This window comes from Variovorax sp. SPNA7 (assembly GCF_033807855.1).
Classification (GTDB): domain Bacteria; phylum Pseudomonadota; class Gammaproteobacteria; order Burkholderiales; family Burkholderiaceae_C; genus Variovorax; species Variovorax beijingensis.
This window is the reverse complement of sequence record NZ_CP138513.1, coordinates 2,300,631-2,357,708: the sequence shown is the minus strand read 5'-3', so window position 1 is coordinate 2,357,708 and position 57,078 is coordinate 2,300,631. Positions and strand designations below refer to the sequence as shown.

Below are 57,078 nucleotides of genomic sequence, written 5' to 3'. Positions count from 1 at the left end.
GCGCCCGAGATGACCCGGTAGGTCGCGGAGCGCACGCGCTTGAAGGCACCCAGGTAGTTCTCGATGACCGGGTGCGGCACGATCTGGTCGTGCTCCGACTCCACGATCAGCACGTCGCCCGTGAAGGCCTCGCAGGCCGCGAGCGCCCGGTTGTCGCGCGGGCCCACCAGGGTGCGGCGGTAGGCCACGAGGTCGGGCCTGCTCAGCTGGCCCTTGGGCGCGAGCCACTCGCGGTCGCGGTAGAGCGCCGGCGCCCGCAGCGCGAGCCAGCGCACCGGCCGCATGGTGCTGACCAGCGCCGCCAGGTAGCCGCCGTAGCTGCTGCCGACGATGGCAATGGCCTGCGGGTCGACAGTCGGGTGGCTGATGAGCGTGTCGTAGGCCGCGAGCACGTCGCGCAGGTTGTCCTCGCGCGTGACCTCCTGGCGCAGCGAGGCATGGCGCGCATGGCCGCGCAGGTCGAAGGTGAGGCAGACGCAGCCGAGCGCGGCAATCTCGTGCGCGCGCGCGATGTACTGCTCCTGGCTGCCATCCCAGCCATGGACCAAGAGAACGCCGGGCACCATCGTGGAGGCGGCAACCAGCGTTCCGGCAATGTGCTGGCCGTCTACGGATATGTCTATGAAGTTATGTCGTGTCGCTGTCATATGGCTGGAACAATGCGTATTTGGCGAGCGGCCCGATCTGCGAGTCGACGCCGCGGTAGTGCACCGTCGCGCCGGCCGGGATCGCTGGCGCCTCACCATACGCCTCGAAGCAGGAGATGCGCACGCGCTCGAGCGCCGGGTCGCGCCAGAAGCATTCGAGCGCGACCATTTCGGCCCCGGTGGCGCCGCCCACGCGCCACGACTGCTCGAGCACGCCCGAGCGCCAGGCGCCGTCCGCGCCCAGGCCCTGCGCCACGTCGTAGTTCACGCGGGAGGCAAAGAAACCGGGGTAGCACTCGATCACCGCATGGTGGTAGCGCCGCGCCTGGTCGATCGCCAGGCAAAGCGCCGGCGGCGGACTGGTCATGGCCAGCAGCGCATCGAAGTTGCCGCGCACGAGCGTCAGGTCGGAGCCGCCGTAGACGCTCTGGCCGGTGTTGTCGCGCGTCATCCGCTGGCGGCCGAAGTAGCTCACGATCATCTGGTCGACCAGCACCTGCCCGACGCTGTAGGTGTCCGGGTTGGCGAGGTTCTCTTCGAGCACCACGCCGTGCAGCGCGATCTCGCTTTCGTCCATGGCCGCGAGGCAGCGGTCCAGGGCATCGGCATCGGCGGCCATGGCCTGGCCCCGCCCGCCGGTGGCGCACACCGGCTTGATGCGCACCGCGCCGCTTTCCAGCAAGTGGCGCCCGGCCCATCGCGCGTCTTCGACCGAGAACGCCGAAAAGCCGCCGAGCACCGCGTGCGACACGGCGGTGGCGAAGGCCGGCTCCCATCCTTCAGGACAGACCGCCGCCCTGCCCACCAGCGGGTGCGTGATGGCCTTGGTGGCGACGAAGGGGTGCGGAACCACGCCGCCGAACAGGTCGTGCAGCGTCGAGATGCCGAGCGAGCGCGCAAGCTGCGTGCTGGCGATGGTGTCGCTCGGCACGAAGTACAGCGGCGTGCTCTCGTGCGCGCGCGAAGCGTCGTATTCGCCCGCGTAGCGGAACTGCTTCAGCGCCGCGAGCCGCTGCGCGAAATTGCTGCGCGTGGCCCGTTCGTGATCGCTGCCGTAGGCCTGCGGATCCGCGCTCCAGACCACGACGCTGCCGCCGGTGCTCTTGAGGACCGTGTCCACGAGGGCGACTCCCGAGCTGAAAAGGGTGTCCATGGCATGGGCCCGGGCTTAGCGGTGCGCCTCCAGGCGGATGCCGGAGGAAGCGCCGGTGACGAGGACAAAATGCCAGGTGAAAACGGATTTGTTCATCGGGAGAACTCCTTGTGAACGGTTGGCTGGGTGCATGGGGGCTATCCGTGCATCTCGATGAGGCCGGCTCCTACAGAAGGCCTTCCTGCACGGGCCTAGCTTGTGGCTTCTTTGCAGCAGGCTTGCAGCAGGCGTCGTCCTCGCGCCGATGGTCGGACAGGTTTCGGCCCGGCGGGGCGGGATAACGCGCGTCGTGGTGAAAGAGGCCTCCTACGCGCCGACCGCCAAACCATCCCTCTTTCCGCGGGCGCATACTCCGTTTGCACCACAACCGAGGACGATCATGCCCGCTCCTTCCAACCCGGAGTCCCGTGCGCTTGCCAAGCTGGCCTGGGAGGCCGCCTGGGAACGGCTGGGCAATGCGCTGCAGCCGCCGGCCGGCTATCCGCCCGCCACGCCGGAGCAGCTGGCCGAGTGCTTCGAGGTCGCGCAAGCACGGCTCGACGAGGTGCGCGCGGCGTACGGCGTGCCGCAAGACCATTGAACGGCGGGCCGGGCCGGCCCTGACCAGCGCGCGTGGCGGCGACTTTCGCCGCCACGCGCGGCTTTCCTACGGCTGCTGCGGCGGCCGTTGGGAATGGTGGAGTGCCATGGCGCCTCCCCGCTCCCAGCCTCCCGCCCTCGCACCGGCTCCCGCCGCGGGCCACACGGCTCTCTTGATCATCGACATGATCAGCTGCTGGGACTTTCCCGACGCCGAAAAGCTGTTGCCCGGCGCGCACGCCATTGCGGGGCGCATCGCGGCGCTGAAGGCGCGCTGCACGCGCGCCGGGGTGCCCGCCATCTATGTCAACGACAACCGCGGACGCTGGCGCTCGGACTTTCCCAGGCTGGTGGAGCTGTCGCTGGCCTCCGGGGGCGCCGGCGCGGAGATCACCTCGGCGCTGCTGCCCCAGGAGACCGACTACTTCGTGCTCAAGCCCAAGCAGTCCGCCTTCTTCGCGACGCCGCTCGAGCTGCTGCTCGCGTACCTGAAGGCCACGCGGCTGATCGTGACCGGCGTGGCGAGCGACCAGTGCATCTGGGCCACCGTGGCCGACGCGGGCATGCGCGACCTGGAGGCCGTTGTTCCGCGCGATTGCGTCGCCTCGCAGACGAGCGCACGCAACGAGCGCTTCCTGCGCCAGGCGCAAGAGGCGCTGCGCGTCTCCACCACGCCCGGGCCGCGCATCCGCCTGCCCGCGAAGCGCTGATGCAGTTGGAGGACCACCGTGTATGCGCATATCCAGCTCGGCGTGCAGGACCTTCCCCGCATGACCGCCTTCTACGACGAGGTGCTGCGCCACTTCGGCATGGTGCGCTTCACCGATCTCGCGCGTGTGGGGCCTGCGGGCGTGCTGTGGCGGCACCCGGGCGCGCGCTGGCCGCAGTTCGTGATCAATCGTCCGTTCAACGGCGACCCTCCCAACACCGCCAACGGCTCCCAGGTGAGCTTTCTGGCCGCCTCGCGGCAGGCCGTCGACGCCGCATGGAAAAGCGCCCTGGCCCAGGGAGCCACGGACGTGGGCGCGCCCGGCCTGCGGCCGCGCTACGCCGAAGACTTCTACGCCGCCTACTGCCTGGACCTCGAAGGACACAAGCTGTGCTTCGTGCACACGCCCTGAGTCCGTAGGCGGACGAACGGAACACGCGTGGCGCCGGCCCTACGAGGAGCCCCCGCCGGCAGGTCCGCTGGCCGCGGACTGCCCCGAGCGGTCGGGCTCGGCCGGCTGGGAAATGATGTTGAGCGTGTCGCCGGCCTTGCCGATGTCGCCCTTTGCGGCGGTGTCGCCCAGCGACAGCATGCCCACCAGCCTGCGGCCGCGGTCCACCACCGGCATGCGCCGCACCTGGTAGCCGGCCATTTCGTCCATTACGGTTTCGACGTTGTCGTTCTCGCTGCACCACTTGACGTCCTTCGACATCACCTCGGAAAGGGCCGTGTCCAGCGGGCGCGTCTGCGCGACCACGCGAAGCACGATGTCGCGGTCAGTCACCATGCCCAAGAGCCGCTGGCCGTCGCACACGGGAATGGCGCCGATGTCCAGCTCGTCCATGGCCTGGGCGGCCAGCGCCACCGTGTCGGATGGCGACAGGGTCCGCACGCCGCGGGTCATCAGTTCGGATACGCGTGTCATTGGATGTTTTCCTTGGGTGGTCAGCCGCTGCGCCGCTCGGCATTGCGCTTGCGCGTAGCCGCAGCCTTCTTCGCCGATGCCGAGCGTTCGGCGGCCGTGCGGGATGCCGCCGCGGCCCCGCCCTTGTGGCCGCCGGTGCGCGAGGGCGCGTGGTTCTCCGCCTTGCCCCGGCCGCTGCCGCTCTTCTTGCCGCCGCCGGTCTCGGCATTGACGGTGGCCCAGGCGCGCCTTTCGGCTTCGCCCTTGCCCACGCCGCGATGCTCGTAGCCTTCCTCGATGTGCTCGGCCTTGCGTTTCTGCTTGTCCGTATAGGATGACTTGTCGCCTCTTGGCATTGCTTTCTCCTGGAGGGTGAAGGAGCGTTTCATGCTGCGCGTTGCGTCCGCGCCGCGGGTCGGAGGACGCAGGCCTTGTGCGTGGGAGCAGTCTGGCGCGAGGCCATTGTGGGATTGCGCCGACGGTGCCTGAGGCTGATTGCACGACATCCGCAGGCGCGGCGTGCGCGGAACATCGCGCTGCAGGTGGCCGCCCTCGCCGCCGAAGGGCACATATGAACCTGTCCGACTTGTTCTCCCCCGACCAGCCGCTGCTGGAGATGGTGATCCGCGGCAGCGCGATCTACTGGTTCCTGCTGATCGTCTTCCGCTTCATCCTGCGGCGCGACATCGGCTCGATGAGCATGGCCGACCTGCTGTTCATCGTGCTCGTGGCCGATGCCTCGAGCAGCGCGATGCAGGGCGAATACAAATCCATCACCAACGGCGTGGTCCTGCTGGGCACGCTGATCGCCTGGAACTACCTGCTCGACCTGCTGGGCTACCGCTACGAACTCGTCGGGCGGCTGCTGGAGCCGCCGCCCGAGCCACTGGTGCGGCACGGCAAGCTGGTCGCGCGCACGCTCAGGAAAGAGCGCATCACCGTCGACGAGCTGATGGGAAAGCTGCGCGAAGAAGGCGTTGACGATCTCGGCAAGGTCCGCCTCGCGCGGCTCGAGAGCGACGGCAAGGTCAGCGTCATCCGCAATGAGTGAAACACACGGGCAACGCCCGGCAATGGAACTGGAGCCTCGATGAAGAAGACAGTCAGCGATTTCGTGGTCCAGCGCCTGCACGACTGGGGCGTGCGGCGCGTCTACGGCTACCCCGGCGACGGCATCAACGGCCTCATGGGCGCACTCGACCGGGCCGATGGCGCCATCGAGTTCATACAAAGCCGCCATGAGGAGCTGGCCGCCTTCATGGCTTGCGCGCATGCCAAGTTCTCGGGCGAGGTGGGCGTCTGCCTGGCCACCTCGGGACCGGGCGCGATCCACCTGCTGAACGGCCTCTACGACGCGAAGCTCGACCGCCAGCCGGTGGTCGCCATCGTCGGCCAGCAGCAGCGCAGCGCGCTCGGCGGCGACTACCAGCAGGAGGTAGACCTGGTCTCGCTGTTCAAGGACGTGGCGCACGAGTTCGTGCAGATGGCCACCAGCGCGGAGCAGGTTCGCCACCTGATCGACCGCGCGATGCGCATCGCGCGCGACCGCCGCGCCGTCACCTGCGTGATCGTCCCCAACGACGTGCAGGAACTGCCGGCAGTGCCGGTGCCGCCGCGCAAGCACGGCACCGTGCACAGCGGCATCGGCAGCACGGCCAGCGCCGCGGTGCCGAATGCCGCGGCGCTGGGGCAGGCGGCAGACATCATCAACGCCGGCAGCAAGGTGGCCATCCTGGCGGGCGCGGGCGCGCTGCATGCCACCGACGAGCTGATCCACGCGGCCGAGCGGCTCGGCGCCGGCATTGCCAAGGCCCTGCTCGGCAAGGCGGCGGTGCCCGACGATCTGCCCTTCGTGACCGGCGCCATCGGCGTGCTCGGCACGCGGCCCAGTTCGCGCATGATGGAAGACTGCGACACCCTGCTGATGGTGGGCTCGTCGTTCCCGTACGCCGAATTCCTGCCGCCCGAGGGGCAGGCCCGCTGCGTGCAGATCGACACCGACCCCCGCGCCATCGGGCTGCGCTACCCCACGGAACTGGGCCTGGTCGGCGACAGCCGCGCCACGCTCGCCGCCCTGCTGCCGCTGCTCGATCACAAGGAACACGGCGCCTGGCGCCAAGGCATCGAGGCCGACGTGGCACGCTGGTGGCGGGTGCTCGAGGCGCGCGCCCATGTGGAGGCTTCGCCGGTCAATCCGCAGCGCGTGTTCTGGGAGCTGTCGCCGCGCCTGCCCGAAGAAACGGTGCTCACCTGCGACAGCGGCACCGCCGCCAACTGGTACGCACGCGACGTCAAGCTGCGCCGCGGCATGAAGGCCAGCCTGTCCGGCGGCCTGGCCACCATGGGGCCGGCCCTGCCCTATGCGATTGCGGCCAAGCTGGTGCATCCCGACCGGCCCGTGGTCGCCATGCTGGGCGACGGCGCCATGCAGATGAACGGCCTCAACGCGCTCATCACCTTGGCGCGCATGTGGCGCGACTGGGCCGATCCGCGCCTGGTGGTCATGGTGCTCAACAACCGCGACCTCAACCTCGTGAGCTGGGAGCAGCGCGTGCTCGGCGGAGATCCGAAGTTCAACGCTTCGCAGGAACTGCCCGACTTTCCCTATGCGCGCTTCGCGGAGATGCTCGGGCTTGCGGCCCTGCGCGTCGACACGCCCGACGCCATCGGCCCGGCATGGGACGCCGCCTTTGCGGCCGACCGCCCGATGCTGCTGGAAATGGTCACCGACTCCGCCGTGCCGCCGCTGCCGCCCGATGTTTCGCTCGCCCAGGCCAAGTCCTACCTGCTGGCCCTGTGGCAGGGTGATCCCGAAGCGATGCGGACCATCAAGGCCACCATGCGGGAATACTGGGCCAGCGCGACGGCGTGACGATGGGTCTGGCCTCTGCTACTGCCCGGTCTTGATGCCCGCCCTGGCCTTCGATTCTTCCTCGCTCGCGCGCGCCAGGCACGCGGCCTTGTCGCCGCCCTGCCGCTCGTTGCACTTCTCCCTGGCAACGTCGTAGTTCACCGCCACCCGCGTTTCGGCGAGCCTGCGGGCATTGGCGTCGCTGGGGCTGCGCTGTTGGTCGAGTTCGGCCAGTGCGATCTTCTGGCGGCCCTGCGCTTCCTTGACGCAGACCGCCCTGGCGGGCTCGACCTGTTTCTCGCACTGTTCCAGCGCGGCCTTCAGGTTGGCGCCGATCCGTTCGCGCGCCGCGCCGTACTCGACGATGGCCGGGTCGATCTCGGCCGGATGCGGCGGCGAAGTCTGCGCGCCCGCTGGAACGATCACAGCCGCCCACAGCAGCGCGGCGGCGAACAACGTGTGAAGCTTTTCTTGCATGGCGATCTCCTGTCAGTCGCTCTCCATGCAGTGTGGGCACCGCATCGTCCGCGCCGGTAGGACGTGCGCCCAAGCCGGCCCGAGGCACCGCCGACGCCCCGCCGCTGCATGCCCGCGCCCGCGGGAAGCGTCAGCATGTGCTTACGACCGCTTCGCAAGGCGTCCTACCGCTGCGCCCCCGCCGACTTCTATATTGGCTTCAGACGCCGGCTCCTCCCCCTGCAAGAAAAACCACCGGCGTCAAGGAGCTCAACCATGAAGAAACTGTTATTGATGTGCGCCGCAGCCTCCTGCATGGCAGTGGTCCAGGTGCATGCGCAAGTGAACACGCCTCCTGCGGCGGCCACCGATCCGGCCATGGCCGAATACAAGGCCGCGCGCGACAAGATCTCGGCCGACTACAAGGCCGACAAGGCGGCTTGCGATGCCATGAAGGACAACGCCAAGGACGTCTGCATGGAAGAAGCCAAGGGCAAGGAAAAGATTGCCAAGGCCGAACTCGAGCAGAAGCAGAAGCCCAGCGACGGCAATGCCCGCAAGGTCGCAGAGGCCAAGGTGGAAGTCGCCTACAGCGTCGCCAAGGAAAAGTGCGACGACCAGAAGGGCGAAGCCAAGGATGCGTGCGTGAAGCAGGCCAAGGCCGAAGAGTCCAAGGGCAAGGCCGACATCAAGGCAATGAAGAAGTAATGGCTGACAACCCCGGCCCCGGGACCGCGAAGCGGTGAAGCCCTTGCAGACGCTCGCCATTTCCGAAGCCCTGCGCGCCCAGCTGTCGGCCGACAACCTCCTGGCCATCAATTCGCATGGCCAGGAGGTTCTTCATGGCCTCGACTTCGCCGAGTCGCAGCTTCTCGTGGACTGCAGCGAGCAGCCCCCCACGGAAGCCTCCATGCAGGAGCAATGCGCCAGGCTCGTCATCAAGCACGAGCGGGCGCGACTGCGCATCGCCACGGTCGACGACGAACGCAACGCGGCCAAGTTCTAGCAAGGTTCAGCGCAGCGCCGCAAGGTAGGCGGCGATGTCGTGCGCGTCCTGCTCGGACACGCCCATCTCCGGCATCGCCGTGAGCGGATCGACCTCGTGCGTATGGCGCAGCCAGCGCACCATGTTGTCGGGCGTGTTGGCGAGCTTTCCCGCGATCAGCGAACGGCCCCCCATGCCCGTGAGCGGAGGCCCGACGTTCGGCGACGAGCCCGTGATGCCCGGAATCGTGTGACAGGCGCTGCATGCGTACTGGTACAGCGCGCGTGCGCCGCGCTGCGCATCGGCCACCCGCAGCGGCGCCGCGCCGGCTGCCGGCCCGCATGCCGGCCGCGCCGGCGTGCCCTGCGCACCGGTGGGCTCCACGCGCGTCGCTTCGGCGTACTGCTGCGGCGTGAGGTCGGGCAGGCGCGCCATGAACGCCACCACCGACCACAGGTCTTCCTCGGACAACCTGAACTCCCAGGCCGGCATGCCGCTCATGCGGATGCCGTGCTTGGTCAGCCAGTAGAGTTCGCGCGGCTTCCAGTGGTGCCGCGCATCCACCAGCGGCCCGGGCAGGGGCTGCATGCTCTTTCCGATGTCGCCCTGCGCGACGCCCGGTGCGCCATGGCATTGCACGCACTTGTCGCGAAAGCAGGCCGCGCCGCGCATCACCAGTTGCTCGTCGTCGAGCCGCGGCGGCTCGATGTTGCGGGCGCGCATCTTCACCGACTGGTGCATGGCGGTTTCCAGCAGCGAGTAGACCGGCTGGAAATGCTGCTGCGTGGCCGCCACGTCGTAGAGGCCGCCATACACCACCAGCGCGCCCGCCGCCACGCCCGCGATGCCCAGCGCGGCGACGGTGAGTAGAACGGTCTTGGGTGCACCCATCGGCAGCATTCAATTGGCGGCATTGTCCGACGCGCACCGGCGCCGCCGTGTCGGCGCAAGCCGCATTCCAATCCGCAGAATCGCGGCATGGTGGCCGCCCCGTCATGCCGTGCTGTGTGCCCGCTCGCCTTGCTGGTGCTGGCGATGCTCGCGGGCGGATGCACACCCGGAGACGACGGCCCCGCCTTCGGCCAGGCGCCACACGCGCAGCGCGAACGCGGAAGGCTGCTGCTGGCCCAGTACCAATGCGGAAGCTGCCACACCATTCCCGATGTGCAGGCGGCGCGCGGCCGCATCGGCCCCACGCTCGCCGCCTTCGGCCGCCGCAGCTACATCGCCGGCCAGGTGCCGAACGGCCCCGACGCCCTGGTGCGCTGGATCGTCGCGCCGGCCGCCGTGGTGCCGGGCACCACCATGCCGGCGATGGGCGTCTCGCCCGACGATGCGCGCGACATGGCAGCCTACCTGCTTGCGCTCGAACGATGAACGCCGCGAGCGAGGGCCTGCCCCAATCCGCGCTGCGGGCCGCCGGCCCCATTGCGCAAACGCTGCTCGAAGTGAGCGGCGTGCTGGCGGTGGGCGGCGCATTGATCTTCGCCGGCGTCATGCTGCTGCTCGTGCTCGCCGTTCGCCGCCGGGGCCGCAGCAAGGTGAGCACGCGCTGGTGGGTGCTCGGCGGCGGCCTCGTATTTCCGACGGTGGTGCTCTCGGCGCTCTTCGCCTACAGCGAATTCCACCGGCCGCCGTGGCGGCCCATTCCACCGCCCGGTGCGCTGATCGTCGGCGTCACGGGCCACATGTGGTGGTGGGAGGTGCGCTATCGCGACCCCGCCAGCGGCACCGAGGTGGCCACGGCGAACGAGATCCGCATTCCGGTCGGCCGGCCGGTCTTTTTCGGCCTTGGCAGCGCCGACGTGATCCACAGCTTCTGGGTGCCCTCGCTCGGCGGCAAGATGGACATGCTGCCTGGCCGCGTGCAGCACCTGCAGCTGCAGGCCGACCGGCCCGGCACCTGGCGCGGGCAGTGCGCCGAATACTGCGGCGAGCAGCATGCGCGCATGGCGCTGCACGTGGTGGCCGAGGAGCCCGCGGCCTTCGATGCATGGCTTGCGGCGCAGGCAAGGCCGGCGGCCACTTCGACAACCGCGCTGCCGCCCGAGGTCGAACGGGGTCGCGAGGCCTTCCTCGCACACCGCTGCAACGCCTGCCACACCGTGCGCGGCGTGAGCGAGCAAAGCCGCCTCGGCCCCGACCTTACCCACGTGGGCAGCCGGCTGCACCTGGGCGCGGGCACCGTGGCGAACGATCCCGCACAGCTCGCCGCATGGGTGGCCCACACGCAGCAGCTGAAGCCGGGCGCGCGCATGCCCTCCTCCGGCGATCGCATCGGCGAGGCCGACCTGCAATCCATCGCGGCCTGGCTCGCGCAACTGAAATGACGCAAGCTCCAAAAGAAGATCCTTCGAATCTGCCGCCGCGCCCCGCAGGCGAGCGCGAGGCGCTCGAGCGCGCGTGGCGCCCGCCCGTCGGCTGGCGGCAGCTCTCGGCGGTGAACAACACGCGCATCGGCGTGTTCTACATTGCCACCGCCATGCTCTTCTTCGTGCTGGCCGGCATCCTGGCGCTGATGATGCGCACGCAGCTCGCGGTGCCCGACAACCACCTGATCGACGCCGGCACCTACAACCAGCTCTTCACGATGCACGGCACCGTGATGATGTTCCTGTTCGCGGTGCCCATCGTCGAGGCCGTGGCCATCTACCTGCTGCCGGGCATGCTGGGCGCGCGCGACCTGCCCTTTCCGCTGCTCTCGGCCTATGCGTTCTGGGCCTATGCCATCGGCGGCATCGCCTTCTTCTGCACGCTGTTCTTCGGCGTATCGCCCGATGGCGGCTGGTTCATGTATCCGCCGCTCACCGGCAAGGAGTTCTCGCCCGGGCGCGGCGCCGACTGGTGGCTGCTGGGCATCGGGTTCATCGAGATCTCGGCCATTGCGGGCGCCATCGAGCTGATCGTGGGCGTGCTGTTCACGCGCGCGCCCGGCATGACGCTGATGCGCATGCCGATCTTCGCCTGGGCCATGCTGGTCACCGCGCTGATGATCGTCATCGCGTTTCCCGCCGTGATCGCGGCCACCATGCTGCTGGAGCTGGAGCGCGCATTCGACTGGCCCTTCTTCATTCCCGCGCGCGGCGGCGATCCGCTGCTGTGGCAGCACCTGTTCTGGTTCTTCGGCCACCCGGAGGTCTACATCATCTTCCTGCCCGCGGCCGGCATGGTGTCGATGATGGTCGCCACGCTCGCGGGCACGCCGCTGGTGGGGCACCGCGCAGTGGTGCTGGCGCTCATCGGCGTGGGCGTGGTGAGCTTCGCGCTGTGGGCGCACCACATGTTCACCGCGGGCCTGGGCAACCTCTCGCTGCTGGTGGTGTCGGCCGCGAGCTTCGTCGTCGCCATACCGAGCGGCGTGCAGGTGTTCGCGTGGATCGCCACCTTCTGGCGCGGCCGCGTCGCGCTCAATGCGCCCACGCTGTTCCTGCTGGGCTTTCATTTCATCTTCGTGCTGGGCGGCCTCACCGGCGTGATGGTGGCGGTGCTGCCCTTCGACTGGCAGGCGCACGACAGCTACTTCATCGTCGCGCACCTGCACTACGTGCTGATCGGCGGCATGGTGTTTCCGGTGTTCGCGGGCTTCTACTACTGGGTACCGGTCTTCAACGGCCACCGGCTTTCCGAGCGCTGGGGCCGCTGGGTGTTCGGGCTCATGTTCGGTGGCTTCAACCTGGCGTTCTTCTCGATGCACATCGCGGGCATGCTCGGCATGCCGCGGCGCGTGTACACCTACGGCGGCGACCTGGGCTGGAACGCGCTCAACATGCTGTCCACCCTCGGTGCCTACACGCTGGCCGCCGGCGTGCTGCTCTTCATGGTGGATGCGGCGCGCACGCTGCGCCGGCCCCAGCAGGACCACGACAATCCCTGGCGCGCGGGCACGCTCGAATGGCTGCCGCCGCGCGAATACGGCGTGCGCAGCATTCCGCAGGTGGATTCGCGCTATCCGCTGTGGCGGCAGCCCGCGCTGCCGCAGGAGGTGGAGGCCGGGCGCCACTGGCTGCCCGGCACGGTGTTCGGCGGCCGCGAGACGCTGGTGACCAGCCTGCGCGACGCGCGGCCGATGCACCTGCTGCGCCTGCCGACCGACAGCTGGTGGCCGCTGGGGGCTGCCGCCGGCACCGCGGGCTTCTTTCTTCTTCTCACGGTGTCGCAGGCGCTGCCTGCGTTGGCCTGCGGCGTGATCGCGGTCGCATGCATCCTGCGCTGGCTGTGGGACTCCGACCTTCCACCGCCGGTGGCCACGGTCGACGTCGGCCATGGCGTGCACCTGCCGGTCGGCGCGCACGGGCGGGCATCGCACTCGTGGTGGGCCATGATCGTGCTGATTGCTGTGGACATGACGATCTTCGTGTCGCTGCTGTACACCCATGTGCACTTGTCGATGGCCAGCGACGTGTGCCCGCCGCCCGGTGCCGCGCTGCCGCCCCTGCGCTGGCCGCTGGGTGCGGCGCTGCTGCTCGCGGCCGGCTCGGGCGCCATGGCGCTGGCCGCGCGCAGGCTGCACACGGCCGATGCGCGCCGCCAGCGCTTGCTGCGCATGCTTGCCGCACTGGCCATGGCCTGCGCTGCCGGTGCGGCCGCGCTCGACATCGGCGGCCACCAGCTCGCCGGGCTCGACCCGCGCGCGCAAGGCTGGAGCGCATCGGTCGGCATGCTGCTGGGCTACCAGGCCTTCCACGTCGCCGTGCTGATGCTGATGGGCGGCTACGTTCTGGTGCGCTCGTGGTCGGGCCGGCTGCAGCCCGCGGCCCGCGCGACCATCGACAACACCGCGCTGATGTGGCATTGCGTGACCGTGCAGGGAATCATCGGGGCGCTTGCGGTGCAAGCCGTGCCGCGGCTGCTGGGCTGAGCCGCCGCTTCAACAGAAGCCGCGCCATTGCAACCGTTCCAGCAGCAGGCTCGCACCCCACCCTGCCCCATAGAGCCCGAGCCCGAAGATGCCGTGCGTGACCAGGCTGTGCAAGCGCGCGGCGCCGGGGCGCGGCGTGCGGCTGGCCGCAATGCCGGCGCCCATGCCCGGCTGCATCAGGAAGAACGGCGCCACCACGCTGCCGATGCCGACGGCGAGCGCCGGGCCGATCGCCGGCCGGCAAACCCAGCCAAGGCCCCAGAACGCGAGCAGCACGGCCGCGAAGGCGATGCCCGTCAGGTAGTGGGCCGTCCAGCCGATCAGCCGCTCGTGCGCCACGGGCGGCGATGCGCCGATGGGATCGTGCCGGAAGCGCCCGCGCGCCAGGTGGACGAACCAGCGGCCCACCAGCGCGTAGTCGAGCGAGGGCACGCCGAGCAGCCGCTTTCGGATGACGGCCCAAAGGTCCATCACTACCGTGGCGCCAGTCCCGACCACGGCGGCACCCACCAGACAGCCAAGTGCTTCAGGCACGGGCGGCCTCCTCGTGCGTGGCCGATGCGGAAGGCACCCGCGCGCCGATCATCCAGCAGGCGGCGGTGAAGCGAACTTGGCTGCCGTGCACATAGGGCTCGAACGCCGCGCGCATGGCCTCGGTGACCCGTGTGCGCGTTCGCTCGTCCGCATCCTCGAGAACCAGGCCCACCGGCCCGAGCCGCGTGAGATAGCCATGCAGCGCTTTCTCGGGCAATGTGCATTCCACATCGATCGGCCGGATGTCGATGCCGGCCCAGCCGCTCTCTTCCAGGATCGAGACAACCCGATCGCGGTCCGCGAAGGAGAACTGTCCCGGCGCACCCGGCCTGCGCGCCGGCAGGTTCGGCAGCAGCGGCGCGGCGGCGCGCTCGGCCGTCGTCATGAACGGGTTGTCCGCGGCGCTGCGCCATGCGATGGCCCGGAGCGCGGCGCCATCCTTCGCGGCATGCCGCAGGTTCGCAAAGGCCTGCACCGGGCTGTCGAAGAACATCACGCCAAAGCGCGAAACGATCAAGTCGAAGCTCGCCGGCTCGAAGGCCTGCCTCTGCACGTCGCCGCAGATGAAACTTGCCTGCATTCCCGTTCGTTCGGCGCGCGCCCGGGCGGCGGCGATCATCGGCGCGGAGATGTCGGCGCCGACGCAATGCCCCGCCGCGCCGAGCACCCGCGCAATGGCCAGCGTGGTGGCGCCCGTGCCACAGCCGACGTCGAGCACCCGGCGCGCGGAGGCGGCGCGCGCCTCGTCCGCGAGCAGGTTCTCGAACGGCGCGAACAGTTGGTCGAGCGACTCCTGCGCATCGACCCAGGCGCGGCCGCCGCGGCCGTTCCAGAGGGCGGCTTGTTCGTTGTGTTGCTGCTCTGTGATGTCCATGATGGTTTGTCCTTGGCTTGCCTGAAGAGGCGGAAGCTAGACTGTGCAACTTCAAGTCGACTTGAGGTCAAGAGGTGACGGCACAACATCTGGACATCGCCCAAGTGGCACAGCAATCCGGCGTCCCCGCATCGACGCTGCGCTTCTACGAGGAAAAGGGGCTCATCGCCTCGACCGGCCGGCGCGGCCTGCGCCGCCTGTTCGGTGCCGGCGTGCTCGAACGCCTGGCGCTCATCGCCGTGGGACGCGCCGCAGGCTTCTCGCTCGACGAGATCGCGCGCATGTTCGCGCCCGAGGGCGGCCCGCGCATCGACCGGCGAATGCTCGCGGCCAAGGCCGAGGAGATCGACCGCACCATCCGCAAATTGAGTGCCATGCGCGACGGCCTGCGGCACGCGGCGGCCTGCCCCGCGCCCAGCCACATGGAGTGCCCGACCTTCAGGCGCATCGTGCGCGCCGCGGCTTCCGGGGCCATCGGCGCGCGCGAAAAGAAGGCGCCCAAGTTGCCGAATTAGGCGGTGCTTCATGCGGCACCCGGCAGCCAGACAGCCTCCTACAACACGATGATCTCTTGGCCGATGCGGCGCGGATTTTCTGGATCGAAAGTTGCAATCCTGGGCACTGCAAATCTATGCCGTCATTCCCCAGAAATGCCGGCCGGAGACTTTTCCATGGTGAGCGCCAATCCAGTTATTTCGTCAGAACGTGTCGAGGGGACATCCGTCTACAACACGTCGGGAGACAAGCTCGGCAGCATCGATGAACTCATGATCGACAAGATCTCGGGCCAGGTCCGCTATGCGGTGTTGGAGTTCGGCGGCTTCCTGGGCATAGGCACGGACCGCTATCCGCTCCCCTGGTCCATGCTGAAGTACGACACCTCGCAGGACGGCTACGTGGTGCCGTTGACCAAGGCGCAGATCGAAGGCGCGCCGAAGTATGCGAGCGACCGGGTGCCCGAGTACGACGATGCGTACAGCGGGACGGTGGACAAGTACTACGGGCTTTGAAAGCACACGGCCGCAGCCGTCCGGATATGGCGGCTGCGGCCGTCTCTGGGAGGCTCTTTGTCGTGGGCAGCAGCAGTGAGGGCATTTGTCTCCCCGGAAAAGGTGCGTACCGCTCATGCGCGCGTGCGGCGCAACTTCTACAGTGATTTCACGGCGAAACGCTTTGTTCCAAGACAGGCAAACAAGCGGCGCCGGTTGTCCAACTCGCTGGAGAACGCACATGGAACGCAGCCAACTACCCGGAAATTGCTTCTTGGTGCTCGTGTACTTGCTCGCGCTGCTTGCTTTGTGGCTCAGCAACTGAACGTGAAGCGGCCGACTCGAAACATCACTTCTGGCGAACCAATATGCTCAGCCCTTGAACGCCGCCCAGGGCATGCGGCAGAACGCTTCTTCCAGCGATATGGCGCGACCCTCGGCAGCCAGCGATTCGCCGGTGAGCATATTCACCAGTGTTGTGCCTTCGAGCCCCTCAGGCAGCACCACCCTCGTCCCCCGCCAAGCATCCGAATCGGGAAGCATCGGCACACCCTCCGCCCCGGCGCGCGCAATTCCCGCAAACAACCGCCCCGCCATCACCACCAGCGTCCGTCCTTCGTGCCTGCGCGCAAAGGCCACCACATGCCGCGCCAGCGGCCCTTCGACCGCGAGCCCTTCATAGCTGCCTTCGCGGAACAGTTCCGCATGCTCGCGCCGCATCGACAGCAGCCGCCAGATGAACCAGAGCTTCGCGCGGCCATCGTGCGGCGACTCGGCGAGCGACTGCACGCGCGCAACAAGATCGAGCTCGCCAGTCATCGCCTGGAGCTCGTCGAGCCGCCGGCTGCGCAGTTCATAGTCCACCGGCCTCCGGTTGTCCGGATCGACCAGGCTCAGGTCGATCAGCTCGCTTCCTTGATAGAGATCGGGCACGCCGGGCGAGCCGTACTTCAGCAGCGTGAGCGTGAGCCCGTTCCACGCACCGAACCACGACAGGCGATCGGCCAGGCGCTGGATGTCCGCAAGGCAGCCGTCCTTCGATAGGTCCGAAAGAATCCGCTGCACCAGGGCTTCGAGCGCCGCCTCGTACTTCTCGTCGGGCTGGGTCCAGCGCGTGTGGAGCTTGGCTTCGCGCGCAGCCTTCTGCATGTACTGCCACACGCGCGCCGCATAGGCCGGCACGTCGGCAGCATCGAGCCCGCCGAAGGGCAAGGTGCCGAGCAGGGTCTGGTAGAGCAGATATTCGTCGGCGCGCGAAGGCGCCGCGCCCGCCGGCTCGCCGCCGCGGCAGAGCGCATGCCAGCGCGCGAGCGCGTCGCACCACTCGACAGACATTTCGGAGAGCACGTCGATGCGGTTGCGTACTTCCTCCGACCGTTTGTTGTCGTGCGTGGAGGTCGCGAGCATGGTGTGCGGCCAATGCCGTGCGCGGTCGGCGCTGAGCGCGTGGAACTCGGGCACGTCGATGCCGAACCGGTCGGGCTCGCCGCCCACCTCGTTGAGCGAACTGAGCGGAAAGTAGCGGTAGAACGAAGTGTCCTCCACGCCCTTGGCCGCGACCGGCGCGCTGAACTGCTGGAAGCGCATCGCGAACCGGCGCACGCGCTCGGCCAGTGCCGGTGGCGCATGCGCGGCCGCGGCCTCGCCGCGCAGCGAGCGGCGCACGAAGGCGAAGACGGAGCGGTCGGCATCGACGCTCTGGCGCTCGGCCGCCTCGGTGGCGGCGTCGATGAAATGCGCGTCCTGCGCGGAGGGTGCGTCGACGATGTAGGTGCGGTAGACCGGCATGCAGGCCGCCACTTCCGCGAGCGCGCGGCGCAGCGCGTTGAGCGTGTAGTCGCGCGTGCCGCGGTCGGCCCGCGCGATCCTGAGCAGCTCGGTGGAGAGCACGTTGAGCTCCGACGACAGCGCATTGCGCATGACCTCGCGCTTGCCGGACCTTGCGACCGAATCGAAGTCCTGCGCCTCGCCCGTGAAGCCATGCCAGGCCTGCCGCAAGGCGTCGGCCGCGGCGGTGTCCACCAGCACGCCGTTGGCCACGTTGGCAAAGCGGTAGCCGGTGGTGCCGTGCACATGCCATTCGACCGGCACCTCTTCTTCCGAGGCCGCGATCTTCTCGGCCACCACATACAGCGGGCGCGGGGGCCGGCCGTCGGGGCCGGAGGCCGGCAGCACGATGCCCGCGCGGCGCGCATAGCCTTCCTGCAACTGCCGGAAGTAGCGCGCGGGGTCGTACAAGCCATCGGGATGGTCGATGCGCAGGCCGTCCACCACGCCGGCCGCGGCAAGGTCGAGCGCGAAGGACTGCGTGGCCTCGAACACCTCGTCGCGCTCCATGCGCACGGCCGCCAGGTCGTTGATGTCGAAGAAGCGCCGGTAGTTGATTTCGTCGGCCGCCACGCGCCAGTAGGCGAGCCGGAAGGCCTGCATGTCGATGAGCCGGTGCAGCTGGTCGCGCGCCTCGTCCGAGGCCAGGTTGAACTCCGCCACCGCGGCCAGCACGGCGCGTGCGAGCGACGGATGCGCCTCTGCCAGATGCGCGAGGCGGGCCTTGAACAGCTCCTTGTCGCGCACGCGCTCGGTGCATTCGGCAGGCGTCTGCGCGCGGCGGCTTGGCAGGTGGCCGAAGGCGGCCGACAGGCTCGCGAGCTGCCCCGCGAGCGCGGGGTGCTTCAGATGCTGCAACGCCTGCCCCAGAACCACGGGATAGCTCTCGGGCGCCAGCGGAAACCGGTGGTCGAAGTAGCGCAGCGCGAAGCTGCCCTGCGCCGCTTCGAAGTGCAGCACCAGCTCCCCGCTCGCGAGCACCTCGCCGTAGTGCCCGCCGAGCACCGGCAGCAGCACCTTGCCGGCCAGCTCCTTGTTGAGCGGCTGCCAGTCGATGTCGAAGTGATGCGCGAAGAGCGAAGCCGGGCCGTTCTCCAGCACGTCCATCCACCAGGCGTTGTCGGCACCGAGCACGCCCATGTGGTTGGGCACCATGTCGAGCAGCTGCCCCAGGCCGTGCGCCTGCAGCGCCGCGACGAAGCGCGCAAAGCCTTCGGCGCCGCCGAGCTCGGGATTGACCTCGGCATGGGCCACCACGTCGTAACCGTGCGTGCTGCCCGCGCGGGCGCGCTGGATGGGCGAGCAATACACATGGCTCACGCCGAGCTGCGCAAGGTAGGGCAGCACGCGGATCGCATCGTCGAAGCCGAAGCCCTGGTGGAACTGCAGCCGGTAGGTGGCCCGCGGCACGCGCGCCTGCAGCAGCGGCGGCGCGGCTTCCGCGCCCAGGCTGCGGCGCGGGCGCGCGGCGCGCAGGTGTTCCGTGAGCCCCTGCATCGCATCGCCCGCCGCCAGCTCCTGCACGGTCGGCACCAGCTTGCGCCGCCAGTTGGGATGCGTGTCGGTGGTGCCGGGCATGTTGGCCTGCTCCACCTCGCCGGCCACGTCCTCGAGCTGGAACACCATCAGCGCCGACGGGGCCGCGGCAAGGAACGCGTGGACCGCCTGCATGATGCGCGGCGAAGGCATTGCGAGCGACAGCGCCTGCGCCGCCTCGTCCGGCGACAGCAGCCCCGCCTCGCGCACCGCCAGCATCAGCTGGATGCGCTCCTGCGCACGGCCCAGCAGCTGCGCATCGAACAGCCGGGGGTCGGGAAAGAGCCCGAGCGCCAGCCGCAGCCGAAGGTCGTGGCCCGACCACCAGCCCGCGAGCGTGGCAAGGTCGTGCGTGCTGATGGCCACCAGCGCGGCCGCCGGGTAGGCCGCGGGCGGCGTGAACCCGCCGCCCTGCTGCTTCTCGAAATAGAGCAGCCGGTAGGAGAGCACATCGGCGCGTGCGAGCGCTTCGCGCATCGCGTCTTCCACCGTGCCCAGGTCTTCGCCCACCACCATGCAGCAATGCCGATGGCTCTCGACCGCCACGATGGCCAGCATCTCCTCGACCGGATAGCGCACGTAGGCGCCGTCGCGCGGCGAGCGGCCCGGCGGAATCCAGAACAGGCGCATCAGCCCCATCACATGGTCGATGCGCAGCGCGCCGGCATGCCGCATGTTGGCGCGCAGCATCTGCACGAAGGGCTGGTAGTGGTGCGTGCGCAGGTGGTCGGGGCGCAGCGGCGGCAGGCCCCAGTTCTGCCCGGCCGGGTTGAACTCGTCGGGCGGCGCGCCGATGCTCGCACCGACCGCGAAGCAGTGCCGCGCGGCCCAGGCATCGGAGCCACCGCGGTCCACCGACACGGCCAGGTCCAGGTAGAGCCCGATGCCCATGCCCAGCGTCTTGCAGCGTTCACCCGCGCGCGCGAGCTGGCGCTCGGCCACCCATTGCAGGTACTGGTGGTATTGCAGCCGCTCGGCATGCTGCGCCGCGAAGGCCTGCACCTCGGGCGAATCCGCCTGCCGATAGGCCTCGGGCCAGGCAAGCCAGCCCCAGCACTGCGGATCGGCCGCGGCGAAGTGGGCCTGCAGCGTCTCGAACAAGGCGTGCTGCCGCAGCGGCTCGCCCTGCGCCGAGACAAAAGCCAGGAAGGCCTCGCCGCGCGCATCAGGTGCGCCGGCCGGCGAAAGATGCCGCGCGCGGAAGTGCTCGAACAGCAGCTCCAGCACCTCGAACTTGGCGGCGGCCACGCCGGCATGGTCGACCAGCGGTGCGGCCCGCAGCGCCGCAAGCCGGCCCTGGAACCCCGGCGATTCGACGTGCCGGCGCGCGGCCTCGCAGGCGGCGAAGTCGTCGACCGCCTCGACGTCGATGTACAGCACGTTGATCCATTGCCGCGACGACGGGCTGTAGGGGCTGGCGCGCGGCGGATCGGTCGGGAACAGCGCGTGCAGCGGGTTCAGGCCGACCAGGTCGGCGCCCTGCCCGGCCATGCGGTCGACGAGCGCTTCGAGGTCGCCGAAATCGCCGATGCCCCAGTTGCGCGCCGAGCGCAGCGCATAGAGCTGCAGCGCCGGCCCCCAGACGCGGCCGCCGTCCTGCACGGCGGGCGGGCGGTAGCAGCGGCCGGGCGAAGCGATGAGCATCGTTTCGCCGGCCAGTCCGTCGATCTGCAGCCAGTGGTAGCCGGGCGCGAGTGGCTCTGCCAACTGCAGCGTGCAGGCGCCATGCGGCCAAGGCTGCGCGTCGGCTTCGCCCTGGCGCACAAGCCCCTGCTCGTCACGCAGCCGCCAGCGCAGGCTGCCCGAGCGCTGCGGCAGCTGCAGCGACCAGTGCGGTGCGTGCGCCTGCACCACCTGCACCGGTGGCATGGCGGGCGCGGAGGAAGCATCGGCCTCTTCGCCGACCACGGCACCCGCCTGCACGCCGAACTCGGCCAGGAGCGCGGCCAGGTTCTCGGGCGACGCATGGCGCAGCGTTCCGAAGGCGTCGTGGTAGGCCGCGGAAATGCCGTAGTGCCGGCACAGGCGCTCCAGCGCACCGTTGCTCCAATGACCCGGATCAGCCACCGCCGATGTCCTCCAGCGTGGCATGCACGGCGCCGCGCTCGAGTTGCAGGCCGGCCGCATCAGCTACGGCGCCCCTGCTGTAGAGCACCGTGCCCGCAGGCGCTGCAGTGTCCACGGCAGGCTGCGCGCCAAGGTTCGCGAGCAGATGAAGACGCTTGCCCGACAGCGCCCACCGGACCCGGATCAGCCCCTCTTCGCAGCCATGGCTTCCCGCGCCGCGCACGCCGGCCAGGTGCGGCACCAGCAGCCGATGGCGCAGGTCGAGCAGTTGCTGCACTTCGCACAGCTGCGCGAAATGCGGCCGCGTGCCGCGCTCGCGCCAGCGCAGCTTCGAGGCCTGGAAGGTCTGGTCCGCGTTGGGATCGGGAATGCGCGCGCGCGCGGCTTCGTCGGCAAAGGCAGCGAAGCGGCCGAACTCCGCGCGGCGCCCTTCGGCCACGGCCGAAGCCAGCTCCGGGCCGAAATCGCAGAAGTACAGGAACGGCGACGAGGCCGCGAATTCGTCGCCCATGAAGAACATGGGTACGTGCGGCGACAGCAGCACGCAGGCCAGCGCGGCGCGCACCAGCACCGGATCGCCCAGCGCATGGATGCGCTCGCCGAATGCGCGGTTGCCGACCTGGTCGTGGGTCTGCAGGTAGGACACGAAGGCAGTCGGCGGCAACTGCGTGCTGGGTTCGCCGCGCGGCTCTCCGCCGCGGAAGGCCGAGGGCTGCCCCTGGTAGATGAAGCCTTCGGCCAGCGCGTTCGCAAAGCGCGCTGCGGCGTCGTCGGCATAGTCGGCGTAGTAGCCGTCGCGCTCGCCGGTGGCCAGCACGTGGGCGGCGTGGTGCAGATCGTCGTTCCACTGCGCGGTGCCCGCCACGGGCAGGCCGTTGCTGTCGCGCGCCAGCAGCGAGGCCTGGTTGGCGTCGTTCTCCAGCACCAGGTGCACCTGCCGCTCGCGCGCCGGGCCGGCGTTCAGCGCCTCGCGGATCTCCTGCACGATGTGCCTGGGCGATGCATCGCGAATGGCATGGATCGCATCCATGCGCAGGCCGTCGAAGTGGAATTCTTCCACCCAGTACAGCGCGTTGTGGATGAAGAAGTCGCGCACGGTGCGCGAGCCCGGTCCGTCGAAGTTGATGGCCGCGCCCCATGGCGTGTGCTCGGCCGCATCGAAGAACTCGGGGCAGCATGCATGCAGGTAGTTGCCTTCCGGCCCGAAGTGGTTGTAGACCACGTCGAGCAGCACCATCAGCCCCAGCGCATGCGCGGCGTCGACGAGGGCCTTGAGCTCGTCGGGCGAGCCGTAGCTGGCGTCGGGCGCGAACTGCAGCACGCCGTCGTAGCCCCAGTTGCGCGCACCGGGAAAATCCGCGAGCGGCATGAGCTCGACCGCGGTGATGCCCAGTTCCGCCAGCTCGCCGAGCCGCTCGCGCGCGGCCCGGAAGGTGCCTTCCGCGGTGAAGGTGCCGACGTGCAGTTCGTAGACCACGGCCTCGTGCCAGGGGCGGCCGCGCCAGGCGGTGTCGGCCCATGCGTAGCGGGCCGGATCGACGACCTGGCTCGGCCCGTGCACGTCCTGCGGATTGAAGCGCGAGGCCGGGTCGGGCATGGTGGTGCCGTCGGCCAGCCGGTAGGCGTAGAGGTCGCCCGCGCGCGCGTCGGCAAGCGTGAGGCGGTGCCAGCCGTCCGCGTCCTGCGCCATGGCGTGCAAGGCCTCCTTGCCGCCCGCCGGCGTGTGCACGAGCGTGACGGCGTGCATGGACGGCGCCCACAGTGCAAAGTCCACGCCGCCATCGCCGCGCACCGTGGCGCCGAACGGCATGCGGTGAAAACGCTTCATGGCCGCACGTCCGGCCGGCTCAGCACCACCAGCGAGCGGCACTGCAGCGGATAGGCGGGCTCCGACCAGGCGGGCGCGAGCGCGGCCACGTCCTCGGTGGCGGGCGGCGGGGTGCCGCTGGCGGTGTCGAGCAGCAGCCGCCACGCGCCGTAGGGTGCGGGTGGCAGGGTGAACGAAATCTCGTCGTGGTGCGCGTTGAACAGCACCAGAAAATCATCGTCGTGCAGCGCCTCGCCGCGCGGCCCGCGGTCGGCGATGCCGCCGCCGGACATGTACATCGCCAGGCATCGGGCGTTGGCGTCGCTCCAGTCCTCGGGGCGCATTTCGGCGCCGTCGGGCCGGAGCCAGACCACGTCGGTCACGCTCTCGGCCTCCGAGGGCTTGCCGGCAAAGAAGCTGCGGCGCCGGAACGAAGGATGGGCGCGCCTGAGCGCGATGGTGCGCTCCACGAAGGTGATCAGCGCCTGCCGCTCGGGCGTGGGCGTCCAGTCGATCCAGCTGATGTCGTTGTCCTGGCAGTAGGCATTGTTGTTGCCGTTCTGCGTATGGCCGCGCTCGTCGCCGGCCAGCAGCATCGGCACGCCCTGCGACAGCAGCAGCGTGGCCAGCAGGTTGCGCTTCTGGCGCTCGCGCAGCGCGGCGATCTCCGCGTCCTCCGTCGGCCCTTCGGCGCCGCAGTTCCAGGAGATGTTGTGGTTGCTGCCGTCGCGATTGTCCTCGCCGTTGGCCTCGTTGTGCTTGTCGTTGTAGGAAACCAGGTCGTCGAGCGTGAAGCCGTCGTGCGCGGTGATGAAGTTGATGCTCGCGTGGGGCCGCTTGCCCGACCAGCCGTAGAGGTCTTCCGAGCCGGTGAGCCGCTTGCCGACCTCGCCGATCACGCCCGAGTCGCCCTTCCAGAAACCGCGCATGCCGTCGCGGTAGCGGTCGTTCCATTCGGCCCAGCCGAGCGGGAAGTTGCCCACCTGGTAGCCGCCGTGGCCCAGGTCCCAGGGCTCGGCGATGAGCTTGACGCGGTTGAGCGTCGGATCCTGGCGGATGGCGTCGAAGAACCCCCCCAGGTTCTCGACCTTGCCGGATTCGCGCGCCAGCGCCGAGGCCAGGTCGAAGCGGAAGCCGTCCACGTGCATTTCCTCGGCCCAGTAGCGCAGCGAATCCATCACCAGCTGCAGCGCATGCGGATGCTCCAGGTTGACGGTGTTGCCGCAGCCGGTGAAGTCGTCGTAGTAGCGCCGGTTGTCGGCGTTGATGATGTAGTAGGAGGCGTTGTCCACGCCGCGCATCGAGAGCGTGGGCCCGAGCTGGTTGCCTTCGCAGGTGTGGTTGTAGACCACGTCCAGGATCACCTCGATGCCGGCCGAGTGCAGCGTCTTCACCATGGTCTTGAATTCCTTCACCTTGCCCGAGGCGCTGTAGCGCGTCTCCGGGGCGAAGTAGGCCAGCGAGTTGTAGCCCCAGTAGTTCTGCAGGCCCTTCTCCGCCAGGTGCCGGTCGTTGAGGAAGCTGTGCACCGGCAGCAGCTCGATGGTGGTCACGCCCAGGCGCTTGAGGTAGTCGACCACGGGCGCGCAGCACAGGCCGCCGTAGGTGCCGCGCAGCTCGGGCGGCACGTCGGGGTGGCGCATGGTGAAGCCGCGCACATGCAGCTCGTAGATCACCATGTCCTGCCACGGCACCGAGGGCCGGCGGTCGTCGCCCCAGGTGAAGGCGGGCTCCAGCACGCGGCCCTTGGGCACCAGCGGTGCGCTGTCGCGGCGGTCGAACGAGAGGTCTTCGCGCTTGCTGCCGACCGTGTAGCCGTAGAGCGCATCGCCCCAGCGCAGCTCGCCCACCAGGTCTTTCGCGTAGGGGTCGACCAGCAGCTTGTGCGGGTTGAAGCGATGGCCCTCTTCGGGCTTGTAGGGGCCGTGCACGCGGTAGCCGTAGGCCTGGCCGGGTCGGGCCTCGGGCAGGTAGCAGTGCCATACGCCGTCGGTGCGCTCCCGGATCGGGATGCGCTGGATTTCATGGCGGCCCTTGTCGTCGAAGAGGCACAGGTCCACGCCTTGCGCGTGCTGGGAAAAAAGCGCGAAGTTCACGCCCTCCCCGTCCCAGTTGGCGCCCCGCGGATAGGGGCGGCCCGGCCAGACGGCCGAGATCGGATTGCGTTGGCTGCTGCGTGTCATCAAATTGGATGTGGGAGAAAGAAAATTCAGCGCGGCGGGCGCTCGCCGGGCGGGTTCGGGTTGGGCTTGGCCGCGCCGCTGCTGTTGTTGCTGTCGTCCTTCGGCAGGCGCGGCCACCAGCGTTCGATCTGCTCGGCCGCCCAGTCCTTGCCGGCGAGGCCGAAGGCCAGCGCCAGCGCGAACACCACGCCCGCCAGGATCACCAGGAAGCTCTCGCGCACGATGTCGCCGCCCACCTTGACCTGGTCCAGCGCAATCAGGATGACGAAGGCCATGACCGCATAGCGCGCGATCTGCCCCAGCAGCATGGCGTCGCGCAGCTGCGCACCCCGGAAGTAGCTCGACACCGCCTCTCCCACGAAGCGGGCAAAGTAGGAACCGAAGGCCAGCACCAAGAGGGCCACGAAGAGATTGGGCACGAACCACACGACGCGCCCGAGCAGGTCGGCGATGTAGCTCAGGCCCATGCCGTTGAAGGCCAGCAGCAGTGCCGCAAAGATCACCAGCCAGTAGGCCAGCACGCCGAACAGGCTGCTGGTGTCGCCCGGCCATCCGCCCTGGCGCAGGAAGTTGTCGAGCCCCGCGCGCTCGGTCAGCACGTTGAAGTTGATGGCGCGCAGCGCCTTGGTGACCGCAAAGCGCACCGTCTTGGCGATGAGCCAGCCGGCAAGCACCACCACCAATGCAATCGCCAGGCGGGGCACGAAGGCCCCGACCTGGTAGAGCATTGCGTTCAGCGGCTCCAGGTGAATGCCAAATCGGTCCATGTTTCTCTCCGGTGCGTGGTTGCGGTTGCGGACGAAGGCGGCGAATGCGGTGCAAGCATCAACCGGGCCGCTCCACCTGCAGCAGCGCGAGCACGCCGTTCAGCGGCACCTGCGCCCAGTCGATGCGGTTGTTGAGCTCGTAGCGCAGTTCGTACAGCGCCTTCTCGGTCTCGAACAGCGCGAGCAGGTGGGCGTCGATGCGGGTGATGTCTTCTCCCGTACCGGCCTCCATGTAGCCGTCCAGGAAGGCCTGGCGTGCCCATTGCTCCCAGGCGGCGGCGGGCGGCCCCAGGTAGGCGGCCTCCTCCACGCTCTGCGCCACGCGGCGCAGCGCGGCCCAGCGCGCATAGTTGAACGAACGCAGCATGCCGGCCACGTCGCGCAGCGGCGAGCCCTTGGCGCGGCGCTCGTCGAAGCTGCGCGCCGGCTCGCCTTCGAAGTCGATGATCACGAAGTCGTTGTCCCGCAGCAGCACCTGGCCCAGGTGGAAGTCGCCGTGGTAGCGGCTCTGGATGCCGCCTTGCGCCTGCGGCCTGCGCGCCGCGATGGAGCCCTGCAGCGCGTCCTCCATGGCGAGCAGGGCCTGGGCGTCGGGCTGCGCCGGCGTTGGCAGCTGGGCCAGCCTTTCGCGCAGCAGCGCCAGCGTGGCGGTGGCGTCGGCGCGGGCCTGCGCCGAATAGCGGGCGATGTCGCTGTCCAGCAGCGGCTCGGGGTCGAAGGCCGCCGCGCCGGTGCGCAGCGCGAGCGCCTGGTGCAGCTCGGCGGTGCGCCGGCCCAGCGTGGCCATGAGCGCGAGAAAGCCGCCATGCACGGCCATCGGGTCCGGCAGCGCGCCGTCGGTGGTGGCAAAGTCGCGCAGGAAGCGCTCCAGGTAGCCCAGCGTGTGGTCCCAGCCGTCGCCCTGGTTCGACACATAGGACTGCACCATGGCCAGCGTCATGGTGCGCCCGTCATTGCCGGTGTATTCGAGCGCGCCCAGCACCGGAACGCAATGCGGATACCTGGCGACCTCGGTCAGGAAGCGGCCCATCTCCAGCTCGGGGTTCAGGCCTTCGCGCAGGTGGCGATAGCCCTTGAGGAACAGGGTTTCGTCGAGCGTGACCACGGTGTTGCTGCTCACGCCGCTCGGCCGCCCGATCGGCAGGCTGGCGATGTCGGCCTCCACTTCGGCAAAGGCGGCCGTCGCGCGGAACCGGAGCCGCCCCTGCGCGGTTTCCAGTTCCATGCCGCTGCGGATGGCCAGCACCAATGCGCGGCAGAAGGCTTCGTCGTAGAACGCATCGCCCATCAGGCCCACCTGCGCCTGCTGCCGCACCTTGGCGAGCGCGGCCTGCGCGACGCCGGCCATGCGCTCCTCGTCGCGCTCTTCCCAGGCCAGCGCCAGCGGCATGAAGTAGGTGGCGCCGCCGGGCGGCCCGTCGAGTTCGAGCAAGGGCAGCATCCAGCTGAGCGGGCCTGCCTCCCAGATGACGTGGTCGGCCAGGCGCGCGCGCTCGATGGCGGTGCCCTTCGATGCATACCAGCGCTGGATCTCGATGTGGCGCGGCAGCGTCTCCAGCTCGAACTGGTTGCGCATGCGCTCCGACATGCCGATGCGCCAGGGCATCACGCGGTCGCGGAAGAAGCTGGTCCAGCCGTCGAACAGCACCAGCGTGGGCCACTCCTGCAGCGCCACGCCCTCCTGGTGCCAGCTGGGCATCTCGGCATCGGAAGTGAGCCGGAACCAGTAGAAGCCGTACGAAGCCAGCGTGAGCAAATAAGGCAGCTCGCCGATGGGCGGAAACGGCGCGCGGCCCAGCATCTCGATGGGCACGCGGCCCTTGAAGGCCGAGAGGTCCAGCTCCACCGGCTGGGCGGCGCGCGAAAGGTTGAACACCGTGAGGATGATGTCCTCGTCGTACTCGCTCAGGTAGGCCAGGATCTTGCGGTTGCCCGGCTTCAGGAAGCGCCGCTTGCCGCGGCCGAAGGCATGGCTGGTCTTGCGCACGGCCAGCATGCGCTTGGTCCAGTTGAGCAGCGAGCTGCTGTCGCGCGCCTGCGCCTCCACGTTGAGCGCCTCGTAGCCGAACATCGGGTCCATGATGGGCTGCAGGTACAGCCGCTGCGGATCGGCGCGCGAGAAGCCGGCGTTGCGGTCGGGGCTCCACTGCATGGGCGTGCGCACGCCGTTGCGGTCGCCCACGAACACGTTGTCGCCCATGCCGATCTCGTCGCCGTAGTAGATGATCGGCGAGCCGGGCATCGACAGCAGCATGCCGTTCATGAGCTTCACGCGGTCGATGTCGTTCTCCATCAGCGGCGCCAGGCGCCGGCGGATGCCCAGGTTGATGCGCGCCCGCAGGTCGGCCGCGTACATGGTGTACATGTAGTCGCGCTCCTTGCTGGTGACCATCTCGAGCGTGAGCTCGTCGTGGTTGCGCAGGAAGATGGCCCACTGGCAGCCCTCGGGAATGTCGGGCGTCTGCTGCATGATCTCGACGATGGGATGCCGGTCTTCCTGCGCAATGGCCATGTACATGCGCGGCATCAGCGGAAAGTGGTACGCCATGTGGCACTCGTCGCCATCGCCGAAATACTCGCGCACGTCTTCCGGCCACATGTTGGCCTCGGCCAGCAGGAAGCGGTTCTTGTACTGCGCGTCGATGGCGGCGCGCACCTGCTTGATCACCGCATGGGTCTCGGGCAGGTTCTCGTTGCTGGTGCCGTCGCGCTCCACCAGGTAGGGAATGGCGTCGAGCCGGAAGCCGTCCACGCCCATGTCGAGCCAGAAGCGCATCACCTTGAAGATGGCTTCGAGCACCGCGGGGTTGTCGAAGTTGAGGTCCGGCTGGTGGCTGAAGAAGCGGTGCCAGTAGTAGGCCTTGGCCACCGGGTCCCAGGCCCAGTTGGAGGTCTCGGTGTCGGTGAAGATGATGCGCGTGCCCTGGTAGATGTGGTCGGTGTCGCTCCACACGTAGAAGTCGCGCTCGGGCGAGCCGGCCGGCGCGCGCCGCGCGGCCTGGAACCAGGGGTGGTCGCTCGAGGTGTGGTTGATGACCAGCTCGGTGATCACGCGCAGCCCGCGCTCGTGCGCGGCGTCGAGCATCTCGCGGAAGTCGTCCAGCGTGCCGTACTGCGGGTTCACGTCCTCGTAGGCCGAGATGTCGTAGCCGTCGTCGCGCAGCGGCGATGGATAGAAGGGCATCAGCCAGATCGTGTTGACGCCCAGCTCCTTCACGTAGTCGAGCTTGGCGGTCACGCCCTTGAAGTCGCCGATGCCGTCGTTGTTGGAGTCGAAGAACGCCTTGACGTTGAGCTGGTAGATCACCGCATCGCGGTACCACAGCGGGTCGTCGCTGATGTCGATCTCTACCGTTTCGAGCGCAATGTGGGAGACAGGGGCGTTCATCGTTGCGGCCTCACAGGAAGTAGTCGAAGTCGCGCTCGTCGCCGTGGCGCCTGCGCACGACGAAGATGTGCGCAGGCACGCTGTGCGGATCGAGCTTGACGTAGTGCCAGCCGCCCTGCCAGATGAAGCGCTGCCCGCTCAGCAGGTCGTGCATCTGGAACGGGCGCGAACGCTCGACATTCACGCTTTCGGGGTCGAGTTCGAGCCAGCCCGACTGCACGTTGTGCGGGTCGAGGTTGACCACGGTCACGACCACGTTGTCGCCGCCCTCCGACACCTTGGCATAGGCCAGCAGCTGGTCGTTGTCGATGCGCAGGAGGCGCAGGCCGCGGTCCCGGTGCAGCGCCGGGTTCTCGCGGCGGATGCGGTTCACGCGCGTGATGAACGGCGCCAGGCTGCCCGGGTCGTCGTGGTTCCAGTGGCGCAGCTGGTATTTTTCGGAGTCGAGGTATTCCTCGCTGCCGGACGAGCGCGGCCGGTGTTCGCGCAGCTCGTAGGCCGGCCCGTAGATGCCGTAGTTGGCCGCAAGCGTGGCGGCAAGCACCAGCCGCGCCATGTAGACCGAGGCTTCGCCGCCCTGCAGCTGCTCGTGCAGGATGTCGGGCGTGTTGGGCCACACGTTGGGCCTGAAGTAGTCCACGCCCGGCGGCGTGGAAAGCTCGGTGAAGTATTCGACCAGCTCCTGCTTGGTGTTGCGCCAGGTGAAGTAGGTGTAGGACTGCGAGAAGCCCAGCTTCGCGAGCCGGTGCATCACCTTGGGCCGCGTGAAGGCCTCGGCAAGGAAGATCACCTCCGGGTGCTGGCGCCGGATCTCGCCGATCACCCATTCCCAGAACGCGAAGGCCTTGGTGTGCGGGTTGTCGACGCGGAAGATGCGCACGCCCTCGCCGATCCAGTGCTCGATCACGCTGCGCAGCTCGGCCCACAGGCCGCGCCAGTCCTCGCTCTCGAAGTTGAAGGGATAGATGTCCTGGTACTTCTTGGGCGGGTTCTCCGCGTACTGCACGCTGCCGTCGGGGCGCCAGCGGAACCAGTCGGGGTGCGCCTTCACGTAGGGATGGTCGGGCGCGCACTGGAAGGCGATGTCCAGCGCGATCTCCAGGCCATGCGAGGCGGCCTCTGCGCAGAGGTGGCGAAAGTCTTCGGCCGTGCCCAGCGCCGGAAGAATGGCCTTGTGGCCGCCCTCGGCCGCGCCGATGGCCCAGGGGCTGCCGACGTCGTCGGGGCCGCTGGCCAGTGCGTTGTTGGGGCCCTTGCGCTGCACCCGGCCGATCGGGTGGATCGGCGGAAAGTACAGCACGTCGAAGCCCATCGCCGCAATGGCGGGCAGCCGCGCCTCCACGTCCTTGAAGGTGCCGTGCACGCCGGGCGTGGTGCCGGCCGAACGCGGGAACAGTTCGTACCAGGTGCTGAAGCGCGCACGCTCGCGCTCGGCCTCCAGCGGCAGCTCGAGCGAAAAGCGCACCTCGTGCCGGCGGTCCGGGTGGCGGCGCGCCAGCATGGCCAGCTCTTCGTCCAGCGCCAGCGCCTTGAGCGCCGACACATCCGCGCCGGGGTCGGCCGCCACGGCATCGAGCTCGGTGGCCCAATTGGCCAGCGCCTGCCGGTCCGCGCCCTCGGCCCGCTCGGCCGCGCCCGCCACTTCGAGCGCGCCCACCTGCGACGCGATGCGCACGTCGTCGGGGTCCACGCGGCGCGTCATTTCATGGCGCCACGACTCGAAGGGATCGACCCAGGCCACCACCGTGTAGAAGTAGCGCCCGAGCGCGGGCGGCGCAAACGAAGCCTCCCACACGTCGTTGACCAGCGGCTTCATCGGCACTTCGCGGAACTCGGCCTTGCCCTGCGGACGCCAGCACAGCAGCACGCGCAGCACGTCGTGGCCGTCGGTGAAGCAGTGCGCCTTCACCTGCACCCTTTCGCCGACGATGCACTTCACGGCGAAGCGGCCGTTGTCCACCGATGGCAGCACGGCATCGACGACCGCGCGCCGGTTGCCGTCCTGCACCTCGGGCGCCACGGAGGAAGCCGCGGGGGCCTGCGGAATTGCGAACAGTTTTTTCATGATGGCCGGTGCTCGAGAATCAGCGTGGACAGCGGCGGCAGGGTCATGCACACCGAGTGCATGCGGCCATGCGAACGCACGGGTGCGGCCTCGACGCCGCCAAGATTGCCCCAGCCGGAGCCGCCGAACTCGACGGCATCGGTGTTGATGAGCTCGCTCCAGAAGCCGGGCAGCGGCACGCCCAGCAGGTAGTTGGTGCGCGGCACCGGCGTCATGTTGCTCACCACCAGCAGCGGCGGATGGCCGTCGCGCGGCTTGCGCAGGAAGGCGAACACGCTGGCGTCGGCATCGTCGGCCGCAACCCATTCGAAGCCCGAGGCCGAGAAATCCTGCTGGTAGAGCGCGGGCGCATCGCGGTACACGCGGTTGAGCTGCGCCACGAGCCGCTGCAGGCCGCCGTGCCCTTCGAACTCGCAGACCCACCATTCGAGCTCGCCGTCGTGCGTCCACTCGCGCCGCTGGCCGAACTCGCCCCCCATGAAGAGCAGCTTCTTGCCGGGGTGCGCCCACATGAAACCGAACAGCGCGCGCAGGTTGGCGAACTGCTGCCAGTGGTCGCCCGGCATCTTGCCGAGCAGCGAGCCCTTGCCGTGCACCACCTCGTCGTGCGACAGCGGCAGAACGAAGTTCTCGTGGAAGGCATAGACCAGCGAGAAGGTCATCTTGTGGTGGTGGTACTTGCGGTGGATCGGCTCTTCCTTCATGTAGGCGAGCACGTCGTGCATCCAGCCCATGTTCCATTTCTCGCCGAAGCCCAGCCCGTCCATGTCGGTCGGCCGCGAGACGCGCGGCCAGGCGGTCGATTCCTCGGCCACGGTGATCGCGTCGGGGTGCTCGCGGTAGACGGCTCGGTTCAGGGTCCGCAAGAAATCGATGGCCTCCAGGTTCTCGCGCCCGCCGTGGCGGTTGGGAATCCATTCACCGTGCTGCCGCGCGTAGTCCAGGTAGAGCATGGACGCGACCGCATCGACGCGCAGCCCATCGACGTGGTACCTGTCGAGCCAGAACAGGCCCGACGACACCAGGAAGCTGCGCACCTCCGCGCGGCCGTAGTTGAAGATGCTGGAGTTCCACTCCGGGTGGAAGCCCTGGCGCGGATCGGCATGCTCGTAGAGGTGCGTGCCGTCGAAGAACGCAAGGCCGTGCTCGTCGGTCGGAAAGTGCGAAGGCACCCAGTCCAGCAGCACGCCGATGCCGTTCTGGTGCAGGTGATCGACCAGGTACATGAAGTCCTGCGGGGAGCCGAAGCGCGCCGTGGGCGCGAAGTAGCCGGTGGTCTGGTAGCCCCAGGAGCCGTAGAAGGGATGCTCCGTCACGGGCATGAGCTCCACGTGCGTGAAGCCCATCTCCTTCACGTAGGCCGCGAGTTCGTGCGCGATCTCGCGGTAGCCCATGAACCGGCCTTCGCGGCGACGCCACGAACCCAGGTGCACCTCGTAGACGGACATCGGCGCATCGAGCGCATTGCGCGCGGCCCGCGTGGCCATCCATTCGGCGTCGCTCCATTCATAAGAAAGTTCGCAGATGCGCGAAGCCGTGGCGGGCGCCAGCTCGGCACAGAACGCGAAAGGGTCGGCCTTGTCGACCGTGTAGCCGCCAAAGCGCGAGCGGATGCGGTACTTGTAGGCCTGCCCCGGCGCGGCATGGGGCGCGCGGCCCAGCCAGATGCCGGTGCCGTCCGCGGACGGCGCCAAAGGATCGGCGTCGCCGGACCAATGGTTCCAGTCGCCGACCACCGTCACCGATTCCGCGTTGGGCGCCCACACCGCAAAGCGCGCGCCGCCCTCCTTCAGCAGGTGGCAACCCATGAGGTCGTACAGGCGGGAATGCGTTCCTTCGCGGAACAGGTAGGCGTCTTGCGCCTCAGGCTCTGAAAGCAGTTGGGTCACTGGCACCGGTGTTCCTTGCTTGCATGAAGGCCAGCGACCGGGTGTCCAACGGAACACGCTTTCGGCATCTACAAGGCCTGAGCACACAATTTGCAAAGAATCCGGGCGCAGCGGGTAAGGCTGAAACCTCCTTGCCGTGTCGGAGAGTTGCCCATCACGCGATCAGGGGCGATATCCGGCCGCCCACCGGGCGCGGTGTTTTCAGGCAGCCAGCGGCGCGGACTGCGGTGCGGTTTGCGAGCCCCCGGACCGGGGAGAAAGGCGCCGCGAAAAATCGTCCACGGTCAGCACGATCGGCTGGTTCGGGTTGGTGCGGTAGCGCTCGAGCGCCGCCGCGCCAATGACATCGAAGTGCGCCTTGCAGGTTTCCAGCAGGCGGTCGCCCAGGTCCCTGGTACCGAACACGTCGTGCAGGGTTTCCTCCGAAATCTGCCCGATGATCCGCGCACCATCGTGGCCGTCCGGGTAGATCGCAAAGCGGACGGCCGCCGTGTCAAAGCAGTAGATGCCTTCGAAGTCCATGTCTGTCTCCTGATGAATTCTTTCGCTTGCATGAGCGAATCGGATTCAGCGCGGAACCACGCATCCTGCCGGATGGATTTGCGCGCATGTTCAGGAAGGATGCGGCCTACAAACCTTGCGAAGGGCGCGAATCGCGGCTTCGCGCGGGTAAGACTTGCTGCAATGCATGTCCGAAGCGCTTTGCGCCGAGCCAGCTCCTCGGGCCTCGGGAGCCAAGCTCGGGCCGCGGCCGCTCGCCCGGGTAGCGGATCCGCGCGAGCTCCTCGCGTCCTTTCTCGGTGATGGCCAGCACCTGCGCCGCGGGCTCGCTGCCCGCCAGCTTCAGGGGGTCGGCTGGTGCCGGAATCAGTGCAATCACGAGCCCCGCCTGGCGCAGGATCCTGACCTCGTCGATCTCCTTGGGCGTGCGGAAAGACACGGGCAGGCGGGTGGCGGCAATCTGCTTGAGCAGGTCCATCGGCATGACAAATCTCCTTCAGGTTTGGAATGACGACTGACGATTTCGACGAGGATCGATTTAGGTCCGCGCGGCGCACGTTCAAGAGGCCTAGCGTCGAGATTTTTTCAATTGCCGCATCGGCCTTCATAGCACCCGGGCGATCGGGTTACCGCCCCCGGATATCCCCTCTTGAAAACCCGCAGCGAGCGCCTATTTCGCTGATCGGAAGCGCTGGAGGCACACGCCTGCGGCGCGCCGTTCAACCTGTTGTTCTTTCTTTGAATGGAGGTTTTCGCCATGTACCGATCCCTGTTTCCGCGCGACATGTTTGCAGAGATGGATCGCCTGCAGCGCGAGATGCAGCAGGCCTTCGACCTGTCTCCGACCATCCGGGGCTTCGGCCGCAACGGCTTTCCGGCCCTGAACATCGGCGGCACGCCGCAGACCGTGGAGATCTACGCGTTCGCGCCCGGTGTCGACCCGTCCAGCCTCGAGGTGAACCTGGAGCGCGGCCTGCTCACCATTGCCGGCCAGCGCGCCAACAACCTGCCCGAATCCGGCACCAACAAGGCAGCCGTGCACATCAACGAGCGCTTCGAGGGCTCGTTCCGACGCGTGCTCACCCTGCCCGACGATGCCGACCCCGACGCTGTGACCGCCAGGTACCGCGACGGCGTGCTGCACATCAGCGTGCAGCGCCAGGCTTCGTCGCAGCCGCGGCGCATCACGGTGCAGTGATGACGATGACGCAACAGTGAAATGAAGAAAGGAGAGACGATCATGGACCGCAATACCACCTCTACTTCGCCCCGCGCGGCCGGATCGAAGGAACTCGCGCGCAAGGACGACAGCTCGCGCTACAGCGACGCCGCGCTCACTCCGCCGGTCGACGTGATCGAGGACAGCGGCGGCATCACGCTCTTTGCCGACCTGCCGGGCGTCTCGCGCGACAAGCTCAGCCTGCAGGTCGCGTCCGACACGCTGACCATCGAGGCCGAGTCCGGGCTCTCGGTGCCCGAGGGGCTCGAATCGAGCCACACGGAGGTCGGCCTGGGCCGCTTCCGCCGCGTCTTCACGCTCAGCAAGGAACTCGACACCAACGCCATCTCGGCCGAGCTTTCGCAGGGCGTGCTGAAGCTGCGCATTCCCAAGGCCCAACACGCGCAGCCGCGGCGCATCGAGATCCAGGCGGCCTGAGCGAGAGGCGCAGCATGCCCTGCGACCAAGGCGATGGAAGAAAGAAGATGAGCGGCACCGAGTGCCTGGCGCGGCTGCGCGCCGACGCCGCGGCCCTGAGCCCGCGCGCCGCGCACATCGCGCTGGCGCTCCTGCCCGCCGTCGACCACCTGCCGGACGCATGGAAGGCCGGCCTGCGCAAGACCCTGGCCCACCGCGCCGGCGCGGCCGCGCCGCTCTCGCCGATCGAGTTCGACGCGATCCGCGCCACCGCGGCCAGCCTTCCGCACGCGTATCCCGAATGGATGGTCACCGACCCCGAGCACCCGAAGGCGCGCGAGCTGATCGTGAATGCGTGGCGGGAGGGGGCGCGGCGCGGGCGGGGTGGGCTGCGGGCCGGCTGAGTGATGGCAGTACGCCGCTCAGGCGCGCCCTGCGTCCGCTTCGGATTCCTTCCACGCCGCCCAGCACTGTTGGCTGCAGCACGGCCACCAACCGAGCGGCCCGCACTCTGCGGCCTCGCCGCAACCGGTTCGGCACCAGACGGTGTGCCGGCGCGACGCGCGTGCGCCGGGCTGATGCAGCCTTCGTCCCAACTGCCTTATCGCCAACGCGAACGGCGTCCCATCCACCGACCGGTCCATCACTTGTCGTCCTTGGGATCGCCTGTCTGCTGCCAGTTCGTGTCGCCGAAGGAACTGTGCTTGATGACCGGCATGATCTCGCCCTTGTCGAAGTAGCGCCGGCTGTCCAACTGGGCCGGGGTGAACCACCAGCCGGCTTTCGGGCAGGGCTCGCCGCCGGGCACGAGCGGCTTTCGTGCGGTCGATGCTTCGACGGCAGGCCAATAAGACGGATCGTGCGGGGAGACGCTGGACCGGTGCTCCCGCGCCCAGTCGGCCAGGTCCTTGGGATAGACCAGGTGGTCGCGGTAGCTGCTGTCGTCGATGTTCCACAGCACGGTGACCAGCGCGGCCTCGAAGGCCCAGTAGCCGAAGTAGGAGGAGCCCTCCTTGTCGGTGTGGGTGCCGTGCCAGTAGCAATCCTTCATGTTCTTGTACCAGCCGTCGAGGAACTCCTTGACCAGTGCCGGCCGGTCCTGCGCATCGGGTGCCGTGGCCTTGGCGAGGGGGCGGTAGGCCGCGGGATGCAGCAGCACGCGCTCGACGGGTTCCTTCTTGCCTGTGAGCTTTTCGACCACCGCCTCGAACAGGCCGTCGCGGCCCCGGTTGTATTCGGCGTTCTTGTCGAGCCAGCGCATGACGGTTGGAACCAGTTCGGCATGGCCCAGCAGCCTGCAGAGCGCCAGCAGCCACATCACGTAGACGTAGGCTTCGTGCTGGGTGATGGTCAATGTGTAAGCTTCGTTCGGGCGGGGCTCGTCGAACGGAATGAACTGCTCAAACCCTGAGATAACTGTCGGGAATTCACGTGACAGGTCAGCAATGGACTGACCTGCTGTGTACCGCAGAATCAGAAGCTCAAGCTGTTCGCTAGCAATGCTCCAAGCAAAAGATCGCAAGGCTCTCGCCGTGATGTCAGTCTTGGCAAGATATGGCTGGTTGTATGCAATACGTTCGCGTAGCTCTTCATCGAATTCCGTTGCATGTTTTTCGTCGAGGAATCGCTGTCGGCGCAGTTCTTGAAATCTCATTGAGCCACCTCAATATGTTGAATCCAGCGGCGAGCCAGGAGGCCTGCGCAATTTTGGCGCCGCGCTTTCCAAATCCATGCCGGACGCCACAGCGTCGATCAGCACGTATAGCTTGATGCCACTGCCGAGAGGGCTTGGCAAGCAATACGAATATCCATCAAGCATGGGCCTGCCCCGAGTGTTCACTCCATGCAGCCTGAACCATCACTTGTCGTCCTTTGGATCGGCCGTCTGCTGCCAGTACGTGTTGCCGAAAGAACTGCGCTTGATGACGGGCATGATCTCCCCCTTGTCGAAGTAGCGCCGGCTGTGCAACTGGGCCGGAGTGAACCACCAGCCGGCCTTCGGGCAAGGCTCGCCGCCGGGCACGCTGGCCTGCCGCGATGCCGATGCTGCAGCGGGGAGTTCGTGCACGCGGGTGTTGAGTGCCACCTCCAGTTCGTCGGAGGCTGCGTCGAAGCGACGCAGCCAGACGTTCGAGGTGTGCTTGTCGAAGCGCGCCTCGCCGACGAGCGAGCCCAAGTGAAGGCTGCCAAGTTCGGGCACGCGCGCAGGCCGCAGCAGCAGGTTGGCGGCGACATAGGCGAGCGGGTAGGCATCGTGCTCCACCCAGCCCAACTGAGGCCAATCGCCGGCTTGCACCATCACGCCGCCTTCGTAGAAATGCAGCGTGAGCTGCTCGATCGGTGCGTTGTCTCGCATGGCCTGGATTTGCAGGCAGCGATTGATCTTGGCTGTTTGCTCCTTCAGTTCGGACCTGCCGCCCAAGGGGGCCAGCATGGAGTCGTCAAGAAAGGTCAGCCAGTTGATGGATTTGAGGCCATGACGCAGTTCTCTCCGTGCGAGTGGATGCCCGACATCCAGTCCGCTGAAGTCGAGTGCATGAGCAAACTCCAGGGCCTCGTAGTTGTTGAATTCGTAGCACTGCTGAAACCCAAGCCCGGCAAGACCGTGGATCGGTTGCAACAGGGCAGCACACTCTCTCAGCCAAGTCGGATAGCCAAGGTTATTCAGTTCATCCACTGGCAAATGAATGCGAAGGTAGCCTATCGTCTTGTGCACTTTCTCAAACCAAAACGCTGTCGAAAACGCATTGATCTGATACTCGCCCACAAAATCCAGTCCGCCCCCTGACGCCCAGGTGAACTCCACCGCGTGGTTCATGTCCGCCTGTTCGATCCACTCGGCGCATTCCATCACCTTCTCTCTGGTGTACGGCTGCTGCTCGACCTTTGGTCCAAAGGTGCCCCATGTCAAGTGCTGGGCATACCGGTCGTGGAACCCGCGAAGCATCTGCGCCAAGGCCTGGCGTTTCTCAGGCTGCGCCGCATCCACGAAGTAGAAGACGGCAACTAGCCCGCCTTGCAGTACCGGCTTGTCCGGCTGGACTTCGTCCATGTAGGTGAAGTGCCACGCGGCCGCATCCCATTGCTCGCGCCACTGCGTCCATTGCTGTTCGGGTGTGATTTCGCTCATGGTGAGTCCGCCTTATTCGTCGATGTAGACCAGATGGATGGGGGCGTAGATGTCGAAGGCTTCCCCCGAAGCGCCGGTACCCGTGGAGGTTGTCGGCTTTGCCGCCGCCTCGAAGATGGCCGCATTGGCGACGGCCGTTCCCACCGCGACCCGTCCGACGGGAAACTGGATCAGCTTGCCACTTTGAGCCGCAACAATGCTGGCCCCCTCGCCAAGCGTGCCTCCGCCCGCAAGCAACGTGCTTCCGGCCACCGCGATGGCGCCGACCGCAGCCCCCGCCATCGGCGCGGCCAGGCTCAGTTCCAGGGTGGCGCGCTGATGCTCGCGTTGCTCTTGCGCCCGCCGCTCGGCGGCGGGGTCCATCGGTCGCATCTGCGGCACGTCGGCAGGAATCGGCTGCGGCTGGAACACCCGCCGCACCTTGGCATGCTCTTGCTCGATGTCACCGATGAGCAGGCTCAGTTCGCCGATGGATTGCTGCAAGGCCAGCGCCCGGGCCGAAGACGGACCGGTGACATGCACGTCCTTGAACACGGGTTCCGTCTGGCGTGCCTTCTCCAGCCAGCCGCGGCGGCGATGCCGTTCGATTTTGCAGACTCTGGTATTGAGCAAGCGAAGTTTGATGTCGCTTCCAGCGATCAAGAGATACGAGATTCGTTGTTCATCTGACATCGAATCCCCCTCAAACTTCATTTCAATCACAAACTCCAGATTCCCCGGCGCATAGCGTGCCGCCCCCTTCGCAAAGCGGTCCTTGACCCGGATCACATCGGGAATGCGCAGCAGGCCGGGAATTTTCACGCGCCTGCGCTTCGGACCAAAGAGGCTGTCCCGCGCCACCTGCACCATCCTGTTCGCCCGCTCGAAGTCCTCGGGACTCAGGTTGTCCTCCAGGTACTGCTTGGTCAGCAGCGCATCGACGACGCCGACTTTTCCGGTGTTGAGCACCGCGAAGCGATCGACCAGGAACTCATACTGGCTCAGCGGCATGCGGCTGGGCCGGTTGTCGTCGCGCTTGCTCATGATCGCGCGGGGCGGGCTTCGGGTCATGTCGAAGCCCACTTCGCCGTAGTACGGAAAATGCCAGCCGAAGAACTCTCCATCCTTGCGCACCCACTGCGTCACGGTGCGCTGGTACATCGGCGAGCCGCTGGAGTTCTTCAGCGGGTATTTCTCGGCATAGCCGGCCTTCTGGCACAGATACCAGAGGTCCAGCGGATTCGTGACTGGGAGGATGGTCCCCTCGGTGCTGGGCCGCGTGGTGCTTTTTCGCCCTGGCGATGGGTTGGGCGAGGCGGTCTTTGGGGATGCGGTCTTCGGACGTTGTGTTGCCATGATTGTTTTTCTGTAGCGGATCGGACTGCGGTCGTTGCTCAGGCTTCCTGGCTGCCATCCTTGAGAAAATCCAGCTCGTAAGGTGTCGAGCCGTCCCAGTACGTCGCACTGATGTAGAACCAGCGGTCATCCTCGATCCCCGGCTCGGCCGAAACCCGCTCCGGCTCGCTGGTATTCGCCACCTTCGTCCTGCCTTGCGCATCCGTCCTTTCCTTGGCGAACAGGGCGCCGTCGAGGAACATCTCGTAGGGGTGGTTGGGCAGAGGCTTGCCGGCCTCGTCCTGAAGGATGAAGAACTCGCGATAGTTGCCGGTGAGCCGTGGCAGGCTGGCTCGCGGCACCGGCACGCTCTTGGGCCCCACCATCGAATGCGAAGCCGCATGCGCGCGCCACAGCCCGTTGGTGCCGCTCTCGATGCCGCCGGCCGTCCAGCGCGTGTAGCTGGAGCCGCCGTTGATCAGCACCTCTTCCTTGGCCGTGATGGTGATCCGGTTGGCCTCCATCTTGATGTCCAGCTTGGCCAGCGCATTGATGCTGTCCTTGAGCGCCGTGAGGTCGATGTCGGCCGCGGCCGCCGCCATGCGGATGCCGTTATTGAAGGCGACCATGCGCACCGCGTCCTTGGCGCTCACCAGGAAGCTGTTGCCCGTGGCCACGCTGGTGTGCGCGCCGCTGCTGATGGCCGTGTGCTCGACGCTCACGAGGTTGGTGGAGCCCTGCGTCGTCGCCTGGATGCCTGCTGGGCTCGACAAGGTCAGGTGCGGCTCCTGGAACTCCGGGAACTCGCCCTGGGCCGAGGGGCCGCCGCTGCCTTTGATCGCATCGTTCTGCGCCTTCAGCGCCCGGGCCACCTCGTCCTGGTCGCCCGCCTCATGGGCCTTGGCCTGCTGCGCCACCTGCGCCAGGCTCTCGTGCAGGTCGCGCCCCTCTGTGAGCCTGGCGACGGTCTCGCGCATGTCGGTGATGTGGCCCTGGGCGTTGGCGCGCGCCTCGGTGCTCACCAGCAGGCCGCGGGCGGCACGGATGGCGCCATGCCCGTCGGTGCGCAGCTCGAAGCCCTGGCCGCGCAGGTCCTTGCGGCCCGCCGTGTCCTCGATGCGGGCGATGTGCCCGAGACTCAGGCTCGAGCTGTCGTGGTCGCTCTTGAGCTGGCTTTGAATCTTTCCTGCGAAATCATCGAGCACCAAGTGGTTGGAGCGGCTGCCGCCGAGCTCGCGGCTGCGCAGGCCTGACAGGTGCTTCTGATGCGGCAGCTGCCAGGCGGGCATCTCGTCGGCGTTGTGCACCCGGCCGGTGACGATCGGATGGTCGAGGTCGCCATTGAGGAAGTCGACGATGACTTCCTGCCCGATGCGCGGCAGCGCGGCCGCGCCGAAGGTGGCACCGGCCCAGGCCGTGGACACGCGCAGCCAGCAGCTGGAGTTCTCGTTGCGCTGGCCCAGGCGGTCCCAGTGGAACTGGACTTTGATGCGCCCATACCTGTCGGTCCAGATCTCTTCGCCGGCCGGACCAACCACCAACGCCGTTTGCGGACCATCGGTCCACGGCTTGGCCGTGGTGCGCGGGGGACGCCAGGCATAGCTCGTGGGCTGGGCCTCGAAGGCGAAGCGCTGCACGGAGCCTTCGGAGGCATGGGCGCCTTCGCTGGCCTGCAGGTTCTCCTGAAGGTCGTAGTCCACGCTGATCAGCAGGTGCTCCCTGTTCTGATCCTCGCGCGGGTGGTGCGTGAGCGTGAAGGTGCAGCCCGGCGCCAGATCGCGCCGGTTGGCGCGGCCTGTGACCCGGCTGCGTTCGCTCAACTGTTCTTCGGTGCGGATGCGCGCATAGGTCTCGCCGTCGTCATGCTGGGTGAAGCCGCCGGGCCATTCGTAGCGCTCGAAGTCGTCGTGGTCGTGCCCGGGCGGCATTTGCCGCAGATGCGACAGCTCGGCCCGGGGCTTCTCGAAGTCGTAGTCGTCGTTGAAGTAATGGCCAGGGCGCACTTCATCCGAGGACGCCCATTCGTAGATGCGCTCGCTGGCCTCCAGCCCACCGGTCATGCCGGCCTTCTCGTGCGGGTGGTAGCGCACGGTCTCGCCGCCGGGCAGCGGGCTGTGGGCGCTGGCGATGTCGTCGGCAAAGACCAGCACATGCTGCTCGGCCTCGTGGCGGAAGTGGTAGTAGATGCCCTCGTGCTCGCACAGGCGCGAGATGAAGTCGAAGTCGCTCTCGTGGTACTGCACGCAGTAGGTCCAGGGGCGGTAGCTGCGGCTGAGCTTCTGCTCCATCGGATGGCCGTAGCGCCCGAGCACGGCCGCAACGATCTCGGGCACGGTCTGGTCCTGGAAGATGCGGAAGTCGGAGCGGCGCGTGGCCAGCCACAGCCACGGGCGCAGCCGCATCCTGTAGAAGGCCTGGCGATCGTCTTCGTGCGACAGGCCGAAGCGGGTGACAAGGCCGGCGAGGTAGCGAGGGCTGCCGCTCTCGGTCTCCATCACGACGGTGGCGGGCTTGCCCAGCAGGGCGGCGGGGTCGATCGCATTGCTGCTGCCCAGCAGGTCGAGATCGAAGGCGTAGGCCTGGCTGAGCGCCTCGCGCCCCGCCAGCCGATAGAACTGCAAGGCGTCACCCAGCAGCGAGCGCAGGATGACGCGCCTTCTCATGGACGCGGACGAACCACGGGCACGGGCGAGCGAACTCGCGCGATCGAACATTGACATGAAAGCTCCCTGGCCGCCCTCAGAAGCTGGGGGGCCGTTTTGTGGGAGGATTATGTAAGCTGCTGTTGCAGGGCCGGAAGCAACCCAAAGTAGTCATCGCACACGCATCCGTCCAAAGCGTGAACGAATGCACACCCAGGCCTGTCACGCCTCGACCATCGATCCGGAATTTCTGCTCGCGCGTCGGCCGAGCACCGTCATCCCGCCAACGGCGTCTGCTGATGCAAAGCCAGCCGCCACTGCCCGCCGATGCGCACATAGGCCGAGCTGCATTGCGCCTTGTAGGGCGCTGATCCGTCGTCGCGCTCGGCGGTGGCCTCGTACACGAGTGCGGCCGCATGCGGTCCGGCGGAGATTGCGCGCTCGGCGGCGAAAACCACGTGTTTCCAGCGCGGCGCGTTGCGGATCGCCTCGAGGGTGCGCGCGCGGTCCAGCACGCCCACCGGCGGCGCAAAAACCATCAGCGACTCGGGTGCAAGGCCCTGCGCATAGGCAGGCTCGCCATCCACCCAGAAGGTACGTTCGAGTTCCCACAGTTCCTTCTCTTGCATCGGCGGCTCCACTGCGTCTCCAGATACACCCCACTCTATGGCGCTGCCGCACGCCCCGGTGGCAGTGCACGCCTACGCCAATGTGGGCATCGCCCTACAACATCCATGCGCCGGCAAAAATAAGGTGGCCGCAAGGACATCCGGAAAATGGCATTCGAGTTTTTCAGGAACCGGCAGCAGGCGGGCCGCGTGCTCGCTCACAGGCTCACCGCCTATGCACACAAGCCGGACGTCGTCGTGCTGGCCCTGCCGCGCGGCGGGACGCCGGTGGCCTACGAAGTGGCCAAGGCATTGCATGCGCCGCTCGACGTGCTCGTGGTGCGCAAGCTCGGCGTGCCGGGACACGAGGAGTACGCGATGGGCGCCATTGCGGGCGGCGGCGAGCGGGTGCTCGACGAAGGCCTCGTGCGCGAACTCGGCATTGGCGCGAAGGAAGTCGACGAAGTCGTGCGCAACGAGCAATACGAACTCGAGCGGCGCGAGCGCGCCTACCGCGGCGACCGGCCCGCGCCCGATCTGCATGGACGCACCGCCATCCTGGTGGACGACGGCCTGGCGACCGGCGCGACCATGCGCGTGGCCGTTCGCGCGGTGCGCGGGCAGGCGCCGGCCCGCGTGGTGGTTGCAGCGCCCGTGGCATCGCGCGAAGCCTGCGCGCTGCTGCTCGGCGAAGCGGACGACGTGATCTGCGCCGAGACGCCGGAGCCCTTCCTCGGCGTGGGGCGCTGGTACCTGGACTTCTCGCAGACCAGCGACGAGGAAGTCTGCCACCTGATCGAAGACGCCAACCCTCATGGCGCGCTTCCCGCCTGAGGACCGTGGACGATGAAGCCCTCACGCATTTCGGACGAGGCAGAGGCGCTGCGTGCGGTGGCGCGTCCGATGGACGGATCTTCCGGCGACCATGACGCCCTGCTCGAGCTGATCGGCGATGCGCACTACGTGCTGCTCGGCGAGGCTTCACACGGCACGCACGAGTTCTATGCGGCGCGCGCGGACATCACGCGGCGCCTGCTGGCCGAGAAAGGCTTCAACGCGGTGGCCATCGAAGGCGACTGGCCCGACGCCTACCGCGCGAACCGCTACGTGAGAGGCGCCGGCGACGACGCCAACGCGCGCGATGCGCTCGCCGGCTTTCGGCGCTTTCCGACCTGGATGTGGCGCAACGAGGACGTCGCAAGTTTTGTCGAATGGCAGCGCGCCTTCAACGACGCGGGTCCGCCTCAGGGAAAGACCGGCTTCTACGGCCTGGACCTCTACAGCCTGCACGCCTCCATCGAAGCCGTGCTCGACTACTTCGACCGCACCGATCCCGTGGCGGCGCGCAGCGCCCGCGAGCGCTACGGATGCTTCGACCGCTTCGGCGACGGCGGGCAGGTCTACGGCCTGATGGCCGGCCTCGGCAACACGCCCTCCTGCCAGCGGGAGGTGGTCGAGATGCTGGTCGAGATGCGCCGCGCCGCCGGCGACGCATGGCGCAGCGGCAGCGCGGCCAACGAAGAAGACGCCTTCAACGCCGAGCAGAACGCACGCCTGATCAAGAACGCCGAGGCCTACTACCGCTCGATGTACCTGAGCGACGTGTCCTCCTGGAACCAGCGCGACCGGCACATGGTGGAGACGCTGGGCGAAATCGAGCGCCACCTGTGGCGCGCGAGCGATCGCCCGAAGATCGTGGTGTGGGCGCACAACTCGCACCTGGGCGACGCGCGCGCCACCGAGATGGGCGAGCGCCGAGGGGAACTCAACGTCGGCCAGCTGGTGCGCGAACGCCAGGGCCGCGATGCGGTGCTGGTGGGCTTCACCACGCACACCGGCACCGTGATGGCAGCCTCCGACTGGGGCGCGGCCGCCGAACGCAAGCAGGTGGTTCCCTCGCGCGAGGACAGCTACGAGGGCCTCATGCACGAGACCGGGCTCGAGCGCTTCATGCTGCCGCTGCGCGGCGAGGGAAGCCACTTCTTCGCGCTGCGGGAGCCGCGGCTCGAACGCGCCATCGGCGTCATCTACCGGCCCGAGACCGAACGGCAGAGCCACTATTTCTTCGCGCGGCTGCCGGTGCAGTTCGATGCGCTGCTGCACTTCGACAGCAGCCGCGCGGTCGAGCCGCTGGAACGCGATGCGGCGGCCATGGACGCGGAGGTTCCCGAGACCTATCCGTCGGGCCAGTAGCCGCGTCGTTCACGCACCGTCTTCACGCACCGGTCAGTGCGTGACGATCACGCCCTCGAGCGGCTGCAGCACCAGCTCGCCGGCCACCGCGCCGGTGCGGTCCGCGTGGGTAGATGCCAGCACCACCACTTCCGCCGGCAGCAGGTCGGCGGCCACCCGGGTTTCGGTGGTGGCAAAGTTCAGCAGCACCACCAGCCGCCTGTCTCCGGACGTTCTTGCATAGGCCAGCACGTCGGCGCCGGCGTCGAGTTGCTCATGGCTTCCCTCGTGCAGCGCGGCCTCGTTGCGCCTGAGCGCGATGAGCCGCTTGTAGAGCTGAAGCATCGAGGCCGGATCGGCCAGCTGCGACTCCACGTTGCGCATGCCCCAGTCGCCGCCAAGGCGCAGCCAAGGCGTGCCATCGGTGAAGCCGGCCGCATGGGCCCGGCTCCACTGCATGGGCGTGCGCTGCGGATCGCGCCCCAGGCCCTTGCCCGGCTCGTTCTTCTCGAACGGGTCCTGCACTTCATCGGGCGGAATGGGAACGTCGGTCAGGCCGATCTCGTCGCCGTAGTAGAGCGTGGGCGTGCCGCGCAGCGTCAGCAGCAGCATTGCCGCGAGCCGCGCCCGCTCCTGTCCGACACGGCTCGCGATGCGCGGCTTGTCGTGGTTGCCGAGCACCCAGTTGGGCGCCGCGCCGTGCGGCAATGCCGCCTCGTAGTTGCGCACGATGCGGTCGATCTCGACCGCATGCCACGGCGCCGCGATGAGCTGGAAGTTGAACGGTAGCTGCACGCCCTGCAACAGGCCTTCGGAGGTGCGCCCGTAGTAGGCCATGAGCCGCTCGAGCGGAAGATAGAGCTCGCCGATCAGCACCCGCGCCGAAGCCTCGTCGCTGAATGCGTCGACCACGCGGCGCATCTCGACCACGATGTCCTGCATCTCCGGCCGGTCCGTGGTGTAGAGCGCCAGCAGCCGGTGCGAAGGGTCCTGCCCCGGCTGGAACGACGGGTTGGGCGGGTTGTCGCGGAACTGGTCGTCCTTGACGAGGTGGTAGAGCACGTCGATGCGAAAGCCGTCCACCCCGCGCCGCAGCCAGAAGCGCAGCACCTCGTACATCGCCTCGCGCACCTCGGGGTTGCGCCAGTTGAGGTCGGGCTGCTCCTTCAGGAAGGAGTGGCAGTAGTACTGGCCGCTGGCCTCGTCGAAGGTCCATGCCGGACCGCCGAAATTGCTGAGCCAGTTGTTGGGCGGGCCGCCATCGGGTGCGGGGTCCCGCCACAGGTACCAGTCGCGCTTGGGACTCGTGCGCGAGGCGCGGCTCTGCACGAACCACGGGTGCTGGTCGGAGGTGTGGTTGGGCACGAAGTCCAGCACCAGCTTCAGGCCGCGCGCCTTGCATTCGGCCGCGAGCGCATCGAAGTCCTCGAGCGTGCCGAAGCGCGGATCGATGTTGCAGTAGTCGGATATGTCGTACCCGAAGTCGGCCATTGGTGAGGGGTAGATCGGCGATATCCAGACGGCATCCACGCCAAGCTCGACCAGATAATCGAGCCGCTTGCGGATGCCTCGCAGGTCGCCGATGCCGTCTCCATCGCTGTCCTGGAATGAACGCGGATAGATCTGATAGACGATTCCGTTCTTCCACCAAGCATCGGCCGACATCGGGTTTCCTTTCGTGTGTTCCGTGTTTGCGAGGTTCCGATCTTCAGGAGGTTCCCCGGCATGATCAACGACCTTTGGTACAAAAACGCCGTGGTGTATTGCCTCTCCGTGGGAACCTTCATGGACTCCAATGGCGATGGCTGCGGCGACTTCGAGGGGCTGACACGGCGGCTGGAGTACCTTCACGGCCTGGGTGTCACCACCTTGTGGCTGATGCCCTTCCATCCATCGCCGGGACAGGACGACGGCTACGATGTTTCTGACTTTTACAACGTCGATCCCCGGTTCGGTACGCTCGGCGATTTCGTCGAGTTCACGCATTCGGCTTCGCGCCTTGGCATGCGCGTGCTGATGGACCTGGTGGTGAACCACACCTCGGACCAGCACCCGTGGTTCCAGCAGGCGCGCAGGGACCGCAAGTCAAAGTATCACAACTGGTATGTGTGGTCCGACAAGAAGCCGCCCCGCTACACCGACGGTGTGGTTTTCGCCGGCGTGCAGAAATCGACCTGGACCTTCGACAAGCTCGCAAGGCGCTGGTACTTCCACCGCTTCTACGAATTCCAGCCCGACCTGAACACCGCCAACCCCGACGTGCAGGCGGAGATCCTCAAGATCATGGGCTTCTGGACCCAGATGGGCGTGTCCGGTTTCCGCATGGACGCCGTGCCCTTCGTGATCGGCGCGAAGGGCCCGCGGGTCGTGCGCCCGACCGAGAAGTTCGACATGCTGCGGCAGTTCCGCGAACTGCTCCAATGGCGCCGGGGCGATGCGATCATTCTTGCCGAGGCCAACGTGCTGCCCAGGACCAACATGGCCTACTTCGGCGACGAGGGCGAGCGGCTGCACATGATGTTCAACTTCCAGGTCAACCAGAACCTGTTCTATGCCATGGCCGCGGGCGACTCGCGGCCGCTGGTCAAGGCGCTGGAGGCCACCCGGGAACACCCGCCCACCTCGCAATGGGGCATGTTCCTGCGCAACCACGACGAGCTCGACCTGGGGCGCCTGCGGCCTGCGCAGCGCCAGCGCGTGTTTGCCGCCTTCGGCCCCGACAAGGACATGCAGCTGTACGACCGCGGCATACGCCGCAGGCTGGCACCGATGCTCGGCGGCAACCGGCGGCGCCTCGAGCTGGCCTACAGCCTGATGCTCACCCTGCCCGGCACGCCGGTGATCCGCTACGGCGACGAGATCGGCATGGGCGACGACCTGAGCCTGCCGGAGCGCAACTGCGCGCGCACGCCGATGCAGTGGTCCACCGAACGCCAGGGCGGATTCACCACCTCCTCGAAGCCGGTGCTGCCGGTGATCACGGGCGGCGCCTACGGCTTCGAGCACGTGAACGTGGCAGCGCAGCGGCGCGATCCCGAGTCGCTGCTCAACTGGATGGAACGCGTGTTCCGCATGCGAAAGGAAGTGCCCGAGATCGGCTGGGGCGACTTCGAGGTGATTCCGAACGAGGAGCGCGTGGTGCTCGTCATGCGCTACGAGTGGCGGGGCAACGCGGTGGTCTTCGTGCACAACCTGGGTGACAGCCCGCTGGAAATAAAGCTCGGCGCCAAGGCGCTGGGCAGGCATGGCGGGCGGCTGATCAACCTGCTCTCCAACGCGCACAGCCGCGCCAACTCGAAGGGAAAGCACTGCATGCTGCTGGAGCCCTACGGCTACCGGTGGTTCCGCGTCGGCCCGCTCGACTATCTTCTCAAGCGCGAGGAGATGTGAGGATGCGCCGTTGGCCGGCGGCGCATGGGGGATTGCGCGAGGTGACCCGTTCCCCGCTTCTGACACACTACGTGACACACTACGTGCAGGCGCAGCGCGGATCTCATCGCGATGCACGTCCATGCCAATGAAATTGCCCGGTCTTCGGAACATCCGCATCAGCCTGAACACGCGCGTGGGCCTCGGCGTTGCCGCGGTGGTCCTGGCCGCCACGCTCGCCATTGCCACGGTCGCCCTGCAGCTGGTCAAGACCAGCATGAAGGCCTCGATCGAAAGCGAAGCATTCGCACGCCTGTCGGCCATCGCGAACACGGTGGACCAGAAGTTCGCCAGCCGCCGCACCCTGCTGGAGACCTTTGCCGACAGCCTGGGATCGAACGACTTCCCCGATGCAGCGGCGCTGCAGGCCTTCGTCGAAAAGCATCCGTCGCTGCGCCAGGCCTTCAGCAACGTGGCGCTCTTCACGGCCGAGGGCGACCTGATCGCGAGCCTGAGCGGTGCGCAGCAGCCCGGCCGGGTGAACATCAAGGACCGGCCGTACTTCCGCGAAACGCTCTCCTCCCGGGCCGGCGTGATCTCCGAACCCTATCTCAACCGGCTCAGCGGCCTGGCGCAGATCGCCATGACCGAGCCGGTGCTGGACCCCGCGGGCAACCTGAAGTTCGTGATCTCGGGCGCCATCAACCTGAAGGACCGCAACCTCCTGGGCGAACTCACCGACGTGAGATTCGGCGAAACCGGCTATCTGTTCATCACCAGCACGGACGGCGTGGTGGTCGACCATCCGCGCACCGAGCGCATCATCAACCAGACGGGCCTGAAGGGTGTCGGCAACCCCGAGATCGAGCGTCCGCTGGAAGGCTACGAAGGCGCGGCCGAAGGCTTCAACCACGCGGGCGTGCACGGGCTGTACGCCTTCAAGCGCATCCAGCAGACCAACTGGGTGCTGGGGTCCATGTATCCGAGCGCGGAGGCATTCGCCCGCGTCGACGCCATCGAGCGTTCGGCATGGCTCGGCACGCTGGTGCTCGCGATGCTTGCGGGTGCCGCGGCGCTGGGCCTCGTGCGGCAGCAGCTCAGGCCGCTCACGCATCTGCACCGGCACATGCTCGACGTGGACAACCCGGCCCTGCAAACGACCGTGCCGCGCACCTACCGGCGCGACGAGATCGGCGATCTTGCGCGGACCTTCGACACGCTGATGCAGCAGCGCAAGTCGAGCGAGAAGTTCCTGCGCGACATCACCGACAACCTCCCCGCGCTGGTGTCGCACGTGGATGCGCAGGGCCGCTATACCTTCGTGAACGCGCCGCTGTGCAGGAAGCTCGACCGCGGCGCGGCGCAGCTGATCGGGCGCACGGCGCAGAACATCGGCGAGGACGAGACGGTGGACGCCGCGGTGCGGCGCGTGCTGGCCGGCGAGGCCGTCAGCTTCGAAAGCCGGGGCGAGGCCAGGCGCGGCGAGGAAGACCGCTACTTCCAGACCGAGCTCATCCCCGACCGCGACCAGGCCGGGCAGGTCCGCGGCTACTACGCCATGACCTCCGACGTGACCGAGCGCAAGCGCATCGAATTCAGCCTTGCCCACAGCGAAGCGCAGGTTCGCGTCATTGCGGACAACATCCCCGCCCTGGTCTCGCACGTCGATTCCTCGCTGAGGTACACCTTCGTCAATGCCCAGGTGAGGGCACTGCACAAGGACCGGGCCATGGTGGGGCAATCGATGCCCGAGGTTCGCGGCCCGTCGGACTTTGCCATCGTGGCGCCGGCCTACGAGCGCGCGCTGGCCGGCGAAACGGTGGTGGTCGAGAAATCCGGCGATCCGGCGCTGGGCATCGGCGAGCGCACCTTCAAGGCCCACTACATTCCCGACCGGGACGCGAACGGCGTGGTGCAGGGCGTGTTCGCCATGACCTTCGACATCACCGACGAGGTGAACATACGCAAGGCCTTGACCGAACAGGAAAAGCGGCTGCGCGACGTGACCGACAGCATCCCGGCGCTGGTGGGCTATTTCGACAGCGCCGAGAACTGCCTCTTCGCCAACAGCCGCGCGCGGCAGATGGCGGGCCTGGGCAGCGGCCCGCTCGATCGCGTCACCCTGCGCTCGGCGCTGGGCAGGACAGTGCACCGGCAGATCCGGCCCTATCTTCCGCTGGTGCGCGAGGGCAAGTCGGTGCGCTTTCCGGTGCAGGCGCCGCTGCATGGGAAGGATGGCTTTTTTCAGGTCAACCTGGTTGCCGACATGGACCCGCAGGGCGGGCTCGTCGGTTTCTATCTCATGACCTTCAACATCACCGCGCTGAAGCGCGCGGAGTTGCGGCAGGCCGAGAGCGAACGGCGCCTGCGCACCATCACCGACAACCTGCCGGCACTCATCACCTACATCGACCGCGAAGAGAAGATCACCTTCGCCAATGCCACCTACCGCGAATGGCTCGGCGTGGAGCCGGCCGAGATCCTGGGCCGCCACGTCGGCGACGTCGCGGGCCCGGAGCTGTATCTCTCGCGCAAGGCCATGATCGCGCGTGCGCTGGCGGGCGAGCGCGTGGAGTTCGAGGCGCAGACCAGGACCAAGGGCGTCGACCGCACCACCCGCGTGAGCTACGTGCCCGACATCGGCCCCGACGGCGCCACGCGCGGCATTTTCTCGCTGAGCCTGGACATCAGCGCACTGAAGGCGGTGGAGCGCAAGCTGAGCGACCTGGCGCGGGTCGACACGCTCACCGGCCTTGCGAACCGGCTCGCCTTCAACGAATACCTGCCGGGCGCCATTGCCCGCGCGCAACGTTCGGGCAACGCGCTGGCGGTGCTGTTTCTCGACATCGACTACTTCAAGACCATCAACGACACGCTCGGCCACGCGACCGGCGACGGCGTACTGGTGGAGTATGCGCAGCGCCTGCTGGCCAGCGTGCGAGGCACCGACACCGTGGCGCGCCTGGCGGGCGACGAGTTCGTGGTGGTGCTGGAGAACGTGCACACGCGCGAAGCCGCGGTGGCCGTCGCGCGGAAGATCGTCGAGCGGGTGGGCACCGTTCCCTTCGAACTGGACGGCCGCAGCCTGAACGTCACGACCAGCATCGGCATTGCCTTCCACCAGGCTGCGGACGCCTCGGTCGGCGCCGCCGACCTGCTGGCGCGCGCCGATGCCGCGCTCTATCGTGCAAAGGCAGCGGGGCGCAACACCTTCGGCTTTTCCGATTGAGAACTTTGGTAGTGGTTGCGCATTGCCCTTGCCGATGGCAGGGGGCGCATTCCTGCTGACAAGCCCGCCCCGGCGGCCTCAGAATCCCTTTCACAGGAGAAACCATTTCATGTCCCCCACCGAAGTCGTCACGCCCGAGCAATTGCTGCACGCACTGGAAGTCCAGAGCCGCATGCCCATCCTGCGCATCGGCCAGGCCCTGATGGCGCTGGGCATGCTCACGGAAGAGCAGCTGCGCGCGGGCCTGGCGCAGCAGCAGCTCGACCGCAGCGTGCCGCTGGGCGAGACCCTGGTTCGCATGGGCGTGGTGACGCGGGCCCAGCTGCAGGCCGCACTGGTGCGCAAGATGGGTTATCCGCTCGTGAACCTGCACGAGTTCCCGGTGGCCGTGGATGCCCTGCGCAGCATCAGCCATGCCGTCGCCCGGCGCCTGCAGGTGATGCCGCTCATGATCCACGAGGGACGCCTCATCCTCGCGATGGACGATCCGGCCGGCCGCCATGCGGCCATCGACGAAGTGGAGTTCATCTCCCAGAGGAAGGTGGTGCCGGTGATCGGCGAATGCCTGGTGCTGGACACCGTGCTCTACAAGGCCTACGGCAAGATCGGCACCGAGGCGGTCGACCCGACCATCGTCCACGATCCCTCGCGGCCGCTGGACTTCGACGTGGGCAGCACCGGCCCCGGCGCCCTGGGTACCAGCGACCTGCTGGTCACCCTCGAGAAGGAGCGCCCTGCGCCCGCCGTCGAGGAGACTGCCATCGAGCAGTCCGACAACTCGCTGGTGCGGATGATCAACAGCATGATCGTGGACGCGCACCGCGAGGGCGTGTCGGACATCCACATCGAGAGCTATCCGGGCAAGGAAAAGACCCGCATCCGGTTTCGCCGCGACGGGCGGCTGCACACCCACCTGGAGCTGCCGGCCAGCTACCGCAACGCGGTCGTTGCGCGCGTGAAGATCATGTGCGACCTGGACATCAGCGAAAAGCGCAAGCCCCAGGACGGCAAGATCAATTTCGCCAAGTACTCGCCGCAGCACCGCATCGAGCTGCGCGTGGCCACCATCCCCACCGCCAACGGGCTGGAAGACGTGGTGATGCGCATCCTGGCCTCGGCCAAGCCGATTGCGCTGGACAAGCTCGGGCTCTCGCCGCGCAATCTCTCGGAGTTCACCAAGGCGGTGGAGCGGCCCTACGGCATGGTGCTGTGCGTCGGGCCCACGGGCTCGGGCAAGACCACCACGCTGCATTCGGCCCTGATGCACATCAACACGCCGGAGCGAAAGATCTGGACGGCCGAAGACCCGATCGAGATCACCCAGCCCGGCCTGCGCCAGGTGCAGGTGAATCCGCGCATCGACTGGACCTTTGCCAAGGCGCTGCGCGCCTTCGTGCGCGCCGATCCCGACGTGATCATGGTCGGCGAGATCCGCGACGAGGAAACCGCCCGCACCGCCATCGAGGCCTCGCTCACGGGCCACCTGGTGCTTTCCACGCTGCACACCAACAGCGCGCCCGAAACCGTGACGCGGCTGCTGGACATGGGCATGGACCCCTTCAACTTCGCGGATTCGCTGCTCGCAGTATTGGCGCAGCGGCTGGTGCGCCGCCTGTGCAGCCACTGCATCCAGGGCCGCCCCATGCGCCCGGAGGAAATCGAGGAGCTGCTGGCCGATTACATGCACGCGTTCGCGGGTCAGGAGACGCCGGCCGAACGCGAGGCCGTGCGCAGCGGCTGGCTCGGCCAGCACGGCCGCGACGGCCGGCTGCAGGCCTTTTCGAGCCCCGGATGCGCGCATTGCGACAACACCGGCTTCAGCGGCCGCGTCGGCATCCACGAGCTGATGGTGATCTCCAGGACGCTGCGCCGCCTGGTGCAAAGCGGCGCGCGCGCCGAGGAGCTGCAGGAAGCCGCGCTGCGCGAGGGCATGCGCACGCTGCGCCAGGACGGCATCGGCAAGGTCCTGTCGGGGCAGACCACCATCGAGGAAGTCCGCGCAACCAGCAACGCCTGAGCTGGCGCCTCAGGCGGCGTCCCACGCCACGGCCGGCAGCATGGCGATGCCGGGCCTGGCGAACAGGTAGCCCTGGAACAGGTCCACGCCCAGCGCGCGCAGCGCATGCACTTCTTCCGAAGCCTCGACGCCTTCCGCCACCACCCGGATGCCGAGTTCGCTGCAGGTGCCCACGAAGCCCTTCACGATGCTGAGCCGGACCGCGTCGTTGTGGATGTTGCGCACCAGGCCCATGTCGATCTTCACCACGTCGGGCTGAAAGCCCGCCAGCAGTTCGAAGCCCGCATAGGCGGCGCCGAAGTCGTCGATGGCGGAGGTGAAGCCGTAGCCCTTGTAGGTGCGGAACGTCGCCGCCAGCGCCGGCAGGTCCGCCACGCGTTCGCCTTCGGTGATCTCGAACATCAGGTGGTCCACCGGAAAGTCGCAGCGCTGCGCGGCCACCATGGCGGTATGGAAGCACTCGTCCTGATGTCCCGCCACGTCGTTGGGCAGGATGTTGAGGCTCAGCCGCGACTCCATTCCCAGCGCCGAAGCGGTCTCGATGGCTTTCACGCGGCAGGCCTCGTGGAACGCGAAACGGTGCCGCGGGTTCACGCGCGAGAGCACCTCGAAGGCGCCCTCTCCCGAGGTGCCGCGCACCAGGGCTTCGTGCGCAAAGACTTCGCGCCGCTGGAAATCCACGATCGGCTGGAAAGCCATGACGAACCCGTCATCGAAGCCGGGAAAGCAGGCGTCCGCCGTTGTTCCGATGGTCACTGGAATGGATCTCGCGGGAAAGGGGACGCGTCGTTCGGGCGGCTCGATAGGTACGTAAATGTATCCCCTTTGTTCACAGCCCCTCCTTCGATCAACCGGCGGGCAGGTCCAGCAGGGCCCAGACCGGCGCGTGGTCGCTCGCTCCGGGCCGCCCGCGCACCTCGCGGTCCACGTTCGCATCGGCCAGAAAGGGTGCGAGCTCCCGGTTGAGCAGCAGGTGGTCGATGCGCAGCCCCGCATTGCGCGGCCAGCGGTTGCGCCAGTAATCCCAATAGGTGTAGATCGCCTCGCGGGGATGGCGCGCGCGGATCGCGTCGGTCCATCCCTGCTTCAGCAGGCGGGCGAAGGCCGCGCGGCTTTCCGGCTGCAGCAGCGCATCGTCCTGCCATGAGGCCGGGTTGTAGATGTCCGCATCGGTGGGCACCACGTTGAAGTCGCCGGCCAGCACCGCCGGCATGCCGCAGCCACAGAGAAGGCGCGCATGGGCGTTGAGCCGCTCGAACCATTCGAGCTTGTAGTCGAACTTGGGGCCGGGCTGCGGATTGCCGTTGGGCAGGTACAGGCAGCCGACGATCACGCCGCCCACCACTGCTTCGAGATAGCGGCTCTGGCTGTCTTCGGAGTTGCCGTCGAGCCCGCGGCCGGTTTCGATCGGCTCCGTTCCGCGCGCAAGAATGGCCACGCCGTTCCATGCGCGCTGGCCGTGGAACAGCACGCCGTAGCCCGCGTCCCGGATCGCCGCGGCGGGAAAATTCGGGTCCGGGGATTTCAGCTCCTGCAGGCAGGCCACGTCCGGGCGGGCCTCGGCCAGCCATGCCAGCACAAGCGCAAGCCGGCTGTTGATGCCATTGACGTTGAAGGTCGCGATCTTCATGGACGCTGCGTCGGACACAAGCGGATGAGTCGGATCATGGCCCGAAAGCCGCCCCGGCCATGTCGGAGAACACGCCCCCCGCGAGAAGCCGCGAGCCGCCCGGAAGCCTTCAGCGGCGGCCGCTTCGAGGCGCGCCCGGCACCGAGATGCACATCAGCGCGCCCAGGGCCGTGAGCCCGAGAAAGGCCGAAGCCCACAGCGCGCGCTCGCCCCAGCCCTGCACGAGCAGGCCGAAGAGGAACGGCGCAGCGGCCTGCAAGAGCCGCGCGGGCACCATCAGCAGGCCCTGCCGCCCGCCATAGCCCTGGGGGCCGAACAGTAGCAAGGGCAATGTCCCGACCGCGATCGTGAGGATGCCGTTCCCGGCACCATGCAGCACCGCAAAAACCACGGCCGCCGGCGCGCCGAACACCAGCAGCGCGGCCACCCCCAGCGGATGCGCCAGCGCGGCGATCCGCGCCGACAGCAGCGCCGGTGCACGCCTGAGAAAACCGAACTCCAGCAGACGGCCCGCCACCTGTGCCGGTCCCACCAGCGCGGCAATGGAAACCGCGGCAACCACCGACACCCCGCTCGCATGCAGCAGGCTCGGCAGATGCGCCGCCATGGCCGTGCTGATGAACCAGCCGACGGCAAAGACATAGGCCAGCAGGAATTCCGTTCGCCGCGGCCGGGCCGCATCACCCGGTGCAGTAGCGGCGGCTTTCCTGGTGTTGGAAAGCTGCTGCGCCGCGGCCTCCCGCACGCGTGGAACGATAGCGTTCAGCGGCAGCCCCAGCACCAGGTGCAGGCCCGCCCAGGCCATGCATGCGCCGCGCCAGCCGTAATGCGCTTCGAGAAACGCCGTCAGCGGCCAGCCCACGGTGCTGGCAAATCCCGCGAACAGCGTGATGCCTGTGATGGCACCGCGCGAGTCGGCGCCGTGGATGCGGACCACCGTGGCAAACGCCGCCTCGTAAAGCCCGCTGCCCATCGCCATGCCGATCAGGACCCACGCGGCCATCAGCCACGGAACGCTGCCCGCTTGCGACAGCGCCAGCAGGCCCGCGGCAAAGACGAGGTTGCTGCCCATCAGCACGGGCCGTCCGCCGAAGCGGTCGATCGCCTTGCCGGCAAAGGGCCCCAGCGCGGCCGACACCACGAGCGCCAGCGAGAACGCGGCAAACACGATGAACGAAGGCGCACCGAGGTCGCGCGCAATCGGCGCGGCCAGCATGGCGGGCAGGTAGTACGACGAAGCCCAGGAGAGCGTCTGCGCCGTTCCGAGCGCCGACACCGTCAGCACCCGGCGGGATGCGGGGGTCATGCGGTGTCGGCCTCGGCGCCGGTCAGCCCGCCCTCACGCCTTTTTCATACCAGCCCTGCGACCGGTTGACCACCGCGACCACCAGCAGCATCACCGGCACCTCGATCAGCACGCCCACCACCGTGGCCAGCGCGGCGCCCGACTGGAAGCCGAACAGGCTGATCGCCGTGGCCACCGCGAGCTCGAAGAAATTGCTCGCGCCGATGAGCGCCGACGGCCCGGCCACACAGTGCGCCACGCCCAGCCTGCGGTTGAGCACATAGGCCAGTCCCGAGTTCAGGAACACCTGGATCAGGATGGGCACCGCGAGCAGCGCAATCACCAGCGGCTGCCGGATGATGGCTTCGCCCTGGAAGGCGAACAGCAGCACCAGCGTGAGCAGCAGCGCCGAGATCGACCAGGGCCCGAGCCGCGCCGCCACCGCCTGGAAGCGGGCCGTGCCCTGCTTGAGCAAGT

At 67.9% G+C, this 57,078-nt stretch carries 47 protein-coding genes (2 of these 47 running past the window's edge); 20 read left to right on the top strand and 27 right to left on the bottom strand.

Going from position 1 to position 57,078, the window contains the following annotated elements; translation table 11 throughout:
• Together RZE77_RS10905 and RZE77_RS10900 are read right to left on the bottom strand one after the other, a co-directional pair.
• On the bottom strand, window positions 1–647 hold the 5' portion of the coding sequence (locus tag RZE77_RS10905; protein WP_012747137.1) for an alpha/beta hydrolase family protein. The gene continues 133 nt to the left of window position 1, outside the view; 647 of the gene's 780 nt are visible here — the first part of the coding sequence; it begins with the start codon at window positions 645–647; its stop codon lies off the left edge, out of view.
• Window positions 628–1,767, bottom strand: a complete 1,140-nt coding sequence (locus RZE77_RS10900; RefSeq protein WP_319441848.1) for a DUF3182 family protein — start codon at window positions 1,765–1,767, stop codon at window positions 628–630. Before RZE77_RS10900 ends, RZE77_RS10905 begins: the two co-directional genes overlap by 20 nt.
• Window positions 1,768–2,179: 412 nt before the next feature.
• On the opposite strand from RZE77_RS10900, the gene RZE77_RS10895 reads away from it, so the two are divergent.
• The 3 genes from RZE77_RS10895 to RZE77_RS10885 all read left to right on the top strand — a co-directional run bounded on the left by RZE77_RS10895 (window position 2,180) and on the right by RZE77_RS10885 (window position 3,500).
• A complete protein-coding gene (locus RZE77_RS10895; RefSeq protein WP_319441847.1) occupies window positions 2,180–2,380 on the top strand; it encodes a hypothetical protein in 201 nt (66 codons plus the stop codon).
• A gap of 184 nt (window positions 2,381–2,564) precedes the next feature.
• Window positions 2,565–3,089, top strand: coding sequence for a cysteine hydrolase family protein (locus tag RZE77_RS10890; protein ID WP_319441846.1), 525 nt, complete (start codon window positions 2,565–2,567; stop codon window positions 3,087–3,089).
• 18 nt (window positions 3,090–3,107) lie between these two features.
• Window positions 3,108–3,500: a VOC family protein gene (locus RZE77_RS10885; protein WP_319441845.1), complete on the top strand. Its 393-nt coding sequence runs from the start codon at window positions 3,108–3,110 to the stop codon at window positions 3,498–3,500.
• 39 nt (window positions 3,501–3,539) lie between these two features.
• On the opposite strand, the gene RZE77_RS10880 is transcribed toward RZE77_RS10885, so the two are convergent.
• Complete coding sequence (locus RZE77_RS10880; RefSeq protein ID WP_018902879.1) at window positions 3,540–4,013, bottom strand: CBS domain-containing protein; 474 nt, start codon at window positions 4,011–4,013, stop codon at window positions 3,540–3,542.
• A gap of 20 nt (window positions 4,014–4,033) precedes the next feature.
• On the bottom strand, window positions 4,034–4,348 hold the full coding sequence (locus RZE77_RS10875; RefSeq protein ID WP_012747132.1) for a hypothetical protein: 315 nt from the start codon (window positions 4,346–4,348) through the stop codon (window positions 4,034–4,036).
• 215 nt (window positions 4,349–4,563) lie between these two features.
• Between RZE77_RS10875 and RZE77_RS10870 the strand changes: the two genes are divergently transcribed.
• Together RZE77_RS10870 and RZE77_RS10865 are read left to right on the top strand one after the other, a co-directional pair.
• The gene (locus RZE77_RS10870) at window positions 4,564–5,043 is read left to right on the top strand and encodes a DUF421 domain-containing protein (RefSeq protein WP_319431782.1); all 480 of its coding nucleotides are present in this window, start codon (window positions 4,564–4,566) and stop codon (window positions 5,041–5,043) included.
• A 39-nt stretch (window positions 5,044–5,082) separates the two neighbouring features.
• The gene (locus tag RZE77_RS10865; protein ID WP_319441844.1) at window positions 5,083–6,864 is read left to right on the top strand and encodes a thiamine pyrophosphate-requiring protein; all 1,782 of its coding nucleotides are present in this window, start codon (window positions 5,083–5,085) and stop codon (window positions 6,862–6,864) included.
• 18 nt (window positions 6,865–6,882) lie between these two features.
• On the opposite strand, the gene RZE77_RS10860 is transcribed toward RZE77_RS10865, so the two are convergent.
• The gene (locus tag RZE77_RS10860; RefSeq protein ID WP_319441843.1) at window positions 6,883–7,320 is read right to left on the bottom strand and encodes a hypothetical protein; all 438 of its coding nucleotides are present in this window, start codon (window positions 7,318–7,320) and stop codon (window positions 6,883–6,885) included.
• 255 nt (window positions 7,321–7,575) lie between these two features.
• Here RZE77_RS10860 and RZE77_RS10855 point away from each other — a divergent pair, with 255 nt between their 5' ends.
• On the top strand, window positions 7,576–8,007 hold the full coding sequence (locus RZE77_RS10855) for a hypothetical protein (RefSeq protein ID WP_319441842.1): 432 nt from the start codon (window positions 7,576–7,578) through the stop codon (window positions 8,005–8,007).
• Between the two features lie 34 nt (window positions 8,008–8,041).
• The gene (locus RZE77_RS10850; RefSeq protein WP_319441841.1) at window positions 8,042–8,305 is read left to right on the top strand and encodes a hypothetical protein; all 264 of its coding nucleotides are present in this window, start codon (window positions 8,042–8,044) and stop codon (window positions 8,303–8,305) included.
• 6 nt (window positions 8,306–8,311) lie between these two features.
• Here RZE77_RS10850 and RZE77_RS10845 read toward each other — a convergent pair whose 3' ends face one another.
• A complete protein-coding gene (locus RZE77_RS10845; RefSeq protein WP_319441840.1) occupies window positions 8,312–9,175 on the bottom strand; it encodes a c-type cytochrome in 864 nt (287 codons plus the stop codon).
• 87 nt (window positions 9,176–9,262) lie between these two features.
• On the opposite strand from RZE77_RS10845, the gene RZE77_RS10840 reads away from it, so the two are divergent.
• Genes RZE77_RS10840 through RZE77_RS10830 form a run of 3 tightly spaced genes read left to right on the top strand, consistent with a single transcriptional unit; the run spans window position 9,263 to window position 13,142 of the window.
• Window positions 9,263–9,661, top strand: coding sequence for a c-type cytochrome (locus RZE77_RS10840; protein WP_319441839.1), 399 nt, complete (start codon window positions 9,263–9,265; stop codon window positions 9,659–9,661).
• Window positions 9,658–10,614, top strand: coding sequence for a cytochrome c oxidase subunit II (locus RZE77_RS10835; RefSeq protein WP_319441838.1), 957 nt, complete (start codon window positions 9,658–9,660; stop codon window positions 10,612–10,614). Before RZE77_RS10840 ends, RZE77_RS10835 begins: the two co-directional genes overlap by 4 nt.
• Window positions 10,611–13,142, top strand: coding sequence for a cbb3-type cytochrome c oxidase subunit I (locus tag RZE77_RS10830; RefSeq protein WP_319441837.1), 2,532 nt, complete (start codon window positions 10,611–10,613; stop codon window positions 13,140–13,142). The genes RZE77_RS10835 and RZE77_RS10830 overlap by 4 nt, the downstream gene beginning before the upstream one ends.
• Window positions 13,143–13,151: 9 nt before the next feature.
• Here RZE77_RS10830 and RZE77_RS10825 read toward each other — a convergent pair whose 3' ends face one another.
• Together RZE77_RS10825 and RZE77_RS10820 are read right to left on the bottom strand one after the other, a co-directional pair.
• A complete protein-coding gene (locus tag RZE77_RS10825; protein ID WP_319441836.1) occupies window positions 13,152–13,676 on the bottom strand; it encodes a DUF2938 domain-containing protein in 525 nt (174 codons plus the stop codon).
• Window positions 13,669–14,550, bottom strand: a complete 882-nt coding sequence (locus tag RZE77_RS10820; protein ID WP_319441835.1) for a class I SAM-dependent methyltransferase — start codon at window positions 14,548–14,550, stop codon at window positions 13,669–13,671. Before RZE77_RS10820 ends, RZE77_RS10825 begins: the two co-directional genes overlap by 8 nt.
• A gap of 74 nt (window positions 14,551–14,624) precedes the next feature.
• On the opposite strand from RZE77_RS10820, the gene RZE77_RS10815 reads away from it, so the two are divergent.
• Window positions 14,625–15,065 carry a helix-turn-helix domain-containing protein gene (locus tag RZE77_RS10815; protein WP_319441834.1) on the top strand — a complete coding sequence of 147 codons (441 nt, stop codon included), beginning with the start codon at window positions 14,625–14,627 and terminating at the stop codon, window positions 15,063–15,065.
• 156 nt (window positions 15,066–15,221) lie between these two features.
• A complete protein-coding gene (locus tag RZE77_RS10810; RefSeq protein WP_319441833.1) occupies window positions 15,222–15,560 on the top strand; it encodes a PRC-barrel domain-containing protein in 339 nt (112 codons plus the stop codon).
• A 351-nt stretch (window positions 15,561–15,911) separates the two neighbouring features.
• On the opposite strand, the gene RZE77_RS10805 is transcribed toward RZE77_RS10810, so the two are convergent.
• From RZE77_RS10805 to RZE77_RS10765, 9 genes are all read right to left on the bottom strand, one after another.
• The gene (locus RZE77_RS10805) at window positions 15,912–20,969 is read right to left on the bottom strand and encodes a malto-oligosyltrehalose synthase (protein WP_319441832.1); all 5,058 of its coding nucleotides are present in this window, start codon (window positions 20,967–20,969) and stop codon (window positions 15,912–15,914) included.
• The gene (gene treZ / locus RZE77_RS10800) at window positions 20,962–22,797 is read right to left on the bottom strand and encodes a malto-oligosyltrehalose trehalohydrolase (protein ID WP_319441831.1); all 1,836 of its coding nucleotides are present in this window, start codon (window positions 22,795–22,797) and stop codon (window positions 20,962–20,964) included. The genes RZE77_RS10805 and treZ overlap by 8 nt, the downstream gene beginning before the upstream one ends.
• A complete protein-coding gene (gene glgX / locus RZE77_RS10795) occupies window positions 22,794–24,959 on the bottom strand; it encodes a glycogen debranching protein GlgX (protein ID WP_319441830.1) in 2,166 nt (721 codons plus the stop codon). Before glgX ends, treZ begins: the two co-directional genes overlap by 4 nt.
• Before the next feature lie 26 nt (window positions 24,960–24,985).
• Entirely contained in the window at window positions 24,986–25,726 is a 741-nt protein-coding gene (locus RZE77_RS10790; RefSeq protein ID WP_319431752.1) for a mechanosensitive ion channel family protein, read from the bottom strand.
• 58 nt (window positions 25,727–25,784) lie between these two features.
• Window positions 25,785–29,114 (bottom strand): maltose alpha-D-glucosyltransferase, encoded by a 3,330-nt coding sequence (gene treS / locus RZE77_RS10785; protein WP_319441829.1) that lies wholly within the window; start codon window positions 29,112–29,114, stop codon window positions 25,785–25,787.
• A 10-nt stretch (window positions 29,115–29,124) separates the two neighbouring features.
• Window positions 29,125–31,179, bottom strand: a complete 2,055-nt coding sequence (locus RZE77_RS10780) for an alpha-1,4-glucan--maltose-1-phosphate maltosyltransferase (protein ID WP_319441828.1) — start codon at window positions 31,177–31,179, stop codon at window positions 29,125–29,127.
• Window positions 31,176–33,074, bottom strand: coding sequence for a 1,4-alpha-glucan branching protein GlgB (glgB, locus tag RZE77_RS10775; protein ID WP_319441827.1), 1,899 nt, complete (start codon window positions 33,072–33,074; stop codon window positions 31,176–31,178). Before glgB ends, RZE77_RS10780 begins: the two co-directional genes overlap by 4 nt.
• 195 nt (window positions 33,075–33,269) lie before the next feature.
• Window positions 33,270–33,590, bottom strand: coding sequence for a hypothetical protein (locus RZE77_RS10770; protein ID WP_319441826.1), 321 nt, complete (start codon window positions 33,588–33,590; stop codon window positions 33,270–33,272).
• A gap of 106 nt (window positions 33,591–33,696) precedes the next feature.
• On the bottom strand, window positions 33,697–34,053 hold the full coding sequence (locus RZE77_RS10765) for a hypothetical protein (protein ID WP_319441825.1): 357 nt from the start codon (window positions 34,051–34,053) through the stop codon (window positions 33,697–33,699).
• A 273-nt stretch (window positions 34,054–34,326) separates the two neighbouring features.
• On the opposite strand from RZE77_RS10765, the gene RZE77_RS10760 reads away from it, so the two are divergent.
• Genes RZE77_RS10760 through RZE77_RS10750 form a run of 3 tightly spaced genes read left to right on the top strand, consistent with a single transcriptional unit; the run spans window position 34,327 to window position 35,609 of the window.
• The gene (locus RZE77_RS10760; protein WP_319441824.1) at window positions 34,327–34,767 is read left to right on the top strand and encodes an Hsp20/alpha crystallin family protein; all 441 of its coding nucleotides are present in this window, start codon (window positions 34,327–34,329) and stop codon (window positions 34,765–34,767) included.
• 42 nt (window positions 34,768–34,809) lie between these two features.
• Entirely contained in the window at window positions 34,810–35,226 is a 417-nt protein-coding gene (locus RZE77_RS10755) for an Hsp20/alpha crystallin family protein (protein ID WP_319441823.1), read from the top strand.
• Window positions 35,227–35,240: 14 nt separating this feature from the next.
• A complete protein-coding gene (locus RZE77_RS10750) occupies window positions 35,241–35,609 on the top strand; it encodes a hypothetical protein (RefSeq protein WP_319431736.1) in 369 nt (122 codons plus the stop codon).
• Window positions 35,610–35,848: 239 nt separating this feature from the next.
• Here the strand turns inward: RZE77_RS10750 and RZE77_RS10745 are convergent, their stop codons facing one another.
• The 5 genes from RZE77_RS10745 to RZE77_RS10725 form a co-directional block, all read right to left on the bottom strand.
• Window positions 35,849–36,859, bottom strand: a complete 1,011-nt coding sequence (locus RZE77_RS10745) for a PoNe immunity protein domain-containing protein (RefSeq protein ID WP_319441822.1) — start codon at window positions 36,857–36,859, stop codon at window positions 35,849–35,851.
• Between the two features lie 204 nt (window positions 36,860–37,063).
• Window positions 37,064–38,335 (bottom strand): type VI immunity family protein, encoded by a 1,272-nt coding sequence (locus tag RZE77_RS10740; RefSeq protein WP_319441821.1) that lies wholly within the window; start codon window positions 38,333–38,335, stop codon window positions 37,064–37,066.
• A gap of 12 nt (window positions 38,336–38,347) precedes the next feature.
• A complete protein-coding gene (locus RZE77_RS10735; protein WP_319441820.1) occupies window positions 38,348–39,670 on the bottom strand; it encodes a VRR-NUC domain-containing protein in 1,323 nt (440 codons plus the stop codon).
• Window positions 39,671–39,708: 38 nt separating this feature from the next.
• Window positions 39,709–42,312 (bottom strand): type VI secretion system Vgr family protein, encoded by a 2,604-nt coding sequence (locus RZE77_RS10730; protein WP_319441819.1) that lies wholly within the window; start codon window positions 42,310–42,312, stop codon window positions 39,709–39,711.
• Window positions 42,313–42,566: 254 nt separating this feature from the next.
• Window positions 42,567–42,920 (bottom strand): nuclear transport factor 2 family protein, encoded by a 354-nt coding sequence (locus tag RZE77_RS10725; protein ID WP_319441818.1) that lies wholly within the window; start codon window positions 42,918–42,920, stop codon window positions 42,567–42,569.
• A gap of 147 nt (window positions 42,921–43,067) precedes the next feature.
• On the opposite strand from RZE77_RS10725, the gene RZE77_RS10720 reads away from it, so the two are divergent.
• Window positions 43,068–43,733, top strand: coding sequence for a phosphoribosyltransferase (locus tag RZE77_RS10720; RefSeq protein WP_319441817.1), 666 nt, complete (start codon window positions 43,068–43,070; stop codon window positions 43,731–43,733).
• A 12-nt stretch (window positions 43,734–43,745) separates the two neighbouring features.
• Window positions 43,746–45,092: an erythromycin esterase family protein gene (locus RZE77_RS10715; RefSeq protein ID WP_319441816.1), complete on the top strand. Its 1,347-nt coding sequence runs from the start codon at window positions 43,746–43,748 to the stop codon at window positions 45,090–45,092.
• A gap of 33 nt (window positions 45,093–45,125) precedes the next feature.
• Here RZE77_RS10715 and RZE77_RS10710 read toward each other — a convergent pair whose 3' ends face one another.
• The gene (locus RZE77_RS10710; protein WP_319441815.1) at window positions 45,126–46,736 is read right to left on the bottom strand and encodes an alpha-amylase family glycosyl hydrolase; all 1,611 of its coding nucleotides are present in this window, start codon (window positions 46,734–46,736) and stop codon (window positions 45,126–45,128) included.
• A 60-nt stretch (window positions 46,737–46,796) separates the two neighbouring features.
• Between RZE77_RS10710 and RZE77_RS10705 the strand changes: the two genes are divergently transcribed.
• The 3 genes from RZE77_RS10705 (at window position 46,797) to RZE77_RS10695 (ending at window position 53,686) form a co-directional block, all read left to right on the top strand.
• Entirely contained in the window at window positions 46,797–48,461 is a 1,665-nt protein-coding gene (locus RZE77_RS10705) for an alpha-amylase family protein (RefSeq protein WP_319441814.1), read from the top strand.
• Window positions 48,462–48,588: 127 nt separating this feature from the next.
• On the top strand, window positions 48,589–51,669 hold the full coding sequence (locus tag RZE77_RS10700) for a sensor domain-containing diguanylate cyclase (protein WP_319441813.1): 3,081 nt from the start codon (window positions 48,589–48,591) through the stop codon (window positions 51,667–51,669).
• Window positions 51,670–51,778: 109 nt separating this feature from the next.
• Entirely contained in the window at window positions 51,779–53,686 is a 1,908-nt protein-coding gene (locus RZE77_RS10695) for a GspE/PulE family protein (protein ID WP_319441812.1), read from the top strand.
• A gap of 9 nt (window positions 53,687–53,695) precedes the next feature.
• Here RZE77_RS10695 and RZE77_RS10690 read toward each other — a convergent pair whose 3' ends face one another.
• The 4 genes from RZE77_RS10690 to arsB form a co-directional block, all read right to left on the bottom strand.
• On the bottom strand, window positions 53,696–54,442 hold the full coding sequence (locus RZE77_RS10690; protein WP_319441811.1) for an EAL domain-containing protein: 747 nt from the start codon (window positions 54,440–54,442) through the stop codon (window positions 53,696–53,698).
• A gap of 91 nt (window positions 54,443–54,533) precedes the next feature.
• Window positions 54,534–55,316 carry an exodeoxyribonuclease III gene (locus tag RZE77_RS10685; protein WP_319441810.1) on the bottom strand — a complete coding sequence of 261 codons (783 nt, stop codon included), beginning with the start codon at window positions 55,314–55,316 and terminating at the stop codon, window positions 54,534–54,536.
• A 109-nt stretch (window positions 55,317–55,425) separates the two neighbouring features.
• Window positions 55,426–56,622, bottom strand: coding sequence for an MFS transporter (locus tag RZE77_RS10680; RefSeq protein WP_319441809.1), 1,197 nt, complete (start codon window positions 56,620–56,622; stop codon window positions 55,426–55,428).
• A 22-nt stretch (window positions 56,623–56,644) separates the two neighbouring features.
• Window positions 56,645–57,078: the 3' portion of an ACR3 family arsenite efflux transporter gene (gene arsB, locus RZE77_RS10675; protein ID WP_319441808.1), read on the bottom strand. 652 nt of this gene lie beyond the right edge of the window; 434 of the gene's 1,086 nt are visible here — the last part of the coding sequence; its start codon lies off the right edge, out of view; it ends in the stop codon at window positions 56,645–56,647.

Bases quoted from the DNA above. Each gene is read 5' to 3' on its own strand.
- RZE77_RS10895 (WP_319441847.1), top strand. From the start codon at position 2,180: ATGCCCGCTCCTTCCAACCCGGAGTCCCGTGCGCTTGCCAAGCTGGCC.
- RZE77_RS10890 (WP_319441846.1), top strand. From the start codon at position 2,565: ATGATCAGCTGCTGGGACTTTCCCGACGCCGAAAAGCTGTTGCCCGGC.
- RZE77_RS10880 (WP_018902879.1), bottom strand. From the start codon at position 4,013: ATGACACGCGTATCCGAACTGATGACCCGCGGCGTGCGGACCCTGTCG.
- RZE77_RS10875 (WP_012747132.1), bottom strand. From the start codon at position 4,348: ATGCCAAGAGGCGACAAGTCATCCTATACGGACAAGCAGAAACGCAAG.
- RZE77_RS10870 (WP_319431782.1), top strand. From the start codon at position 4,564: ATGAACCTGTCCGACTTGTTCTCCCCCGACCAGCCGCTGCTGGAGATG.
- RZE77_RS10865 (WP_319441844.1), top strand. From the start codon at position 5,083: ATGAAGAAGACAGTCAGCGATTTCGTGGTCCAGCGCCTGCACGACTGG.
- RZE77_RS10860 (WP_319441843.1), bottom strand. From the start codon at position 7,320: ATGCAAGAAAAGCTTCACACGTTGTTCGCCGCCGCGCTGCTGTGGGCG.
- RZE77_RS10855 (WP_319441842.1), top strand. From the start codon at position 7,576: ATGAAGAAACTGTTATTGATGTGCGCCGCAGCCTCCTGCATGGCAGTG.
- RZE77_RS10845 (WP_319441840.1), bottom strand. From the start codon at position 9,175: ATGGGTGCACCCAAGACCGTTCTACTCACCGTCGCCGCGCTGGGCATC.
- RZE77_RS10840 (WP_319441839.1), top strand. From the start codon at position 9,263: ATGGTGGCCGCCCCGTCATGCCGTGCTGTGTGCCCGCTCGCCTTGCTG.
- RZE77_RS10835 (WP_319441838.1), top strand. From the start codon at position 9,658: ATGAACGCCGCGAGCGAGGGCCTGCCCCAATCCGCGCTGCGGGCCGCC.
- RZE77_RS10830 (WP_319441837.1), top strand. From the start codon at position 10,611: ATGACGCAAGCTCCAAAAGAAGATCCTTCGAATCTGCCGCCGCGCCCC.
- RZE77_RS10820 (WP_319441835.1), bottom strand. From the start codon at position 14,550: ATGGACATCACAGAGCAGCAACACAACGAACAAGCCGCCCTCTGGAAC.
- RZE77_RS10810 (WP_319441833.1), top strand. From the start codon at position 15,222: ATGGTGAGCGCCAATCCAGTTATTTCGTCAGAACGTGTCGAGGGGACA.
- treZ (WP_319441831.1), bottom strand. From the start codon at position 22,797: ATGAAGCGTTTTCACCGCATGCCGTTCGGCGCCACGGTGCGCGGCGAT.
- glgX (WP_319441830.1), bottom strand. From the start codon at position 24,959: ATGACACGCAGCAGCCAACGCAATCCGATCTCGGCCGTCTGGCCGGGC.
- RZE77_RS10790 (WP_319431752.1), bottom strand. From the start codon at position 25,726: ATGGACCGATTTGGCATTCACCTGGAGCCGCTGAACGCAATGCTCTAC.
- treS (WP_319441829.1), bottom strand. From the start codon at position 29,114: ATGAACGCCCCTGTCTCCCACATTGCGCTCGAAACGGTAGAGATCGAC.
- RZE77_RS10780 (WP_319441828.1), bottom strand. From the start codon at position 31,179: ATGAAAAAACTGTTCGCAATTCCGCAGGCCCCCGCGGCTTCCTCCGTG.
- RZE77_RS10770 (WP_319441826.1), bottom strand. From the start codon at position 33,590: ATGGACTTCGAAGGCATCTACTGCTTTGACACGGCGGCCGTCCGCTTT.
- RZE77_RS10765 (WP_319441825.1), bottom strand. From the start codon at position 34,053: ATGCCGATGGACCTGCTCAAGCAGATTGCCGCCACCCGCCTGCCCGTG.
- RZE77_RS10760 (WP_319441824.1), top strand. From the start codon at position 34,327: ATGTACCGATCCCTGTTTCCGCGCGACATGTTTGCAGAGATGGATCGC.
- RZE77_RS10755 (WP_319441823.1), top strand. From the start codon at position 34,810: ATGGACCGCAATACCACCTCTACTTCGCCCCGCGCGGCCGGATCGAAG.
- RZE77_RS10750 (WP_319431736.1), top strand. From the start codon at position 35,241: ATGCCCTGCGACCAAGGCGATGGAAGAAAGAAGATGAGCGGCACCGAG.
- RZE77_RS10745 (WP_319441822.1), bottom strand. From the start codon at position 36,859: ATGAGATTTCAAGAACTGCGCCGACAGCGATTCCTCGACGAAAAACAT.
- RZE77_RS10740 (WP_319441821.1), bottom strand. From the start codon at position 38,335: ATGAGCGAAATCACACCCGAACAGCAATGGACGCAGTGGCGCGAGCAA.
- RZE77_RS10735 (WP_319441820.1), bottom strand. From the start codon at position 39,670: ATGGCAACACAACGTCCGAAGACCGCATCCCCAAAGACCGCCTCGCCC.
- RZE77_RS10730 (WP_319441819.1), bottom strand. From the start codon at position 42,312: ATGAGAAGGCGCGTCATCCTGCGCTCGCTGCTGGGTGACGCCTTGCAG.
- RZE77_RS10725 (WP_319441818.1), bottom strand. From the start codon at position 42,920: ATGCAAGAGAAGGAACTGTGGGAACTCGAACGTACCTTCTGGGTGGAT.
- RZE77_RS10720 (WP_319441817.1), top strand. From the start codon at position 43,068: ATGGCATTCGAGTTTTTCAGGAACCGGCAGCAGGCGGGCCGCGTGCTC.
- RZE77_RS10715 (WP_319441816.1), top strand. From the start codon at position 43,746: ATGAAGCCCTCACGCATTTCGGACGAGGCAGAGGCGCTGCGTGCGGTG.
- RZE77_RS10710 (WP_319441815.1), bottom strand. From the start codon at position 46,736: ATGTCGGCCGATGCTTGGTGGAAGAACGGAATCGTCTATCAGATCTAT.
- RZE77_RS10705 (WP_319441814.1), top strand. From the start codon at position 46,797: ATGATCAACGACCTTTGGTACAAAAACGCCGTGGTGTATTGCCTCTCC.
- RZE77_RS10700 (WP_319441813.1), top strand. From the start codon at position 48,589: ATGAAATTGCCCGGTCTTCGGAACATCCGCATCAGCCTGAACACGCGC.
- RZE77_RS10695 (WP_319441812.1), top strand. From the start codon at position 51,779: ATGTCCCCCACCGAAGTCGTCACGCCCGAGCAATTGCTGCACGCACTG.
- RZE77_RS10685 (WP_319441810.1), bottom strand. From the start codon at position 55,316: ATGAAGATCGCGACCTTCAACGTCAATGGCATCAACAGCCGGCTTGCG.
- RZE77_RS10680 (WP_319441809.1), bottom strand. From the start codon at position 56,622: ATGACCCCCGCATCCCGCCGGGTGCTGACGGTGTCGGCGCTCGGAACG.